Origin of the sequence: Salipiger sp. (assembly GCF_048261495.1) — a bacterium.
GTDB lineage: Bacteria > Pseudomonadota > Alphaproteobacteria > Rhodobacterales > Rhodobacteraceae > Salipiger.
The window spans coordinates 1-57,553 of record NZ_JBLXFX010000006.1 but is presented as its reverse complement, the minus strand read 5'-3'; the positions used below and the strand labels follow the sequence as shown (position 1 = coordinate 57,553).

At 65.6% G+C, this 57,553-nt stretch carries 48 protein-coding genes (1 of these 48 cut by a window edge); 31 read left to right on the top strand and 17 right to left on the bottom strand.

The window, feature by feature from the left end:
• The 25 genes from ACN0RJ_RS13385 to ACN0RJ_RS13265 form a co-directional block, all read left to right on the top strand.
• On the top strand, positions 1-7 hold the final stretch of the coding sequence (locus ACN0RJ_RS13385) for a phage antirepressor KilAC domain-containing protein (RefSeq protein ID WP_417724578.1). The gene continues 767 nt to the left of window position 1, outside the view; 7 of the gene's 774 nt are visible here — the last part of the coding sequence; the start codon falls outside the window, past its left edge; its stop codon occupies positions 5-7.
• A 165-nt stretch (positions 8-172) separates the two neighbouring features.
• Positions 173-940, top strand: coding sequence for a terminase small subunit (locus ACN0RJ_RS13380; protein ID WP_417724577.1), 768 nt, complete (start codon positions 173-175; stop codon positions 938-940).
• Positions 937-1,233, top strand: a complete 297-nt coding sequence (locus ACN0RJ_RS13375; protein WP_417724576.1) for a hypothetical protein — start codon at positions 937-939, stop codon at positions 1,231-1,233. Before ACN0RJ_RS13380 ends, ACN0RJ_RS13375 begins: the two co-directional genes overlap by 4 nt.
• A complete protein-coding gene (locus tag ACN0RJ_RS13370; RefSeq protein WP_417724575.1) occupies positions 1,230-1,430 on the top strand; it encodes a hypothetical protein in 201 nt (66 codons plus the stop codon). Before ACN0RJ_RS13375 ends, ACN0RJ_RS13370 begins: the two co-directional genes overlap by 4 nt.
• Positions 1,427-1,810 (top strand): hypothetical protein, encoded by a 384-nt coding sequence (locus ACN0RJ_RS13365; RefSeq protein ID WP_417724574.1) that lies wholly within the window; start codon positions 1,427-1,429, stop codon positions 1,808-1,810. The genes ACN0RJ_RS13370 and ACN0RJ_RS13365 overlap by 4 nt, the downstream gene beginning before the upstream one ends.
• On the top strand, positions 1,807-3,441 hold the full coding sequence (locus ACN0RJ_RS13360; protein ID WP_417724573.1) for a hypothetical protein: 1,635 nt from the start codon (positions 1,807-1,809) through the stop codon (positions 3,439-3,441). Before ACN0RJ_RS13365 ends, ACN0RJ_RS13360 begins: the two co-directional genes overlap by 4 nt.
• Positions 3,438-3,752: a hypothetical protein gene (locus tag ACN0RJ_RS13355; protein WP_417724572.1), complete on the top strand. Its 315-nt coding sequence runs from the start codon at positions 3,438-3,440 to the stop codon at positions 3,750-3,752. The genes ACN0RJ_RS13360 and ACN0RJ_RS13355 overlap by 4 nt, the downstream gene beginning before the upstream one ends.
• Complete coding sequence (locus tag ACN0RJ_RS13350; RefSeq protein WP_417724571.1) at positions 3,749-4,201, top strand: hypothetical protein; 453 nt, start codon at positions 3,749-3,751, stop codon at positions 4,199-4,201. The genes ACN0RJ_RS13355 and ACN0RJ_RS13350 overlap by 4 nt, the downstream gene beginning before the upstream one ends.
• Positions 4,194-6,434, top strand: a complete 2,241-nt coding sequence (locus ACN0RJ_RS13345; RefSeq protein WP_417724570.1) for a hypothetical protein — start codon at positions 4,194-4,196, stop codon at positions 6,432-6,434. The genes ACN0RJ_RS13350 and ACN0RJ_RS13345 overlap by 8 nt, the downstream gene beginning before the upstream one ends.
• 11 nt (positions 6,435-6,445) lie before the next feature.
• Complete coding sequence (locus ACN0RJ_RS13340; protein ID WP_417724569.1) at positions 6,446-7,447, top strand: hypothetical protein; 1,002 nt, start codon at positions 6,446-6,448, stop codon at positions 7,445-7,447.
• 21 nt (positions 7,448-7,468) lie between these two features.
• Positions 7,469-7,657 carry a hypothetical protein gene (locus ACN0RJ_RS13335; protein WP_417724568.1) on the top strand — a complete coding sequence of 63 codons (189 nt, stop codon included), beginning with the start codon at positions 7,469-7,471 and terminating at the stop codon, positions 7,655-7,657.
• Between the two features lie 105 nt (positions 7,658-7,762).
• Entirely contained in the window at positions 7,763-8,866 is a 1,104-nt protein-coding gene (locus ACN0RJ_RS13330; RefSeq protein ID WP_417724567.1) for a N4-gp56 family major capsid protein, read from the top strand.
• A gap of 62 nt (positions 8,867-8,928) precedes the next feature.
• Complete coding sequence (locus ACN0RJ_RS13325) at positions 8,929-9,390, top strand: hypothetical protein (protein ID WP_417724566.1); 462 nt, start codon at positions 8,929-8,931, stop codon at positions 9,388-9,390.
• Between the two features lie 36 nt (positions 9,391-9,426).
• Complete coding sequence (locus ACN0RJ_RS13320) at positions 9,427-9,885, top strand: hypothetical protein (protein WP_417724565.1); 459 nt, start codon at positions 9,427-9,429, stop codon at positions 9,883-9,885.
• Positions 9,886-9,897: 12 nt separating this feature from the next.
• A complete protein-coding gene (locus tag ACN0RJ_RS13315; RefSeq protein WP_417724564.1) occupies positions 9,898-10,602 on the top strand; it encodes a DUF6682 family protein in 705 nt (234 codons plus the stop codon).
• A 5-nt stretch (positions 10,603-10,607) separates the two neighbouring features.
• Positions 10,608-11,372 carry a hypothetical protein gene (locus tag ACN0RJ_RS13310; protein WP_417724563.1) on the top strand — a complete coding sequence of 255 codons (765 nt, stop codon included), beginning with the start codon at positions 10,608-10,610 and terminating at the stop codon, positions 11,370-11,372.
• A 15-nt stretch (positions 11,373-11,387) separates the two neighbouring features.
• Positions 11,388-12,968 carry a hypothetical protein gene (locus ACN0RJ_RS13305; protein ID WP_417724562.1) on the top strand — a complete coding sequence of 527 codons (1,581 nt, stop codon included), beginning with the start codon at positions 11,388-11,390 and terminating at the stop codon, positions 12,966-12,968.
• The gene (locus tag ACN0RJ_RS13300; protein WP_417724561.1) at positions 12,965-14,728 is read left to right on the top strand and encodes a hypothetical protein; all 1,764 of its coding nucleotides are present in this window, start codon (positions 12,965-12,967) and stop codon (positions 14,726-14,728) included. The genes ACN0RJ_RS13305 and ACN0RJ_RS13300 overlap by 4 nt, the downstream gene beginning before the upstream one ends.
• Positions 14,728-15,138, top strand: a complete 411-nt coding sequence (locus tag ACN0RJ_RS13295) for a hypothetical protein (protein WP_417724560.1) — start codon at positions 14,728-14,730, stop codon at positions 15,136-15,138. Before ACN0RJ_RS13300 ends, ACN0RJ_RS13295 begins: the two co-directional genes overlap by 1 nt.
• On the top strand, positions 15,138-15,536 hold the full coding sequence (locus ACN0RJ_RS13290; protein ID WP_417724559.1) for a hypothetical protein: 399 nt from the start codon (positions 15,138-15,140) through the stop codon (positions 15,534-15,536). Before ACN0RJ_RS13295 ends, ACN0RJ_RS13290 begins: the two co-directional genes overlap by 1 nt.
• Positions 15,533-15,970 (top strand): GNAT family N-acetyltransferase, encoded by a 438-nt coding sequence (locus ACN0RJ_RS13285; RefSeq protein ID WP_417724558.1) that lies wholly within the window; start codon positions 15,533-15,535, stop codon positions 15,968-15,970. Before ACN0RJ_RS13290 ends, ACN0RJ_RS13285 begins: the two co-directional genes overlap by 4 nt.
• 4 nt (positions 15,971-15,974) lie before the next feature.
• Positions 15,975-16,934: a tail fiber domain-containing protein gene (locus tag ACN0RJ_RS13280; protein WP_417724557.1), complete on the top strand. Its 960-nt coding sequence runs from the start codon at positions 15,975-15,977 to the stop codon at positions 16,932-16,934.
• A gap of 3 nt (positions 16,935-16,937) precedes the next feature.
• A complete protein-coding gene (locus tag ACN0RJ_RS13275) occupies positions 16,938-18,071 on the top strand; it encodes a hypothetical protein (protein ID WP_417724556.1) in 1,134 nt (377 codons plus the stop codon).
• Complete coding sequence (locus ACN0RJ_RS13270) at positions 18,068-20,761, top strand: hypothetical protein (RefSeq protein WP_417724555.1); 2,694 nt, start codon at positions 18,068-18,070, stop codon at positions 20,759-20,761. Before ACN0RJ_RS13275 ends, ACN0RJ_RS13270 begins: the two co-directional genes overlap by 4 nt.
• A gap of 27 nt (positions 20,762-20,788) precedes the next feature.
• Positions 20,789-20,944: a hypothetical protein gene (locus ACN0RJ_RS13265; RefSeq protein WP_417724554.1), complete on the top strand. Its 156-nt coding sequence runs from the start codon at positions 20,789-20,791 to the stop codon at positions 20,942-20,944.
• A gap of 15 nt (positions 20,945-20,959) precedes the next feature.
• Here the strand turns inward: ACN0RJ_RS13265 and ACN0RJ_RS13260 are convergent, their stop codons facing one another.
• The 14 genes from ACN0RJ_RS13260 to ACN0RJ_RS13195 all read right to left on the bottom strand — a co-directional run bounded on the left by ACN0RJ_RS13260 (position 20,960) and on the right by ACN0RJ_RS13195 (position 45,487).
• On the bottom strand, positions 20,960-21,307 hold the full coding sequence (locus tag ACN0RJ_RS13260; RefSeq protein WP_417724553.1) for a hypothetical protein: 348 nt from the start codon (positions 21,305-21,307) through the stop codon (positions 20,960-20,962).
• Positions 21,307-22,878: a hypothetical protein gene (locus ACN0RJ_RS13255; RefSeq protein ID WP_417724552.1), complete on the bottom strand. Its 1,572-nt coding sequence runs from the start codon at positions 22,876-22,878 to the stop codon at positions 21,307-21,309. Before ACN0RJ_RS13255 ends, ACN0RJ_RS13260 begins: the two co-directional genes overlap by 1 nt.
• On the bottom strand, positions 22,878-23,153 hold the full coding sequence (locus tag ACN0RJ_RS13250; RefSeq protein WP_417724551.1) for a hypothetical protein: 276 nt from the start codon (positions 23,151-23,153) through the stop codon (positions 22,878-22,880). Before ACN0RJ_RS13250 ends, ACN0RJ_RS13255 begins: the two co-directional genes overlap by 1 nt.
• A complete protein-coding gene (locus tag ACN0RJ_RS13245; RefSeq protein ID WP_417724550.1) occupies positions 23,143-23,364 on the bottom strand; it encodes a hypothetical protein in 222 nt (73 codons plus the stop codon). Before ACN0RJ_RS13245 ends, ACN0RJ_RS13250 begins: the two co-directional genes overlap by 11 nt.
• Positions 23,321-23,509 (bottom strand): hypothetical protein, encoded by a 189-nt coding sequence (locus ACN0RJ_RS13240; RefSeq protein WP_417724549.1) that lies wholly within the window; start codon positions 23,507-23,509, stop codon positions 23,321-23,323. Before ACN0RJ_RS13240 ends, ACN0RJ_RS13245 begins: the two co-directional genes overlap by 44 nt.
• On the bottom strand, positions 23,506-23,775 hold the full coding sequence (locus ACN0RJ_RS13235; protein WP_417724548.1) for a DUF5658 family protein: 270 nt from the start codon (positions 23,773-23,775) through the stop codon (positions 23,506-23,508). The genes ACN0RJ_RS13240 and ACN0RJ_RS13235 overlap by 4 nt, the downstream gene beginning before the upstream one ends.
• Positions 23,772-24,578, bottom strand: a complete 807-nt coding sequence (locus ACN0RJ_RS13230; protein WP_417724547.1) for a lysozyme — start codon at positions 24,576-24,578, stop codon at positions 23,772-23,774. The genes ACN0RJ_RS13235 and ACN0RJ_RS13230 overlap by 4 nt, the downstream gene beginning before the upstream one ends.
• Positions 24,575-24,970: a hypothetical protein gene (locus ACN0RJ_RS13225; protein WP_417724546.1), complete on the bottom strand. Its 396-nt coding sequence runs from the start codon at positions 24,968-24,970 to the stop codon at positions 24,575-24,577. Before ACN0RJ_RS13225 ends, ACN0RJ_RS13230 begins: the two co-directional genes overlap by 4 nt.
• Positions 24,970-25,155, bottom strand: a complete 186-nt coding sequence (locus ACN0RJ_RS13220; RefSeq protein WP_417724545.1) for a hypothetical protein — start codon at positions 25,153-25,155, stop codon at positions 24,970-24,972. The genes ACN0RJ_RS13225 and ACN0RJ_RS13220 overlap by 1 nt, the downstream gene beginning before the upstream one ends.
• The gene (locus ACN0RJ_RS13215) at positions 25,155-25,397 is read right to left on the bottom strand and encodes a hypothetical protein (RefSeq protein ID WP_417724544.1); all 243 of its coding nucleotides are present in this window, start codon (positions 25,395-25,397) and stop codon (positions 25,155-25,157) included. The genes ACN0RJ_RS13220 and ACN0RJ_RS13215 overlap by 1 nt, the downstream gene beginning before the upstream one ends.
• A 2-nt stretch (positions 25,398-25,399) precedes the next feature.
• The gene (locus tag ACN0RJ_RS13210; protein ID WP_417724543.1) at positions 25,400-27,733 is read right to left on the bottom strand and encodes a hypothetical protein; all 2,334 of its coding nucleotides are present in this window, start codon (positions 27,731-27,733) and stop codon (positions 25,400-25,402) included.
• 106 nt (positions 27,734-27,839) lie between these two features.
• Positions 27,840-43,010 (bottom strand): PLxRFG domain-containing protein, encoded by a 15,171-nt coding sequence (locus ACN0RJ_RS13205; RefSeq protein ID WP_417724542.1) that lies wholly within the window; start codon positions 43,008-43,010, stop codon positions 27,840-27,842.
• 114 nt (positions 43,011-43,124) lie between these two features.
• Positions 43,125-44,312: a tyrosine-type recombinase/integrase gene (locus tag ACN0RJ_RS13200; RefSeq protein WP_417724541.1), complete on the bottom strand. Its 1,188-nt coding sequence runs from the start codon at positions 44,310-44,312 to the stop codon at positions 43,125-43,127.
• Positions 44,313-44,572: 260 nt separating this feature from the next.
• Entirely contained in the window at positions 44,573-45,487 is a 915-nt protein-coding gene (locus ACN0RJ_RS13195) for an N-carbamoyl-D-amino-acid hydrolase (protein ID WP_417724540.1), read from the bottom strand.
• Positions 45,488-45,751: 264 nt separating this feature from the next.
• Between ACN0RJ_RS13195 and ACN0RJ_RS13190 the strand changes: the two genes are divergently transcribed.
• From ACN0RJ_RS13190 to ACN0RJ_RS13175, 4 genes are read left to right on the top strand one after another with little or no spacing between them, the layout of a single operon-like run.
• On the top strand, positions 45,752-46,654 hold the full coding sequence (locus ACN0RJ_RS13190) for a siderophore ABC transporter substrate-binding protein (RefSeq protein ID WP_417724539.1): 903 nt from the start codon (positions 45,752-45,754) through the stop codon (positions 46,652-46,654).
• Positions 46,651-47,607, top strand: a complete 957-nt coding sequence (locus ACN0RJ_RS13185) for an ABC transporter permease (protein WP_417724538.1) — start codon at positions 46,651-46,653, stop codon at positions 47,605-47,607. The genes ACN0RJ_RS13190 and ACN0RJ_RS13185 overlap by 4 nt, the downstream gene beginning before the upstream one ends.
• The gene (locus ACN0RJ_RS13180; RefSeq protein WP_417724537.1) at positions 47,600-48,544 is read left to right on the top strand and encodes an iron chelate uptake ABC transporter family permease subunit; all 945 of its coding nucleotides are present in this window, start codon (positions 47,600-47,602) and stop codon (positions 48,542-48,544) included. The genes ACN0RJ_RS13185 and ACN0RJ_RS13180 overlap by 8 nt, the downstream gene beginning before the upstream one ends.
• A complete protein-coding gene (locus ACN0RJ_RS13175; RefSeq protein ID WP_417724536.1) occupies positions 48,541-49,299 on the top strand; it encodes an ATP-binding cassette domain-containing protein in 759 nt (252 codons plus the stop codon). The genes ACN0RJ_RS13180 and ACN0RJ_RS13175 overlap by 4 nt, the downstream gene beginning before the upstream one ends.
• 28 nt (positions 49,300-49,327) lie before the next feature.
• On the opposite strand, the gene ACN0RJ_RS13170 is transcribed toward ACN0RJ_RS13175, so the two are convergent.
• Genes ACN0RJ_RS13170 through ACN0RJ_RS13160 form a run of 3 tightly spaced genes read right to left on the bottom strand, consistent with a single transcriptional unit; the run spans position 49,328 to position 54,976 of the window.
• Complete coding sequence (locus ACN0RJ_RS13170; RefSeq protein WP_417724535.1) at positions 49,328-50,662, bottom strand: efflux transporter outer membrane subunit; 1,335 nt, start codon at positions 50,660-50,662, stop codon at positions 49,328-49,330.
• Positions 50,659-53,772 carry an efflux RND transporter permease subunit gene (locus ACN0RJ_RS13165; RefSeq protein WP_417724534.1) on the bottom strand — a complete coding sequence of 1,038 codons (3,114 nt, stop codon included), beginning with the start codon at positions 53,770-53,772 and terminating at the stop codon, positions 50,659-50,661. The genes ACN0RJ_RS13170 and ACN0RJ_RS13165 overlap by 4 nt, the downstream gene beginning before the upstream one ends.
• Before the next feature lies 1 nt (position 53,773).
• Complete coding sequence (locus ACN0RJ_RS13160; RefSeq protein WP_417724533.1) at positions 53,774-54,976, bottom strand: efflux RND transporter periplasmic adaptor subunit; 1,203 nt, start codon at positions 54,974-54,976, stop codon at positions 53,774-53,776.
• A 161-nt stretch (positions 54,977-55,137) separates the two neighbouring features.
• On the opposite strand from ACN0RJ_RS13160, the gene ACN0RJ_RS13155 reads away from it, so the two are divergent.
• Complete coding sequence (locus ACN0RJ_RS13155; RefSeq protein WP_417720499.1) at positions 55,138-55,611, top strand: MarR family winged helix-turn-helix transcriptional regulator; 474 nt, start codon at positions 55,138-55,140, stop codon at positions 55,609-55,611.
• Between the two features lie 339 nt (positions 55,612-55,950).
• Positions 55,951-56,928 carry an N-acetyl-gamma-glutamyl-phosphate reductase gene (gene argC / locus ACN0RJ_RS13150; RefSeq protein WP_417724532.1) on the top strand — a complete coding sequence of 326 codons (978 nt, stop codon included), beginning with the start codon at positions 55,951-55,953 and terminating at the stop codon, positions 56,926-56,928.
• The last annotated feature ends 625 nt before the right edge of the window (positions 56,929-57,553 follow it).

Below are 57,553 nucleotides of genomic sequence, written 5' to 3'. Positions count from 1 at the left end.
CAAATAGGCCGCCAACGACATCACGCCGCGCAGACTGAAATCTGATCAGCCCTCAACCCTGACCCGATCTGAAACCACCACAGCGGGCGCCTTCGGGCGCCCGTTCCCGTTGCGTTGACCGATTCACGTCGCGCAGGCATATTGCAGATCAAGTTTTCTGAGGTCTCCGCACTTGCCCGAACTCCGCAACAAGAAGCACGAGCGGTTCTGCCACGAGTATGTCTCGTCGGCAGTCCAAGGTGTGCGGGGAAACGGCACAAAGGCCGCAATAGAGGCGGGTTACAGCAGGAAGACAGCCGGACAGCAGGCGTTCGATCTCTTGAAAAAACCTGAAATTTCCGCGCGGGTTTCCGAACTGCGGGAAGGGGTCTTGAAGGCCCTGGACCTCAGCGCAGTTGACGTCGCGCGGCGCTATGCGCTGATCGCGATGGCGGACCCGAACGAGTTGTCGTCTGTGGTGCGCGGCGCCTGCCGCCACTGTCACGGGGCGGGGCACCTGTACCAATGGCGCCTCCCGGCCGAGTTCCAGAAGGCGGTGCAGGAACACATGCTCCTGCCGGACAGCAAGCGGGCCATGTTCGAGATGCCCAGCGACGACGGCGGGTATGGGTACTCGTCCAAGGCAGACCCGCATCCCGAATGTCCCATGTGCGAGGGCGATGGAATGCCGCGCACCGTGATCCACGACACCACGAAACTCAGCGATGCGGGCCGCGCCCTGTTTGCCGGGGTCAAGGAGACCCAGCACGGCATCGAGATCAAGACGCAGGACCAGGGCGCCGCTCTGAACGCTCTTGCTCGAAAGCTTGGGCTCTTCAAGGACGACGACGCAGACAAGGCCGTCTCCGACCTTGCGCTGGCCGTGGCCGAGATCAGCAAGCGCGGAACATCCATCGCCCCGATAGCCAAACCCCCCGCCAAACAGGAACCCGAAGCATGACCACGAATACCGAGGAGGTGCTGCGGTATCTCGAACATCCCGCGAAATGGTCGGCCCTGAAGGTCCGGCGCGGCGTCTATTGGACCATGACATTTCTCGACGGTTTCCGCGTTCGCAAGGTCGTGGAGTGCGCCGCCGCGCTCAGCCTGCAGCAGATCATCGACGAAATCAGCGCGATCTGGGACGCATACCTTGCGCGCCGCAAGGCCGAGGGCAGGAAGCCCCGCAATGTCGAAGCCTGGGAGCCGTCTATGGGCACCGACGCTTTCCGCGACGGGTGGGTTCGTCCATGAGCAACTATCGCCTCAGCGCCGCCCATATCGCCGCCCTCGACCTCTTGGACCAATGCCCCATCCCCGGCGCCGAAAGCCGCGTGACGCCGGAGATGGCTGCGGCCTTCGCTCAAGGCATCGCATCTGCTGGCGACCCGAACCCGCGCGCAAGCGTGTCGTTCTCGCTCGGATCGTTCTGGGGGCACCGCATCCCATGATCGGCAGCACCGCCTCCGAGCGATTGCACAGCCTCATGACGCAGGTGAACGTACTGCTGGGCGGCATCTCCAACCTGCCCGCGCTGGTCGCCGGCCTGAGCCTCAGTGAGGACGGCGAGTTGATGTGGGTCTACATTCACTTCGATGACGGCAAGGACGGGGGCATGTGGTGCAGCGCCCGGTTTTGCACCGTCCAGACCGTGCTTGAGACGGTGCATCGAGCGTTCGTCATGCTGCGATCGCCGCTCTTCATGAACGAGGACTGGCACAAAGGCCTCTACTGCTTCGATGACACCTATGCAGGCAAGGCGATCCACCTGGACGATGATGGAGCCGAAGATCCGGTGACGGTTGCACCCGATGGGAGGCGCTATTCGTGAACGCCCTCGCCGATCAGGACCAGTTCAGGATCACGCCCGACTTCGTGCCCACGTCGTCGGAGGAGATGATCGCCTGCCTGGGCGACTGGGAATGGCGCATCTTCTCGGGGCAGCTCTACAAGATCATGATTAAGGGCGACGATGGCGAGGTCGAGGCGGTCCTTCCGTTCCGCCCGAACCGCGCTCAACGGCGGTTCCTCAAGCGCCTCCACTACCGAAACGTCATCCTCAAGGCGCGGCAGCTGGGCTTCACCACGCTCATCGCAATCCTCTGGCTGGATCATGCTCTTTTCGTCGGGGATCAGCGATGCGGGATGATCGCGCAGACCGATGACATCGCCGGCGTCCTGTTCCGAGACAAGGTGCGTTTTGCCTATGACAACATGCCCGAGGGCGTCCGACGCGGCATGCCGCTGAAAAAGGCGACCGAGGAAGAACTGCTCTTCGAACACAACAACTCGTCGATCCGCGTCTCCACCTCGATGCGGGGCGGCACGATCCACCGGCTGCATGTCTCGGAAATGGGCAAGATCGCGGCCGCATTCCCGAAGAAGGCGAAAGAGATCGTCACCGGCTCGCTGCCCACCGTGCCCAAGACCGGGGTTGCGGTCATCGAAAGCACCGCCGAGGGGCAGGACGGCGAGTTCTTCAAGATCGCATTTCGTGCCCAAGGGCTATTCGAGAGCGGCATCCACCCCAACCTGCGCCAGAACCAATTCCATTTCTTCCCGTGGTGGATCGAGCCCCACTATTCGATGGACCCGGAAGGCGTGACCATCACGCAGAAGGAGCATGAGTATTTCGCCACCGTCGAAGCCTACTGGAACGAGGCCAAGCGATACCTCATCCTGCAGGACGCGCCGCTCAAGCTGAGTGCGCGACAGCGCGCATGGTACGTCTCTCAGCGGGACGAAGAGTTCTCGGGCGACTTCGAGAAAATGTGGCAGGAATATCCGTCCACCCCGGACGAGTGCTGGCAGAAATCGACCGAAGGCACATTCCTCGCCGCCCAGCTATCCAAGACGCGCAAGGATGGCAGGATCACCACCGTGCCCTACGTCGAGGGCATTCCGGTCAACACGTTCTGGGACATCGGGGCCGGGGCGGGCACCGGCATATGGCTCCACCAATGGGTAGGGCTGCAAAACCGCTTCATCGGCTACATCGAGGGCTGGGACGAAGGCTATGCGCATTTCGTCCGCACCCTCCGGGAGACCGGGTACATCTTTGGCGGCATGTTCCTGCCACATGATGCGAACCAGAAGCGGCAGATGAAGGAAACCATCGCGTCTCCGCTTTCCATGCTGCAGGAACTGGCGCCGGACTGGACGTTTCACATCGTCCCGCAAGTCAGCACATTCCAGCACGGCATCGACCTGCTGCGTCAGGAGTTCGGCACCTACTGGTTCGATGAGACCAACTGCAAAGCCGGGCTTATCCACCTGAAGGAATACCGCAAGCGCTGGAACACCAGAACGCAGGCATGGTCCAGCGAACCGGAGAAAGACACCGGCCATTCCGAGGCGGCCGACGCCTTGCGACAGCATGCCCAGGGGTTCGACCCCAGCCTGATCCGCGCCTCGCGCCGACCGAAGCGCAAGGCCGCCCGTCGAGGAGGCATGGCGCTATGAAACCCGTCCGCATCCCGCTCTCTACCGACCTCCGAGAAATCGCCAAGGCAGCGGACACAATGCTCGGCAACATGCTTGTCTGGACCGGCCCGCGCCCCGTGATCCTGCATGACGAGACGCACACACCGCGCACGGCCGGCGGCCGGTTTGCGGTCGTCACCCGCCTCGACCGGCCCGGCATGGCCCCCGTGGAGCGCGTCAAGGACGTTTGCATGCGCGTCCACCGTGACCCGCACACCATCGCCATCGCAACAGCCACCGCCGTCTCGCGCATGTGGATCGCATTCGCCCAAAAGGAGAGCCGCCAATGAACGTCCTCACCAACCCGAACAACTTCCCTCTGCTGGACCTCCGACTGAACCACGGGGCCTTCCGGACGGGGGAAATCACCCTGTTCAAGACGTGGCTTCTGACCGATGGAACGCCATGCCTCGTCCTGGTGCCGAGCAACAAGACCACGCACCACGAGAAGGTCAGGCCCTGCGTGGTGCCGCTCGATTGCGCATGGAAATGGGACGAGCAGCGCGGGCCGAAGGGATACGCCGAGACGGAATCCGGCAAGTTCTGCGCCTTCCTCGGGCTCAACCCGATCAACCTCCGCGACCGGCACCGCATTCAGTCGGTCATCCGCGACTGGCTCGGCGACCTTACCGCCATGCCGCCGATGCCCGACCATCTCCGAAGGAAGGTCGCCGACCTCTTCATCACCGACCACGACACCGGCAAGACGACCCACAAGGAGGTGACGGACAATGCTTGACGACCTCGACGTCCATCGGGACCGCAGCGCCACACCTGGGCGGGTCTATTCCGACCAGCCCGAAGATCGCGTGGAACGCGGTTCCGCGCCACAGGACACCCAAGCCCGACCCGCCGATCTGCAGTCGGACGAAATGCAGATGCTGTTCAGGAGGCTGATGGCCTACTACCTGCATGAGGTGGAGGTCCAGGCCGAGAACCGCGCGCAAATGGCCGAGGACGAGGAGTTCTACGACGGGAACCAGTGGTCCGATATGGACGCCGAGGTGCTGCGCGAGCGCGGGCAGGAACCCATCGTCTACAACGTCATCTGCACCACGATAAACTGGATCTTGGGCACCGAGCGCCGCACCCGGACGGACTACAAGGTGCTGCCCCGCCGCGAAGAAGGATCGCAGGCCGCACAGCGCAAGTCCGAGCTGCTGAAATACCTCTCGGACGTCAATCGCGAAGAGTTCGACATCAGCCGCTCATTCCAGGAGGCGACAAAGGCTGGGCTGGGCTGGCTTGAAGCTGGCGTTCAGGACGAAGCAGAGGGCGAACCGATCTATTCCCGGTCGGAGTCGTGGCGCAACATCGTGTGGGACAGCACGTCGACCAACCCTGATGCCGAAGACAGCCGCTACCAGTTCCGGCACAAGTGGATGGATCGAGATACCCTCACCTGCTACTTCCCGGACGCCAAAGAAACCATTGCGCGCGCCTCGGCCAATGTCTTCGACCTCGCCACCTCCGACGACTACGGCGACGACTGGATGGATGACCAGGAGAATTTCGCAAGCCAGGATAGCGGCGTGACGCTCGATTTCGCCATGGCCGACAGGCAGCGCGTTCGTGTCATGGAGGGCTGGTTCAAAAAGCCCGAAGTGAAACCGCGAATGGTCGGCGGGGACTTCTCGGGCGAGGTGTTCGACGTCTACAGCGAGGGTCATCGCGACGACGTCATCACGGGCCGGGCATCCATCAAGCACAAGACGACCATGTCCGTCTATGTGATGATTTTCACGACCGCAGGTCCGATCTACTTTCACGCCTCGCCCTATCGGCACAACAAATACCCCTTTACGCCGATCTGGGCATATCGCCGGGCGGCCAATAACCAGCCGTATGGCGCGATCCGCAATCTCAAAGGCATGCAGCGAGACATCAACAAGCGAGCCTCCAAGGCCCTCGCCATCATGTCCAGCAACCGCACAATCATGGAGGAGGGCGCGGTAGACGATCTGGACGAATACGAGGAAGAGGTGGCGCGACCGAACGCGATCATCGTCCGCAAGACCGGAAAGCAAATCGACATCGACTCCGATAGGGGTATGGATAGCCCGCACCTTGAGATGATGGGCCGCACCATCAGCCTCATCCAGTCGACCTCCGGCGTCACCGATGAGAACCTTGGCCGCCAGACCAACGCCGCCAGTGGTCGCGCGATCGAGGCGCGGCAGAACCAGGGATCGCTCGCGACGTCGATCCTGTTCGACAATCTCCGGCTTGCCAGGCAGATCCATGGCGAGAAAACCCTGAGCCTGATCGAGCAGTTCATGACGGAGGAGAAGCGGTTCCGCATCACCAACATGCGCGGTGTCCCTTCCTACGTCACGATCAACGACGGCCTGCCCGAGAACGACGTCATCAGGACGAAGGCAGACTTCATCATCGCCGAGGACAGTTGGGATGCCACCCTGCGGCAATCCAAGACGGCGGAACTGCAAGAAATGCTGAGCCAAGTGGGTAGCGTGGCGCCGGAGATCGTGATGCTGGTGCTGGATCTGCTTGTTGAGACCATGGACCTCCCGAATGGCGAGGAAATCGTGAAGCGCGTTCGCCAGCACACCGGCATGACCGATCCGGACGCCGACATGAACAACCCCGATCCCGATACCCTCGCGATGATGAAGCAGAAGGAAGCACAGGCACAGATGCAGGCCCGCCTCAAGGAGGCCGATGTCGCGTTCCGCGAGGCCGAGGCGGCGGACAAACAGGCCAGCGCCAAGGAGAGGGCAGCGAAGGCCGACAAGACCGCGATGGAAATCGAGAAGCTGATCGCGGCGCTGCCTGGTGACGACCTCGAAACGAAGCGCAAGGCCATCGAACTGGCGCTGCAGATCATGGCCGCGCCGCCTGCTGCCCAGGTGGCCGATCAACTCCTCGCGGAGGCAGGCGTTGACCTTGCCCCGCGCATGCCCACCACGGCGCAGCCCGCGCCGGTCCCGCAACCTCAACCTGTCCCCATGTAAGGAACACCCCCATGACGAACCAAGAAGACACCACCGCGACCGAAGAACGCCCGGCATCGTCCGTCACCTCGTCCAGCAAGATCAGCCCCGTCATCCCGGATGCAACGTCCGCAGATGCTGACGACTTGCTCACCGATGAGGAGAAGATCGAACTCGGTCTTATGGAAAAGCCCGAAGGCTGGGTTGACGACGACGACGCGCCTGAAGAGGAGGGAGCCGCCGAAGAGGATGATACGCCGGATGATACCGGCGACGACGATTTCGGCGAGGAAGCCGCCGCCAAGGGGAGCGACACGGTCGAGGCAGCGCAGATCGCTCGCGACGACGATGCCAAAGCCGCCGCGGCGGAGCCGCGCGACATTGCCGGCCCGATCCCCGTTGTCGATCCGGACGCTGAGGCCCGCGTCCTCAACGAGATGAAGGCCGCGCAGAAAGACTACGACGACGGCGAATTGACGGATGACGAATACGACGCGCGCAAATCGGAACTGGACCAGCAGTATCGCGAGGCAGTCAAGCAGAACGTCCGCAATGAGCAGGCCTTCGAGACGTGGAACGAAAGCTGGAAGGCCAATGTCACGGATTATCTCGCCGAAGTGCCGGAGTTCGCACCCGGCGGGCCGCATGCCGAGAACTTTGATCGCTTTGTGCGCGCAGTCAACGGCAGCACTGACCCGGCCATTCAGGCAATGACGCAGCGCGAACGGCTGATCTACGGGCACAAGATGTACAAGATCCAGGGGGAAGCGCACGGCGTCGAAGTGCCGGACGTGCCGACGAAGCGGAAGGCCAGCGCCGCACCCGCCGAGAAGGGTGGTTTGCCGCCCAAGCCGGCGGGGAAACGCGAGCCCGTGCAGACCCTCGCCAAGATGCCTGCGGACACGGTCGAAACGGGCAATGGTGGGCGATTTGCCGAACTCGACCGGATAGCGGATTCGGACGATCCCGAAGCCTACGAGCGTGCCCTTGGCCGTCTCTCCGAGGACGACAGAGTGGCGTATCTCAGCCAATAACCAACAGAGGGACAGGATAGCGTGGCACTTTCAAAGACCATCGCGCAAGGTGACGTTCTCCACATCGGAGACGTCACCATCTCATTCACCCTGAGTACCCGGAAAGGTCTCAAGCTGGACATCGACGCCCCGCGCGACATGCTGATTGTCCACGAAAAGACCGCGCCGAAGGCTCAGTTGGGAGAGGTCGAACAGCCCGCGCGCGCCTGATCTAGATGTGGTGGCGCGGTCGCGGAAAATCGTCTATATCTGTCTCAGTGATGAGGCGCAGGAAGCGCCCTTGCTTGCGAAACACGCGACAAGGGGGCTTCCAAAATGTCCGCGACCGTCATCGCCTGGGGCGATCCCAAGGCACAAAAGAAATGGGGCACCGAACTGGCGCGCGACACCGTCGCGAACCAGTATTGGGCTCGGAAATTCGTCGGCAAAGGCGAAAACAACATCATCGAGCAGAAGACCGAACTGGAAGCCGACAGCGGCGACCGGGTCAGCTTCGATCTGTCCGTGGAACTCCGCCAGGAGCCCACGGAAGGCGATGATGTTCTCGACGGCAAGGAGGAACACTTGCGCTTCTTCACCGACGAGGTCGCCATCGACCAGACCCGGAAATCCGTCTCCTGCGGCGGGCGCATGACGCGGAAGCGTACCGTCCACGACCTTCGCATGGTCGGCAAGAAGCGCCTCAAGGAGTACTGGGCGAAATACTGGGACGAACTCTATTTCATCTATCTCTCGGGCGCGCGCGGCATCAACGAGGCCTTCAAGGTCGGCCTGGGCTGGACCGGCCGCGCCGGAAACGCCCTGCAGGCCCCCGACAACGGCCATGTGCTTTTCGGTGGTGACGCTCACGCGAAGGCGGAGATCGTCGCGGCTGACAAGATGACGCGCGACACCATCGAGCGCGCCAACGTCGCCGCCTCGATGATGCATGCCCTCGACCCGGAAAGCGCCTCGATGGTGCCGGTGACGGTGGAAGGCGAAAACCTCTACGTCTGCGTGATGTCCGAGTTCCAGTGCTACGACATGCGCATGGATACCGGCACCGGCGGGTGGCTCGACATCCAGAAGGCCGCCGCCGCCTCGGAGGGTTCGTCCAACCGGATCTTCAAGGGCTCGCTTGGCAAGCTGGACAAGTGCGTCCTGCACTCCCACGAGAACGTGATCCGGTTCAGCGACTACGGTGCTGGTGCGGACGTTCCGGCGGCCCGCGCGCTCTACCTCGGCCGCCAGGCCGGCATGGTCGCCTACGGCACGACCAAAGGGCGGCGCGGAATCTGGGTCGAAGACACCAAGGATTTCGAGAACCAGCCGCGCGTTGCCGGCGGGTTCATCCAGGGCTTCAAGAAGACCCGGTTCAACGGGCGCGACTTCGGGGTCATGGCCATCGACACCGCTGCGCGTAACCCCAACGCGGCATAATCCATCCGGCCATCGCCCTTCCGGGTGGTGGCCTTCTTTCACGGTCAGATCCGGAGGACGCCATGACCATCCATCGCAATGAATACGGGCAGCTGCGGGCGATGCCCCCCACCGCCTTGCAGTCGGGCGTCGTCGCGGCCGTCATCTTCACCCACACCTTCACCGCGGCGAAGGGCGACTTCACCGCTGCCAGCGACATCCTCGAAATCGGGATGTTGCCCGCCGGTTGCCGCCCGATTTCCGCGACCCTGATCGGCGACGGCTTCGGCGCGATCACCGCCGATGTCGGGTTCATGACCGGTCAGCCCGGCGCCGCAACGAATGACGACGGCTCGGCCCGGACCTCTGCCGACGAACTGTTCGACGGCGTATCGGTCAACGACGCCGAGAACGCGGCCACGAAGGCAACGCTTCTCGCCATCTCGCCCTCGGCGGCGCACCGTTCGATCGGCGTGAAACTCTCCGGCAACGTGGTCGCGGACGGCTCCCAGACCGTCACCGTCCTGGTCCAGTACAGCTACTGAGCCGCGCCCCGCGCGACCAACCTCCGGAGATAGACCATGCCGAGAACCAAGATCGAGTGCATCCGCCGCCGCAAGGGCGGCACCGTCGTGACCCTCCAAGGGGTCAGCTACCGTTTCGAGCCCCGGAACGATGGGCGCCACGTTTGCGACACCATCGAGAACGAGGAGCATATCCACCGGCTCCTCAAGATCGACGCCTACAGGCTGGTTCGCGACGAGGAAGTCCCGGAGGTCGCAGTACCCCTTCCGCCGCTCGCTCCGGCCGTGATCGACACCCCGCCGCTGCAGTCCGATGACGATGACGTCGACGATTCCGACCTCGATGACGACGAGATGGACGAAGTGCCCGAAGAAGGTACGCCCATCGAAGAGATGACCGAGGCGCAGCTGATCGAAGCCATCGCGCGCGAGACCGGCAAGGCCCCGCACCCGAACTCGAAACCCGAAACCCTTCGCACAAAGCTGGCCGAGGCCCGCGCTGCTGCGGCATCGTAAGGAGGCGCCAGAATGGCCTTCACCTGTGGTCAAGTCCTCGAAGACGTCCGCGCCATCCTGAACGATGCCAACAGTGTCCACTGGACCCTGCCGGAACTCCTCAACTGGATCAACGACGGCGCCAAGGCCATCGTGACGCACAAGCCGACCGCGACAGCCACGGATGTGGAGTTCGGCCTTGATGAGGGCACGAGGCAGGAACTTGCCGCCACGCAGGCCGCACTCCTGTCCATCAACGCGGTGCTGACGCAGGTTGAAGGCGGCGGCGGGCGCATCCGGGGAAACAGCGTGACCAGAGTGGCCAAGCACATCCTCGACGCGCAGATCCCCGGCTGGCAGAACCCCGACGTTCTGCCGTACTCGGTCTATGTGAACCACTACGTCTTCCAGCCCGAGATCGACCCTCGCGTCTTCTGGATCGCGCCGGGCAATGACGGGACGGGATATGTCGAGGCGACAGTCGCCATGCTCCCCACCGTCATCGCAAAGCCGTTGAACCCGCTCGACATCGAAAGCTACACCACCGCCGTGGACCTGCCGGACATCTACCGCCCGCCGCTCACCGACTACGTGCTGTATCGCGCCTTCTCGAAGGACTCGAATATTCCCGGCGGGGGCCAGCGCGCCGTTGGTCACTACAACCAGTTCGCGTCGATGCTGGGCATCAAGACCCAGGCTGAAATGCAGCGCGACGAGCGGAACGCCGCAGCGAGGTAAGCCCCATGGCCGACCTCGACGGCGGCGATCCGTTCAGCCCGGAGGAAGCCCTCGTCATCTACGACGGGGGCGATCCGTTTACGGACTTCGGACAAACGGGCATCTTCCAGATGCGGCGGCTGTCCGCGCTGACACACCTCGTCCAGCCCTATGCTGGAGGGGCGCCGCGCATCATGATCGAAAACGCCTTGCGCTACTCGGCCATCGAGTTCTGCGAGCGAACCCGCTGCTGGCGCTATATCTGCGCCATGCCGATGGTGGCCAACAACTCCGCACTGATCTGCCCCGACTTCGCCACCATCCACGAGATCGAGACGGCATATTGGGGCGCTGGCGACCATGAGTTGAAGCCGACGCAGTTCAGCGAATTGCCGCCGTCCGTCATTGCGGCGCAGGAGGCAGGCGTCCCGCGCTACGTCACCCAGATCGGCGCCAACAGCGTGGCCGTGATGCCTTTCCAGGAGGGAACGCTCCGGATCACCGTGTTCCTGAAGCCGCGTTCGAGCGACCAAGAGTTCGGGTCCGACGCATCCGACAGAATGCACGACCGCTTCAACCAGATCCCGGACTTCATGGCGGTACAGCACTCCGAGCCGCTGGCATGGGGCGCTCTGTCCCGGATGCTTCTCGTGAAGGATACCGAGTTCCATGACCCGAAGCTTGCGACCCACTTTCGCGGGCAGTTCGAAAAGGCCATGGATGCCAAGTTCTCCTCCAACATGACGGGCCAACAGAGAGCGCGGCGGCGCACCAAGATACAGTTTCTATAAGCCCAGGGAGGGGACATGCGCATCGCCGTCACCGATTTCAAAGGGGTCGCGCCGAAGCGCAATGCCCGCCTGCTGCCGGACCAGTTCGCGCAGACCGCCGTGAACACGCGCCTCGATGACGGCGCGATAGGCCCCGCAAATGCCCCCGTCCTCGAGGAAGCCTTGGGCGCCCCCGCCGCGACCATCTACCGACTGGAGGACGAGACTTGGCTGACATGGCCGAGCGTCGTCAACGTGGTCCCCGGCCCCATCGCAGCGGACAGGCTCTATACGACCGGCGGCGGCGTTCCGCGTCTGATCGTGGACGAGACCACCTACAACCTCGCGGTTCCCAGACCGACGACCGCGCCGACCACCGTTCTGCAAAGCGGCACCGTGAACGCGGAGACCAGCGAGCAGGTGCTTTTCGCCTATACCTGGCTCACCGAATACGAGGAGGAAAGCGAACCGTCGCCGCTGTCGACGCCCTTGGAATGGAGCGCGGGCTGTGTCGTGAGGCTGTCCGACATTCCCGCGCCGCCCGCCGGCCGCGCTATTGACCGGGTCCGCATCTACCGCAGTTCCACCTCGGCCACCGGCATTTCGGACCTCTACTATGTCGATGAGATCGCGCTCGCGACCACCTACGACCATGATGCGGACCTCGCACCCCTGCAGGACGTGGCCGTGAGCAAGGACTTCACGGCGCCCGTCGACACTCTCGCCGGTATCATTTCCATGCCGAACGGCATGATGGCGGCCTTCTCCGGGCGCACCATCTACTTCTGCGAGCCCTATCTGCCCCACACCTGGCCCGCGAAATATTCGCTTGTCGTGGACTTCGACATCGTCGCGCTGGCCGCCTTCGGATCCTTCCTCGCGATCCTGACGGAGGGGACGCCCTACCGCGCCCAAGGCACCCACCCCGACAACATGAGCATGGAGCAGATCGAGGAGAACTTGCCGTGCGTCTCCCTGCGCAGCGTTGTCGATTTCGGCTACGCTGCGATCTACGCCTCTACGGAGGGATTGGTGCGGATCACCTCGACGGGTGCGGAGGTCATATCGAGGCCGCTGATTTCCCGCGCTCAATGGGAGGCGGTCGATCCGGCATCCATCGTCGCCAGCCGCTACAACGGGCGCTACTGGTTCAGTTTCGGCGGAACCTTGAATGGGCGCACGGACAAGGGCGCCATGATCGACCTGACCGGCGAGCAGCCTTTCCTGATCGAGACCAACGCGCATGCCATCGGCGCCTTTCACGACATCCGCGAGGGTCGGCTCTTCTACCTGTTCAACTCGACCACGATCCAGGAATGGGAGCCCGAGGGCGGCGACCCGATGATACAGTCGTGGCGGTCCAAGGTGTTCGTCACCCCGCACCCCGTCAACTTCTCGGCGATCATGGTCGAAGGCATTGCCAACGTCGACCCCGGCACGTTTTCCGCCGACATTTATGCGGACGGCGACCTCAAGCACACGATCACGGCCATGAACGTCGCCGAGCGTCTGCCGAGCGGCTTTCGCGCGACCCGCTGGGAGGTCGAAGTAACGACTGATGCGACCATCGAGGCGATCACGATCGCCGAGAGCATGGGGGAACTGCAAACCCCATGAGCCTGCGTCCTGATCGCATTGCGGAAATCCTTGAGGTGCTGGCGGGCCGCCGCGGCGCGAAGAAGGAGCATGCCGTCCGTTTCGGCGACATCAGCGACATTTACGAAACGCTCAAGCGTCTGGTGGCGCAGGCGCAAAGCCTTTTTCGGCGCGCGGCGACCATCGAAGAGACCATAGGCGACCCCGAAACGCCGGGGGAGGGCAGCATCTACGCGCTGATCGCCGCCGCGCAGCAGGAGGCCGAAGATGCCGCCGCCGACGCGCTGGAAGCGAACGACAACATTGACGACATTCTTGACCTCGGCGGCACGGCTCTGGACGGCACGAACTTCGCCAATTTCATCGGCCTGACCGGATCGCGCCTTACCACGGTCGAGGGCAACCTCGCCGCCACCTTCTCCATGACGCTGGAGGAGGGTAACGAGGCGGCCGGTCTGCAGATCGTGGTGTCCAATGACCCGGACGGCTCGGAAGGCTTCTCCGCGCTGCGCTTCTTCGCCGACAACATCATCTTCAAGGGGTCCGTCTCGATGGACTTCCTGACGGTCGGCATCGGGCGAAACCTGATCCCGGACGCGCTGTTCTCGAATGGCAAGGCGCATTGGCGGCTGGTGGATCCGCAGTCCGAACTTTCGTTCATCCTCCGCGCGCCGGGCGCGACCTTCGCGGGCGCAAGATACCCTACTCTTGCGATCTACCAGTCCGGGGCCGCCGCAGAGACCGCCGACGTCCGGATGCAGACCGAGGACGTGGACGGGAACTATGGCGACGGCATCGCGGTTCAGGCTGAGGCCTGGTACGAGTTCAGCGCGCGTGTTTCGTCTCACCGCTGCGGCGGCCGCCTGCGCATCATCTGGAGGCAGGCGAACGGAACACTGATTTCCAACCAGATCGTTGATGAAGTCGCCGTGGCCGTGCCGTCGTCTTCGACCAACCCCGAGGAATGGCCGGTCTACGGCGGGCACCTTCAAGCCCCGGTCGGGGCCGCCTTCGCGACCCCCGTCATCATCAAAGATCCGACAGAGCCCGGCGAGGCCGACAGCTACCTGTTCTGGTATCAGCCGCAGCTGGCCCGTTCTCACCTCAACGCGGTTGACCTGACCCCATTCGCGCCCCCTGGAACGACGCTCATTTCGGGCGGGATGCTGATTACCGACAGCATCATCGCCCGCCACATCTCGGCGGCGGCGATCGAGGCAGGCCACATCGACACCATCAGCTTCTCCGCATCGGGTCTTGCCCTGTTCGGCGACAATCTCCAGTCAACCAACTACGTTCCCGCAGACCCTCTTGAGGATCGGGTAGGATGGCGGATCACGAACGCAGGCGTTGCGGAGTTCCACGACGTCATCATCCGGCGCGACCTGACCACCAACGGCGACACCGGGTCCGTCACGATCACCGAGACCCTTGGCGAGATCGGCGCGTTTCCCGAAGACTCCGACATCTACACGGAAGAGATGGCGGTGGTTTACACGACCTATGTGGAGACCACGGGCGTGGGGATGACCGCCTGGCAGGGCACTCACAAGACCTATATCGCCGTCGCGGGGCTCAGAAATGTCGTTGTGACGGCGGACACCGGAGACACGCCCGATGTCTTCTGGGGCGCCGTTGCTACCGTTCTGCCGCTCACGCGCTGGTCCGGATCGCAGACCCTTCGCCTCAAGCTGGAGGTCTGGTGCAAGAAGGTGACGACGATGGCCCCCGGCGCAGGCGGGGAGTGGTACATCGACTGGACCATCTACGAGGTGACGTGATGATAACGGCGGCATATTTCCGGGGGGCCACGGTCTACATCCACTCGGCCGAACTCGCTGGGTCCAGCATCAGAACCACGGTCGCCGCCTATCGTTCCGGAGACGATGGGTATCTCGATGCTGTTGACATCGCGAACGGGGCCGAAGGCGCGGAGCCGGTGGTTCCGCTGGTCGCGCTGGCCGCGCCGGCCGGGCCCTTCACGACGTCGGCCCCCCTTGACCTCTCCGGCTACCCGGACGGCTCGACCTTCTATGTCAGGAACGCCAATGGCGACCTCTACAGCGCGACTATCAACTATCTCGATGAGGACAACGGCATCTCCTTCGCCGATCCGGGCACCTACAACATCGCCATGACACCACCCCTGCCGAACACGGGCTGGCGGCTGAACGTGGAGGTGACTGCCTGATGCCGCTGCTTGTCGTCTCCCAGAATGGTGTCGCCGAACAGAAGGAGCGGGACGCGGCTATTGACGAGCAAACCGCCTCGCGCATCGCGGCGGGGTTCGTCCACGATGGCCGAACCTATGCCGGGACCATGGAGGATGTCCTCTACATCCAGTCTTTCGGCATGCTGGCCGTGGCCCAGATCGTCAACGGCTCCGTCGATGGAGACCTGCGCTGGCTGGACCAAGACAACGATTTCACCTGGTACGACATTGGCGGCGTGGCCGTGACCTTCGACGCTCAGGGGGCCTACAACCTCGCGCTGTCTGCCGCGGCGCACATCGCCGCCCACTACCGCGCGGCGCAGATCATCAAGGGCGACGCGGGCCAGAGCGTGACGACGTCGGGTCATTGGCCATGAAGATCGTCACGGCCCCGCAATCCGCGCTGCTGGCATGGGCCAAGGACATGCAGGCGTTCAAAAGCCCGTGGGAACCAGACGCGGCGGCCATAGGGGTGGCAGACCAGACCGAGGACGGTTCGATGCGGCTGCGGGCGGTCATGGTCGCGACGGACTGGAAGGTTCACGACTGCCATCTGCACATCGTCTCGGACGGTTCGCGCGGATGGGTCATGCCCTCGTTCCCGCAGGTGGTTTTCCGCTACCTCTTCGAGATCAGGAAGCTTCGCCGGGTCACGGCGACGACACAGGAACACAACATCAAGACGCAGATCCTTTGCCTGAAGCTAGGCTTTGCGTTCGAGGGCCGACTGCGCGGTGGCTCCCTAGACGGCTCCGATGGTATCGTGATGGGCATGACAAGGGCGTCTTGCCGGTGGATCAGGAAAGGATGAAGAGATGAGCGGCGGCGGAAGCGCACCGAAACCTGACAAGAACATCGGCATCGCCGCGCTGCGGACGGCCGAGATCGGCGAGGACTACCTCGCGTGGATGCAAGGGCAGGCCGAAGTCACGAACGAGTGGGCCGACGAGGACCGCGCGCGGTATCAGGAGGTTTTCCAGCCTCTGCAAGACGACTTCATCGCCGAAGCCCAAGCATACAATAGCCCGGAGCGCCGCGCTGCGTTCGAGTCAGCCGCCGTTGCCGACGTGGAGCAGCAGACGGACATAGCACGAGCTGTCCAGGAACGCGACATGATGGCCAAGGGTATTGACCCGCGCTCGGGCCGGTACGATGCGAGCCGCCGTCGCGTCGAGATGGATGCCGCGCTGGGCAAGGCAGGCGCGGCCACCACGGCGCGGCGGTTCAACGAGCAGACCGGGCGCGCGCTGCGCGCCGATGCTTTGAACATGGGCTCCGGCTTCGCTGTGAACCCCGCAACGTCCATCGGCCTGTCCAACAGCGGGATGGCCTCGGGCGCCAGCGCAGCGCAGCGCGGCAACGAGCAGATGGGCTCTCTTCTCAACATGGACTACCAGAACCGCATGTCGGCTTGGCAGACCCAGCAGCAGCAGGGAGCGGGCCTCTGGGGTGCGGTCGGCACAGTAGGGGGCGCCATCGCGGGCGCGCTGCCTTGGACAGCCATGCTGTCTTCGAAGGAGGCCAAGACCAACAAGCGCAAGGCCCCCGGCATCCTCGATTCCCTGAAAGATGTCCCGGTCGAGGCCTGGGATTACAAGCAAGGTCGGGGCGACGGAGGAACCCACATCGGGGCCTATGCGGAGGATGTTCACAAATCCCTTGGCGTGGGGGACGGAAAGACCATCCCCGTGCCCGATGCGGTCGGCATTGCCTGGAAGGGCATCAAGGAACTGAATGCCAAGGTCGACAAGATCGCGGCGAAGGTGGCGGCCTGAGACATGAGCGGCTTCAACTCGTTCATGGTCGGTTTCGCCGACTCATTCGTAAAGCAGCGAGAGGCGCGCAAGGCCGAAGCGGACGGCCGCGCGGCGCGCTTGGACGAAAATTTCGGAGATCCGGGCACGGATTTGACCGCTCCCGGCTTCCGAAGCCCGTTGACGGGGGAGGGAGGCACAGGCGAGCGCGGCGCCTTGGACCGCCAAGTGTCGCCGATGACGGGAAAGGCCAGCCTCAGCTTCGCGAAGAAGATAGACGCGGCCAGAACGCGAGACCTTCTGATCGAGACGGCCGACGAACTCGGCATGGACCCGGTCGACCTTGCCACCATCGTCAGTTTCGAGACCGCCGGCACCTTCAACCCGCGCAAGAAGGGACCGAAGACGAAATGGGGCCAACATGAAGGGCTGATCCAGTTCGGAGAGCCGCAGGCTGCGCGGTTCGGCGTCGACCACCGGGACGCCCTCGGCAGCCAGTTGGGCAAAAACGGGGCCGTGGTGAAATACTTCCGGGCGCACGGCTGGAAGAACGGCATGTCGGGCCTCGACGCCTATTCGGTGGTCAACGCCGGTGCGCCAGGTCGCTACAGTGCGTCCGATACGGCGGCGGGCGGCACCAGAGGCGATGTCCGAGACAAATGGGAGAACCAGATGGGCGATCACAGAAGCAAGGCCTCGGCCCTGCTCGGCATGGATGCCGCGAAGCAACAGAGGCCGACGTCGGAGGTGGGCGTGTCGGACATCCGGCCCAACATCCTTGGGCAAATCGGCCTTGAACTCCCGACACAGACGCCGCAGCCCGAGGGGCAGATCAAGTCCACGCGCGTTCTCGACGCAGTCGGCCTCACGGAGAGCCTTCCGCAGCAGCAAGCGGCCACGGCGGCCTTCGAGCCGCAACGGGTCAACCCGAATTTCATCACTCCGGGGATCAGTCCGGTTTCGCAGGCCGTATCCGGTCCGAAGGGTTCGCCTGCCGAGATCGGCGTGGGAGCGGTCACGGCCAAGATGCCGGCCGCCGCGCCGGTCGCGACAGTCACTCCCGCTGCCATGCCCGCCTTTTCGCCATCCCTTCCCGCCGCCGCACCTGATCCGCGCTGGGCATGGTTCAGGAACTACAACATGGGGACCGCCCAATGACATCGACCTCACCGTTCGCCGCCTTCATCGAGGGAGCCGCGCAGGGCTTTCAGTTTACGCAGGGGCTCAAGGACAAGGCGCGCGCGCGGGCGCGCGAGGATGAGCGGTTCCAGTGGGAGCGGGAGGACTACGCCTGGACCAAAGAGGAACGCGAGCGCCTGCGCGCCGAGGGGATCGAGGATCGCGGCTGGACGAGGGAAAGCCGCGCGCGGCAGCGCGAGGTCTGGGGGCAGGACGATCAGGACCGGACGACGCGCCGGGCCGCCGAATCCGAAGAACGCAACTGGACCGGCCGCGTCAGGGATCGCACCGAAACACTGTGGGGGCGCGAGGATGAGAAATACCAGTTCGAAAAGCAGGAGCGCGACATGCTGTCCGGCCTGTTCTCGGACGAGGCACCGCAGCCGTCCGGAGAGATCGAGCCCCGCGCACCCACTGACCAGGCCCCGACCGATCGCCCAAGCATCGGCACTGACGTCGCTGCGCCGCGCCCCGATGCGCCAGGCGCGACAGCCGTTGCACCGAAGGCAGATGTGACGCCGGCCGCGCCGCCCGCCTCGTCTCCTCCGGCTCGGATGGCGCCTCCGGAAGCCCCGAAGCTGGACATCGGCACCCTCGCCGGAGATCCAGCGCCGCGGAGCGCCGTTTACGACACGCCGCCCGCCGCGCCGCCGCCCGCCGCGCCGCCGACTGCCACGCCGCCGACTGCGCCGGTTGCCGCACCGAATGCCGCCCCTCCCGTCGCACAGGCGCCGGTCGCGTTGCCGACCTACGACCCGGCGCCAAGTGTCATGCCGATGTCGCCCGCCCAAGGCGCCGCGCCGAGCATGGCGCCGGGCATTCTGGACACCCAGCCCCCGCAAGGGGCATCCCAATCGGCGCCCCTCACACGGAAGGCTCCGCCGCTACCCGCCTCCAGCACTGTGCGTCCCGCGCCCGTGGTGGCCGACAAATCATCGCGTGAAAACCGCAACACCTTCGCCGCGAGAGAAGCTGGGGCGAATGATCGCCTGACGGGGCTCGCCGCCGACGCGGATCGCGCCAACGCATCCATGCAGGTCGGCATTGACCCGATTTCGGGGGAGACGCTGACCGACGACGGCCGCGCCGAGGCGGAAGCGTATGTGCGCAATGTCCAGCGCCGCATTGGCGCGGTCCAGCGCCCGGAGCCGCCGCAGCCCGCCGCGCCGCAACAGGAAAGGGCCATAGGCCCGTACCAGCGCCGCGCGATGAGCGCCGGGGTGGAAGACCTGAGCAATGCCGAGCAGGCCGACATTGCCGCTGCCGCGCTGGAAATGAAGCACAACCCCTTCACCAATCAGCCTCTCACGCCCCAGGACGAGCGGGACTACTACCAGGCGGTCGATGTCGTGGAAGAGCAGTTGCGGCGAGCGGAGATGGCCGCCGCCTCCGAAAGCCCTTCGCAGCCGCCGTCTCCCACACCGGAGGCCTCGGCGTTCCCGCTTACACGGACGGAGCGCGTCCCTCAAGCCAACTACCAGATCCCGAATGCGCCGAGCCGCCCGGACGCCACCCCGGCGCGCGTAGCCCCCGGCATCCTGCCCGATGCGGCGCCGTCCGGTGCGGTGCCCCAAGCACAGAAGCAAACGCCACCATCCCCGGCCGTTGAACGCTTCGGGCCGGATGTCACGCCCGGCGTCAGCGCGGTCATGTCCATGCCTCAGATGCGACCACCTTCCGCTGACCCCGTGCCCGCCGCGCCGCGCCCTTCCGGGCCGATTTCGCGCGTGGCCGCCGCGGCGCCGCCCGCCCGCCCGCAGGCGCCGGGCATTCTGCCACAGAAGGACACGACATGGAGCGCGCCGCCGCGCCCCGCTCCATCCATCGGCCTGCCGTCATCGAACCCGGCCGCCGTCGAAGCCGCCCCTGCGGCACAAGCAACGGCGGCCGTCGCGCCAACCCAGCAGACGCCCGAGGGGACGCCGGAGGAATCGGTTGAGGCCGTTCGCGCCGCCGCGGTGTCGGCTGGCGGCCCCGGCGCAGGAGCATCGCCGCAGCAGCAGGACCGCATGGCCGCTGCGTTCGTGGAAGACTACACCACGCGCCGCGCGCGCAAGATCATCTCCTTCTACGAGGCGCGCGGGCAGTTCGAGAAGGCCAACGCCTTTCGGGGCTTCCTCAAGGACAAGCAGGTTCGCGAGGGGATGGGGCATTGGTCCAAGGCGATCATCGCCGCGTCGAACGGGGATGAGCGCGAGTTTGTCGAGCAGATTTCTCGAGCCTACAACACCAAGGGCTATTACGACGACGGCTATTCCATCGACCCGGACGGCACCGGATTCGCGCGCGATGCAAACGGCGAAATCATCCCCGGATCGGCGAAGATCACGTTCGTGAACGATCGCACCGGGGAGAGTTTCACGCAGCAGGTTGATGGTCAGGGTGACTTGTACCGGCTCGGCATCGACCACCTCTCCGTTGAGCAGGTATTCGAGCGCGGCTGGGCCGAGTACAAGACGGGGCGCGAGGCAGCATTGGAACGGGAGCCGAGCGCCAAGGAGATCACCGACGCGATCAAAGTGCTGTCCGAGGGCGCGGTGTCAGGCAGCAATAGCAATTTCAATAGCCTCTCTCCGTCCGAGAAGCGCGCCCAGGCGATCGAGTTGTTGACCGGGCGCAATGCCGCGCCGGGAATAAGCGATGTTCCCCTCTACGGGGCGAAGCAGTAGGGTCGGGCCGATACCAGGAGGTAGGCCATGACCAAACCCGTGATGATCCTTGTCGCTATCGCCGCCATCGCGGCCGTCTGGATCTTCCGCTACGACGTTTCCCCGCTGCAGGACCGGCCCGGCGCCGTGCGCCTTGATCGCTGGACCGGGACCGTGGTGCTGTGCCCGTCGTCGGAGTGCTGATCGGGACGGCTGGGCCTATTCCTGCGTTTCCTCATCCCGCGTCAGGGCGTTCGCGCTGCAAAGCGCCTCGAACTGGTCCAACTGACTGCGCAGTCCGGCGGGCTCGATGCTGCTGAGAAGCGCGGGAAGCACCGCGGCGATGTCGGCAGGATCGACCCCCTCGGGCACGGTTCCGGTCCCCGCCGCCGCGAGCATGTCCACGAAGGACTGCGTGATGACGGTCGAGAGGCCCCAGTAGGTGCCGCCGGCGAGCGAGCAGGAATAGCACCCGGCGCCCCAGCCCAGACCTCCGGCGATGCGCCGGGCCGCGTCCAGTTGGGTGGCAGGCACGATCAGGGCGGCCTGGTGGATGTAGTCGGTCATCAGGCGATACCTCCCGAAAGATCGGCGTAGTAGGTGCGGAGCCGTGCGATTTCGGCGGGAGTGGGGATGCTGTTCGCCTGCACCGAGCCATACCACCGGATGTTGGAAACGGAGGTGCCGCTCACATTTACCGGCGTCGCGCTACCATCCGTCAGCGCCACGCCAACTCCGGAGGATACGATTCCGTTTACGTTGAGGGTGCGAAAGGTTGGCTCGACGTATCCGGTAACCAGCAGATCGACACCAACGACTGACGTGGGATACGTGACACCCGTGTTGGCGCCTGCCACGCTGAAATTGACGAGCTGCGGGGTGTCCTGCACCGTGAAAAGGAGCGGGTGTCTATGATAACTCTCTCCGCCCGAACCTCTATTGGAGAAGACATGCGGAAACGATCTGTTCAGCGTGATCTGCCGGAAGGCCGACAGGTGAAAGATCTCCGTGGAGAACGGAAGCGGAGCAGCGGATGCGAGCAGGTCGTCCACGCCGTCGAAAAGCAGCGACTGCAAGATGCCGCTCGCCGGGATCTTTTTCAGCGAGACGCTCTCCACCACCGCCTCCGTGGGCTGGTTGTTGACCATCTCCACGTAGATGGTGGAGACGCCGGGGGTGATGGCGATGATCGTGGTATCCGTGGTGTTGGCGGAGGTGTGGATGGTTCCGCCCCCGACGGTGGTCCCGACCTTCAGGATGCTGGTGCCCGAGCGCCTCGCTACCTCCAGAAGATAGGTGCTGCCGGGTGTCACCGCGACCGCGGCGTAGGCCGCCGCCGCAGCCTCGGCATTCCGGTTGAGGGCGAGCCCGCCGGCATCCCATGTCATCGTGCTGGTGGCCCCGGTCCTGTTCGTCCAGGAGGACACGTCCGCTGCGAACTCACCATTCGGCACCAGCTCCGGGCCGTTGGCGGGCGTGACCTCGTCCCAGGAATGACGGTAGACGGGCCTCGCGGCGGCGGTCGCCTGAGCGAGGTGATTTCCCGCCACAGCGCGAAAAGAGACATTGCGGATCTTGTAATCCGTAGGCCCGGATGCACGCTTGAACAGGGGCGAGTTCGCATCGCCCGACTGGCGACACCAATAGAACTCCTTGACCCCGAGCGAATTGATGATCTTGCCGTAGTTTCCGACGATGATGCCGCCGCCGACGGCTGCGATCTCGTAGACTTCGAGGCGCACGCGATAGACCGCTCCGAGGGGCAGCGTGATGGTGTCGCCCCTGACGTCCGAATAGGCACCGGCGCTCGAATAGATCCTGTAGTCATTCACGCCGAGGATCTCGGACTCCCCGGAGACCGTCGCGGCTTCAAGGTTCCAGGCATCCGCGCCGTCGGCCAGCCCCTTGCTCTTGTCGAGCATCCCGCCGACCGGGTCTCCCGGCGAGGTCACGGGGGTGCTCATGGCGCTGTCCTGGAACAGCGTGCTCATGTCGCTCGGATCATACCAGGCGGCGAGGCTGCGCAGGGCGAGGGGAGAGAAGGGCTTCCTGTTGCCGAAGACATACCCGGTTCGGCCCGGCAGGATCTTCCCCAGCGCCCCGAAATTCAGCCGGGTTGCGGATAGCTTGCCGCTCATCAGGCAGCCTCGACCGTTTCGGTGATGACGACGCCTTCGGCGCGAGTTGCGCGCCACAGGCGCTTCCCATCCGCAAGCGTCAAAGACCACGGTTCGCCGGGGCGGATCGGGTGTCCATAGGCGATGTGAAAGAGGGGGGCGGTGTCATCGTCGGTGATCGCGAAATACACCGTCTTGTCCGAGGTGTTCGCCATCAGCACATCGGTGTCGCCTGCTGCGGTGATCCTGCCATCGGCATGCCAAGTGATGGGGACGGTCTTGCGCTCAGTGGCCATTGTCGGGCTCCTTCATCCAGCGGCAATGCCGCGCTCCGTAATCGTTCTCCACAGCGATCTGCTCGACCTCGCTGCGGTTGGTTGCGACCATCGCGCGCGCGGTCGCGGCGGCGAAATGCTTGGGCGACGTCACCACGTCGCAGAAATCACCCGGCACCGCGCAGGCGCTAAGGGCGAGTGATGCGGTCAGCCAGATCGTCGTCTGTTTCACGGCGGGCGTCCTCCTTCAGGGTCTGGACCTCTCGGCAGGTCTCGAGCCGAGCCGCGCGGTCGGCCAGACGCTCGGCGCGCGCGTACTGCCATGCGGCAAAGCCGGACACGGACAGGAAAGCCACGATCAGCGCCCGCAGGATCATCGCACCAACCGCCAGTTGTTGAGCGCCACGGCGCCGGTGATCGCAGCCACGATCCAGATTGCCGTTTCGCCATCGTTCAGGAACAGCCAGAAGACGATGGCTCCGGCCAGCGCCAGCTTGACGACCACCCAGCCGCGGCCGAGGCGGGTCATCAGCCACCGGATAACCGGGTTGCCCTCGATCGCATCGCCCTCGCGCAGGGCGCGCTCAGTCGTCACCACGTCTGCCAGCTGCGCGACGATGTAGGCGATGATCGCGAGGGTCATGTGGCGAGCCCCCGCAGGCACATGGCCTTTTCCTCGGCCCTGCGGTTGACCAGGCCGCGCAACACCCTCCCGCCAGCCTTGTTCCACCAGGTCAGCGCCTCGCAGCCGCCGCGGATGTCCCCCGCATTCAGGCGCCGGGTGGCGGTGCTCCCCCCGGCGCCGGCCACGCCCACGTTGTAGGCGAGCGAGACATAGGCTGCGTCCCGCGCAGGCGGCAATCGGCCCGCCCTGGTCTCGGCCGTGAAATACGGATGCAGCCCCGCGCGGAAGACGATCAGGCGCTCGGCCAGCATCGCGGCGCATTGCTCGGCCGTGTAGGTGTCGGTCGGCTTCACGCCCAGCGTCTCGCCGTAGCACACCGTCCAGATCCCGACAGGATCTCGGTAGGCTTTGGTCCTCAGCCCCTCCCAGCGCGACACAAGGGGGATCGCCTCGGATAGGAATGTGCGCTCCGCGCTCTGAGGCGAGGCAGAGGGGGCTAAGTCCGGTATGCCCGCCACCCCCGTGGCCGCCGGGCCGTCTGCCGTCCACAGCGCGCCCCCCAGCGCCAGCGCCAGCACCACGCCCGCCACCCAGATCGGACTGCGCGTCCTGGTGCGGTCGATGCCCTGATCCTTGATCCGCCCGATCGCGCCGTAGACCAGCAGCGCCAGCGCCAGCCAGAACCAGAAGCGGGGCGACGTGTCGACGTCCAGCAGACCGTAGATCAGATCGGGCAGCACGAGGCAGAAGATGCCCAGGTAAATCGCCCACATGCTATGCGCGCGCGCTGCGACCGCGCGCCAGTTTTCGATCAGTCTCATTGCTTTCTCCCAAGGATGTGAGCGAGCCGGAAAGGCTCGGGGTAGGTGATGCAGGTGATGATGTTGTAGTTGGGCCGGTCCTCGTCCGGGATCGCCAGCAGTCGGGCGCGAAGGATCAGGGTAAGGCCGACGATCAGGCACATCTCGAAGAGCATGTTGGCATTGAGGCCGCCCAGCATTTCCCGAACGGCAGGCCAGCCGTCGCCCATCACGATACGACCGAAAGACCAGTAGACCGACCGCCCGATCGAGCCGAGCGCAAAGAAGAAGAAGCCCCAGGCGAGATGCGCGGCAGGGGGCGTCATGGTCGCCAAGAGGTTCGGGATGTAGGCTCGGGCGGTCCACAGGCCGAGGATGAGCGTGGCCATTGCGGTGATGTGGTGAAGGGCCATCAGGTATCCTCTCTCGGCCGGCGGGAAATTTCGTCGAGGGCAGACGCGATGCTCTGAACCATCTCCTCGCGACGTTGCTTGAGTAGGGCCAACCTGCGCTCTTCCTCGGCGATGAGTGGCGCCGCATCGCGGATTTTGGCGTCGGAGCCGCGCGGGCTTGTCCTTATCCGGAATGGCCAGACCATCAGCGCAGGCCTCCTACCTGTATTGCCGTGGAAATCCGCTCAAGCTGGGCGAGCGTTTGTTCCTCGCGCCGGATTGCCTCGGCCAGGCCCTGTTTCGACTGCTCGATGAGCCTTTCCGTCAGGGTCTCTATTTTCTGATCCCTTGACGAAATCTCCTTCAGCAGCCGGTAGCGGTCATAGCCCATCGCAAAGAGCATGATGCCGACCGTGCCGAACCTCTCGAACCACCAATCAAGCGTCATGGTCAGGCTCCCTGCAGCAGTTCCGCGATCCAGTTCACGCCGTTCCAAGTGCAGCGCATCAGCCTGTAGGTGGTATTGGTCAGGATGAGGTCGGCACCGCCCACGCACCGGATATTCCCGGAATTGTGCTTGAACGTGATCTGATCGCCGCTCGACACGTTCCGGAACAGGAGGGTTCGATACCCCACCGCCGTAATCGTGTTGAGGTCATCGACCGTTCCTGTTTCCGCCTGAACGCGGAACACGTCACCGAAGCCCGCGCTGGGCGTGATGACGCCAGCGGCGATGGTCAGCAGGGGAGGGGTGGCGGTCGGATTCTGGCCGTCCCCGTAGATCCTCTCGGCCAGCCAGTTCACGCCGGTCCATGTGCAGCGCACAAGGCGCCGATCTGTGTCGGTCAGGACGATGTCCACGCCACCGGCGCACCGGATATTCCCGGTGCCGTGCTTGAACGTCATCTGGTCGCCGGTCGTCAGGTTGCGGAAGATGATCGTGCGATAGCCGGTTGCGGTGATCGTGGCGATGTCGTCGGTCGTCGCGGCCCCTTCGCCGCGCACACGGAAGACGTTGCCGGTCTCGGGGACAGTCAGAACGCCCGCAGCCACATCGAGGACGGGCACCGTGCCCGCGGCCCCGTCGATCAGCCCTCCGGCGAAATGTCTGGAGGGAGAAAGTATGCCATCCACGGTCAGCGCAAGCTGCGTGATGCCGCCATATTTCAGCAGGAATTTCCAGAGGTCGGAAGCATCAGGCCGGAGGGACCACCTGTTGTTCAGGCTGGTGATGTCGTCGGAAAGCTGGATGACCGGGTCATTGCTGTTCTGATCGCCAGAAATCCGGACCAGCGCAGGCGCCCGCCCGCCGACACCGTTTTGCCCGCCGACGCCCACAAAGAAGTCATCCGAGCCAGCGCCGCCCACGTTGATGACCTTCCCCTTGAGGCGTGTGGGAACGCTTTGTGCCTGCATGCCCGCGCCGGAGCCGATGCCGACGAAACGCACGTTGCCGGTGTGATGCGTGACCTTCAACTGGCCGGAAGAACTGAGCCCGGCCGGTGCGATCCGGTTCGGAATTTCGCTGGTGTCGTCCCCGAGGCCGGGCGTCTCCGAGGGGTTCCCCAGAAAGATGACGTCATCACAGCGCCCGAGGAGGACCGGGAAATCGGAAAAGGTCCGTACCGAACTGCGGATGCAATGGGCGCGGATGCCCTTGTTCGTGCCGCCGGTCTCTCCGTCGATGCAGACGGCCGGGTGCCAGGGGAGCGACGAAAAGCGGTCAGGCCGGTCATATCCGAAGATCCGGCCGCCGAGCATCGCGCCGGTCAGGCCGCCCTCGACCGCAGTCCCGCGCGAGCCGAGGATGCCGATGCCGGATGTGACGTTGCCTTCCCACTTCAGGTAGTCGGGGTCAGGGTTGCCGTCGCCGGGCTTGTTGTTCTGCATCAGCCCGAAGTCTTTGAAGAACCCGTAGATGTTGATGTCGATGCGCGCGTTGGTGCCGCGGTTGAGGTAGCCGCAGGTGTATCCTGCCTGCTGGTTGTCGGTTCCGCGCGCGATGCGGTTGGCGCCATCGCGATGGTGCTGGTACTGCACTATGCCGAAACCGGAGATGTCGCCCCCGTTCGGGGTCGCGTTAATCATCATCGGGAGCGGATTGGCATGCGCCTTGATCGGGTGCCCGTCGACGTGGTCGGCGTTGTAGGGGTCTCCGAACCCGTCAAGCAGTTCTGCGAATGCATCGGGATCGGGGTCTGCAAGCCTGCCGGTGTCGTACAGAGCGTTCGTCGTCGGGGTGCCCATGAAGATGATGTTGCCGCCGGGCAGTTCCTTGAAGGAGCCCGGCATCAGGAGTTCCTTGAAGTCGTTGCCCTGGTTGAAGGGCATCAGCGGGGCACCTCCGAAGCCTTTGATGACGGGGTTGTCGGGCATGATGAGGACGCGCCCGTCGTGAACGCCGAAGTTCGCATCGGGAAACCAAAGGCTGTCATTGCTGTTCAGCCAGCTTTGCAGCGCCGCGCCACTGTCGAAGTTCTCGGGGTCGTGGGTGGCGTCGAATTTTGCGCCCCAATCGAACGGAGTATTGAAGGCGCTGATGCGGCGGTTGCCGATCTGAGCAGGGGCGGCAAGTTGCAATGTGCCGCTGGCAACGTCGTAGATCAGGCGCCCGCCGTCCCCGTTCACGGGGGGCAGGTCGGGGAACACGGTGGCCCCGTCTCCCATCCGGACGATGCCGGTGTCTGTCTCCAGGCCAAACTCGCCTGATCTCAGGACCGGGGCGGCGGCGGCCCACTGTGCCGCCGTGCCTTTGCGTTGCGTGATGCGAATGGTTTCGGGCATTTGGGATCTCGCGCATAGACCTTGCGGTCAGATGGCGCGCATCCTGCACAGCCTTTGGGCCTCTATATCACGATCTTGCCCTATCGTTCCACCGCTGACGCTATCCCTAGTAGATGCCGGGCGCAGCCTCCGAGCGCAGCCGCGCGTTGAGCCGCGGGTTGAGGCCCACACCGCCTTCATTCCGGCCCGAGGCCGCCATGCGGGACTTGAGAGACTGGCGAATGTTGTCCATTCCGATGGGCCACTCCGGGGTGTTGCTATTGAAGGCTTCGATGCGGCGGATGGTGCTTTCGGTCACGCCCCCACCGTCTCGGATGTCGTCCGTTGCCTGCCGCAGAAGCCCCCGGCGCTCATTGGTGATCCGCTTTTCGGCGTTCTTCAGCTTGGAGTTGGTCGAATACCGCTCCGAGACCTCGGCGGGGGTGAAGCCCAGGGCCTCGACCAACACCTGATAGATCGTCACCTCATCGAGGAGGGGATCGCCGTTGTAGGTTTCGACGCCCTCGGAAGCGTAGCGCCCGGCCTGCATGAGGTCGCGAACGAATTTCGGGGCCGCGGTTTCGACGCCGCGCCAGATGTGCCCGTCCGTCGCTTTCTGGACCCCCCGAAACATATTCTCGGCCATGCCTGGAACCGCGCCAAGCATTTGCTGCAGCCAGTAGTTGTAGACGTCGTCACCCTCAAGCGTCCGGTCAGATGTTCGGAACCACAGATCGGGCATGCCGAGGCGGGAGGTCAGATCGACACCAGCAAGGTGGCCGGGAACGCCCTTGAGCATCATGCCGGCGACGTCTTTGCCAAAGAGGTCGACCAGCGATCTCTTGAGGCCTTCCTCGATGTCGTCCTCGCCGTCATCCGCAAACAGACCAAGCAGCGCCACGGTCAGCCCGTAGCCCCAAGTCCCGGTGATGCCCGCATGGAGCATCATGGACATGGTGATGCCGGCTAACTGGCCGCGCGCCTCGGCCCTTTCCGCCGCGCTGGCGCCATTCAGTGCCTGGTGCGCGTCCCGGAAAAGCCTCCAGAGCATGTTCAGTTGGAAGTTGCGGAACACGAGGGCCACCTTGGCGAAATCGTTCTGCATGAGCCTGGGCCGACTGGTGTTCTGGTAGTCGAAATGGCTCTTCCATGTGAGGTCTGCCGCCTTGTCTATCGCGGCGCCGTGGCCGAGGCCGTGAGCCTTGGCCAGACGGTAGGATGCTAGGAAAGTCACCTCTCTGTTCAGCCGCTCCGCATGGTGGAAGAACCACGAAATACGCGCCATCCATTTGGCCCGAAGATCGCTGTACTCCACGCCCGTCTCTCCGACACCCGCGAGGTCGTGGCTCTGCGTCTTGTCGATGGTCCCGCGCCGGTAGGCTTCGGCCAGCGCGGACTTTTCGTCGGTGGTCAGGCGGGACGAGTTTTCAGTGTGTCCCTTGCCAACTAGGAAATCCTGACCAGCGCGCAGGATCTGCTTGGCCGCTTGCGCGACGTTGGCTTTCGGAAAGGCCGCGGCCATGATCGGGATGCCGACCACCGACGTCTGTGTGATGTTCACCAGAGCGGCGGCCGGGGTCGCCCCCAGATAGTAGACGAACGCGGCCGATGTCGCGATCTGCGCGACCGCGCCGCCGGTCGGGTTCATGGTGAAATCATGCCTCCGCTGCATCTCCTGCACGATCAGGCCTGCGCGGTTGGGGTCATCCGCCCTTTCCGCCTCGAGCCGGGCCTCCTCCAGCGCGCCCTGCATGTCCATCGAGAAGTGCAGCTTGGCCAGCTGGTGAGACCCGTGAAACATCTGGCGACCGAACGACCGGAAAGCATCGCTGTTGAAGCCTTCGGTCCCCTTGCGGTGGATGCGGTTGGTGCGGATCGAGCGATCGGGAAGGGTTTCGAGCCAACGCTGCCAGATCATGTCCATCACATTCTCGTCGCCCACTTCGCTGCCGATCAAGTCCTCGATGTCGGCCACGAAGTTCGGATCGACCTGCCCCTTGGCGTCAAAATCCTCGTCCACCACACCGACCTGCACCTCTTGCCCGTCGATCCCGCGCTGTTCTCCAGCGAAAGCCTGCTGATCCTTGACCTTCTCGAACCGGCTGAACGAGAGCACCTTGCCGGTCTTCTTGTCGCGGACGGTGACGTAGAAGGTGCCGAAGCGCATGAGGGGGAAGTAGGGGCCGTCGAGGCGATTGGTCTCGAATTGCGCGCGCAGCGAGGTCAGCCGCGCGCCTTTCCTCCAACGCGACCGGGTCTTGGCATCCTTGAGCCGCTGATCGGCCAGAGCGACGGCCTCATCGCGCTCCGGGCCGGTCAGTCCATCGTCGCGGATGCGGGCCATGTCCGCATCGTGGCGGCGCTCCGCGCGCTTCACCGCCGTATCCAGCGCCTTGTCCACGTTGGACAGCACCGCAGCGTCAAAGGCATCGGCAAGGCCGGCATACTGATCCCGCACCCGCCGGAACATGGCCTGAAACTCGGGGGGGAGTTTGTCGAACCGGCGCTTGAATGTGCGATAGTCGCCCATGCGCACCACGTCTTCTGCCGCGCGGCGATCCGCGGCATCACGGGCATAGCTGCCTATGGCGGCATCCCTGATGATTTCGGCATCCTCCGGCCGGGCCTTGGGTGCGAACGGCTGGGATGGATCGACGCCAGCCCTCGTCGTGTCATGCATGAGGTTCATCATGGCGACGTTCGATGCGCCATCATTCGCCAGCAGCTTGCGCCAGTCCTGGGCGACGGTGTCGGTCTTGTGGTGCCATTCGTCCCGCATGGCATCCATGCCCTCCTTGAGGTGGAGGTACTTGGTCGCAGAAGGTAGCGCGGCGCCGAGTTCGGAATAGAGGGCGCGACCGGGCACCAGACCCAGCAGGCCGACCTTTCCGCCCATGGCCTGCGTCAGCAGCCGACCGATACGGCCCCGCTCCGCGGCGGTGACGCCACCAGCCTTTGTGGGGTCAGGTGTGGGCGGCGCGCGGTCGTCCTCGCGCGGGTCCGGCGCATCATCACGCATTTCGGCATCGCCCTTGCCGATGGACTTGAGAACGTCGGCGCGCGTTGCTATCTTCACCTTGCCGCTGCGCCGTGCCCTTGGAAACGATGCTGATTGGGGGTCTTCCCCAGTAGGTCCAAGCCCACGGCCAGCGGTGAATCTGCCATTCTGGTCGCGCGGCGGCAACCGCCCGCCCACCTCGCCCTCGGCGATCAGGCGCATGGTGCGCCCTGCGTTCTGGAAGCCTCGCCCGATCAGTGCATTCGCCAGCGCCCGGAAGAAGTCCCGCGCTTTTGACAGCGCGCCAGTCCGGTCAGTACCGCCATCATCGCGGAATCGCCGGTACATCTCGGCCACGGCCTCTTCGTGCAGCGCGCCGACCGGGAGGTCGGGATACCGCTTGCGCAAGTCATCCATGCCCGCCGCGTCCCGCTTCGCCTCGCGGACAAGACCGCGCCACTCGGCGGCGGTAAACAGCCCGTAGTCGCGGCCCCATAGGGACTTGTCTCGCAGCGCGTGGACGATTTCATGCCGCAGGACACCGACCGGCCCGCTGACGGCGTCTGCTTTCACGCGGATGCGACCTCGCCCATAGGCCCCCGCCGCATCTCCGCTGGCGGTGTCGGTAATCTTGCGCACCACCTCTAGGCCGACCTTCCCGTCCAGCCCGTGCCGTTCCATCTCTTCCCGCAAGGCCTGGGTGATGTGTCGTAGTTCCGCCCGCGTCAAGGGCGCGTCGGGCTCCACGGCATCCCAGCCCTCCGGAGCGCGCATTTCCGCGTCTTCCTGAGCCGCCTTCGTTTCGCGGATCATCTCGCCCTCAAGGTCGCCGATGGCTTCCTCAAGTTCCTCCAGCTTTGCCTGATCCTTGAACGGAGGCAGCTTGTCGAGGGCCTCCCGGTCGGCTTCCAGTTCCTTCTGCTTCTCCGTGATGCCTCGCTCGACGCTGACGGGAAGGGCCCGGACCTTGTCCAGCGCGGTTTCAAAGCGCCGCATCAAGCCCACCGGGTCATCGCTGAACCCGACGTTCATCAAGTCATTTGGGCCGTCCCGGAGGTAGAAGTTGGCCGCGCGATCAGCCAGGGACGTTTCCAGCATGATGTCGAACCCGGAAATCTGGCCGACCGTGCGATCGAGCTGAGACTTCCCCGTGCCGAGCATTGCCTCGGCCTCGTCCAGGAGCGAATTGCCCGCCTCTTTGCGCGTGACGACATCCTCGTTCGCGATGGTGGCCACGAACTTGTCGCCGGACAGATCCTGTACCTTTGCGGCGGCAGCTTTGTAGCCCGCCAATTCGCGCTGGCGCCCATTGATGAACTGCTCGTTGTAGCGAATGGAGGAGCGAAGGCGGTCTCTCTGCCTGCTGGCGGCGCGGCGGCGGCGGTCCATCATGTCACGTTCGCCGCGCATTTCCGTCAGCTTCAGGACGCGCGGGTCGGCTGTCGACATGGCCTTGGCCTGCTCGTAGGTGCTGGCTTCGCCCAGGTCTTCGATTTCCCGCACGTTCGGGTCGCCACGAAAGAACCCTTCGATGAACCCGGCCTTTCGGGCCATCATCTGCCACATGGTCGCGTCGTAGGTGCCCTTGGTCGAATAATCGTAGATGCCGATTACCGGGTTCATGTTCCCTTGGCGGATGCCGCGACCGTTCCGCTGCTCGTCGTCGGCCGGATACCAGAGGGGGTCAAGGTTGTGGATCGCGCGTAGGCGGCGCTGGGCGTTCACCCCCGTGAAGATGCTTTTGGACCCTATCAGGATGCGCTTCTTGCCATCATTCATGTCCGAGAATGCGCGCTGCTTTCGAGCGTGGTTGGCCTTGATGTCTTCGGCCATGACGATGTCATCCGCCGGGACACCCCGTTTCACGAGTTCTGCTCGGATGAAGCGATGCACTCCGAAATCAGGGTTCTTCTTGGTTCCGGAAATCCCCATTGTCGCGAACACGATCTGCGTCGAAGGGCCGACCTCTACGGGCTTGTCTGTATAGCCTCCTTCCGGCTTCACGCCATGGAGCGGGGTCTCCTTGCCCTCTTTCCAGACGCGGTAGACGTTCTGGATCATGCGCTCGAGTTTGGAGCCCTCGCCGGTCGCGGTCGGATCCACCAGCCGCATGTCGATGGCCGATGACCGCCCGTCGCCAATGACGGTGAGCATGATGTCCTGCCCCGGTTCCGGCGGTCCCTTCCTGCCCTCTATGGCCTTCATCCGAACGCCGAGTTCCTGCTGATAAGCTTTCACCTCTCGGGAGGGTTCGACCACGACCAAGTTGCGCTCACCGCCTTCCAGCTTCGGTCGCGTTACCAGATTCTCAAGGTCTTTGGACGACACAATGTCCATGATCTGCCGAACCATCAGGGACAATTCGGGGGCGTTCACGAACTTCGAGAAGCGGGCGACCATCTTGTAGGAGCCGTCCGGGTTCTGCTCCATCGCCTCTTCAGTCACGCCGAAGGTGGCCGCCCACGCATCGAAGGCGGAAATCCCCCTTGCGTCGAGGGCGTCTGGCTGGAGATAGCGGCTGATAGTGTAGAGTTCCGCCATGGTGTTCGTGATGGGTGTGCCCGATGCGAAGATCAGGCCCCGGCCGGGGTTTTTCGCCTCGATCGCCCGCGTCTTCACATAGAGGTCCATCGACTTTTCGGCGCCCTTGGCGTCAATGCCTTTGACGTCGCCGTTCGTGGTGGCGAAGCTGAGTTTCCGGAACTCATGGGCTTCGTCCACGAACAGCATATCCACGCCGATCTCGTCAAAGTCGAACACCTGGTCTTTGCCGGTGTCGGACATCTCTCGCGACATGCGCTGCTCGGCCGCCTCTATCAGCCGCTCGATCTTCTTGCGGGTGGAGACGCCCTTTTCCTCGCTGATCGCCTTCACGTCCACGCCAAGGGTGCTGCCGATGGAGCCAAGGGCGCCGAGGATTGCCCTGTCCGCTCCCTTTTCATCCGACCCGAGGTTGTCAAAGGCATCCTTGATGTCCCGCAGCATCACCGTGACCGCGGCCTTCTTGCTCGCCTCGCTGGCCGGCACTTTCTCGAAGCCCGAATGGGTAATGATGATGGCGTCGTAGTCCCCAAGAGCAGCGTCGGCGACGAACTGCTTCCGCCGCGAAGTGTGGAACCTCTTCTCGTCAGCGACGAGGATCTTGGCGAGGGGGTATTGCTGGTAGAACTCTGTCGTGAACTGCACGAGCATATGGTTCGGGACCACGTACATCGGCTTTTTCGCGATGCCCAAGCGCCGCGCCTCCATCCCCGCGCCGATCATCGCCGAAGTCTTCCCGGCTCCGACCGTGTGCGCCATGTACGTGTTGCCGGTTTGGAGTATCCGCGCGACGACTGCCGTCTGGTGCGGGCGCCAACTCCAGGACGAGTTGATACCAGGTGTGGTGAGGTAGCCGCCATCGAAAGCCGGGGCCACTTCGGCGTTGAACTTCCGGTTGTAGAGGTCGACAAGGCTGGCCGCCCGGTCGCTATCCGAGAAGATCCATTCGGAGAATTTCTCCTGCAGTTCTTTCGCCTTGTCGATGGCCGCTTGGGTTGCGGTTTCATCCACATAGGAGGGCTTGTCCTTCGGCCGCCTGACAACCTCGATCTTCTTGTTGTTCATCAACAGGTGCATCAGCTTTGCGAAAGGCTTGTCTTCGGTGCCCCATTGGCTCGTAGCCGCGGCTCCGCGCTCGGTGCCCTCGACCGTCCAAGACCCGAGGGCGCCGCGAAACTTTGCCTCCAGCATCAGGTCAAGAGAGGCGGCGAAACGGCTGTAGATGTCGTGGTCGAACCAATGAGCGCCCAGCGGGACGCGGATCTCATCTGAGGAGATGGGGTCCGGCATGATCTGGCGCAGATCGCGCACGTTCCGCTCCATGGCGGGGTCTCTGCCCATGGCAGCTTCCGCCGCGGCCAGCTTCTCGTAGATGTTCCCGGACAAGTATTTGCTGCGGGTCTCCCACTTCCCGGTTTCCGGATCGCGGAAAATCTTGCCTTCCAGTTCGGACGTGACCGTCTCTGCATCGCTCTTGGCCAATTCGGCAATGCGCACCGGCTCGACGCGGCCGGTCTGCGCCAGGAGGAAAAGCAGCGCGTCCTCTGGGGAGTTTATCACCGGCTCGACCGATCGCGTGACCGCCGACTCGGAGAAAACCCGCGTCTTCTTCGCCGTGTCGGTTTTCTCGTCGTACTGCTCGACCGCCAGCAGGCGGTAGCTTTCCGGATCATCCATGAAGGCGTCGATATTCGGGCGCTTGACGATGATGGTCTTCGGAACGTCTTCCGGGTCGAAGTCTCCCTCGCGGTATCCCGGCACCTGCCGCGCTTCATCCCGCGCGCGGGCAATCTCGTGCATCTTCATCCCGCCTTCGATCAGCGGGCCGCTATCGAAGCTGCCCACGTCGAAGGCTTCACCGCGCGCTCGGGCGTCAATCTCGGCCTGCTGCCGCGCCCCTTCGATCTGAACGCGGGATGGCGCGCGTTCCTGCCTGATCTGCTTCCCTATCGGCCCATGGGCCTTCACAAAGGCGTCGTAGGCCCGGTTCAGTCTGCCGCGGGCTTCCGAAGCATCGGTGCCGTCCAGATCGGCGGCATAGACATCTCGCAACGCATCCTTGATGGGAATGAGGCGCTGGATGGCGTCCATGTCTCCCTTGGGCATGCCTTTGCTGTTTTCGCGTGACCGGCGCTCCACCTTCCGGCCGACGTTCCCATCGAACTGGTAGAGGTCGCCGTCATTCATGTAGTAGCTGCCGGATTTCTTCTGCGCGTGTTCCACGTCGAGCGCGTCTAGGCTCACCGATGCCTGGGCGGCAGACATGATCGCGGTCGGGAAGTGTTCGATGGCCTCGGCGAGGTCAGCGCGAAGATCCGCGCCGGGGCGCGGCCGGACGCCGATGCGCGGCGCGCCGGTCAGCGTATCGAATGCACCCTGCTCACCAAGGATCATCTCGGGGTGGTCCACGAAATACTGGTTCACGGAAAGGCTGTGTATGGCCCCGTCGCCATCGGGCAATTCAACGCTGGCCGTCTTGCGCCACGCAGGATCAGCCTCGGCTTCACCCTCAAGGCGCTTGCGCAGCACGATGATGTCCGTCGTCACTTCCGTGCCGTTCTCCTTGAAAGCGGTGTTCGGCAGGCGGATCGCGCCGACAAGGTCGGCCCGGTCGGCGAGATAGTCGCGGGCCTTGCTGTCGATCTTGTTCATCGTTCCGGCAGACGTGATGAACATGAGCAAGCCGCCCGGCCTCACGGCATCCAGCGTCTTGGCAAAGAAATAGTCGTGGATCATGAACCGTTGCGGATAGTCGGGGTCGGCCTGGATCTGCGTTCCCGAGAAGGGCGGGTTGCCGATTGCCATGTCGTAGAAGCCCTGCGGTAGCTTCTCCCGGATGAAATCCGCCTGCTTGATCGAATGGCTCGGATAGAGTGCCGCGGCGATCTGGGCCGTCACATGGTCGAGTTCCACGCCGGTATAGGATGTGCCGACCGGCGCAGTCCCAGCGAAGCCGCCCACGCCCATACCGGGCTCATAGACCCGGCCGCCGCGGAAGCCGAGGCGTTCGGCGAGCGTCCACATGCCGCGCAGCGCGCTCTCGGCGGTGTAGAAGGCATATTGCGACGTCCGGGAGAGGGTCGCTTTCTCATCCGCCGAAAGAAGTTCATCCAGTTCGGCGGCGAGGTCGGCATGCTTGATCGAGCCATCAGAGCGGGGAAGCGCCCCCGCCAGCGTCCCGGCCCCACCGTATTTCGCAAGTGCGGCGCGTTCTTCCACAGTTGCCGGACGGCTTTCAGCCTGCAAAGCCCGGAGGGTTCGGATCGCTTGGATGCTTTCCCGTGCGCGGGTCTTCTCGCCTCGGGCGAGTTGGAGCCCGCCGTGGGGAATTACATGGTTTCCGGGTCGCTCGTTGCTTCGGCGAGTGCGCTCTGAAATGCCGTCTCGCGCACCATCAGTTCGCGGTTCGGATCGCTCTCCGGTACGTTCTGGCTCGCGATCTCTGCTTCCGCCACGGCCACGATCTTCCGCACGTACTCCTCCAGCTTCCCCGGCCCCCGCCGTTGGATCGCCGCGGCCTTCTTGGGCGCGCGGTCCACCATCGCCATCATCAGTTCGCTTATCATCGGGCGCCTCGCTGGGGGTCGGTTCCGCGTCTGTATCAGATGGGGGCCGATCAGTCGAGTTTCCAGCCTCGATGTTCTCCAGAACGCCCGACTTGATGAGCGTTCCCACTGTGCGGGCGTCGTCCATGCCGTCAATGCTGATGTCGTGGTCTTCCATCATGTCGCGCGCGCCGTTGTACCAGGAGCGCAGATAGGGCTTGAGGCTGGCGGGGGTCGCGCCCAGGTCAGCGGCGAGGGCGCGCGTCACGTCGATAAAGCGCCGCGCCCCCGCCTCGATGTGGAACACCGCCAGTTCCGCCCCCAAGGCCATGATCTCGGGATCTATGCCCGCGTTGATCTGGTTCTTCAGCTTGTCCTTGAGGCGGGCGCGCAGTTCAGCGGCCCGGTCGGCGCTTACCAGTTTGTTCGACGCACCATAGGCGGGCTTTGCAGGCTTCGCGGGTTCTTGATCGGGTTTTGATCCGGCGGGCTTGGAATTGGGGAGGGGCGCATTCTCCCCCTCCCCATCCTCGGTCTGCGCGGTTTGCGCAGGCTCCGATGCGGGGCTTTGGGCCATCTCTGCGACCTCATCCACCCCCTGAGTATTCATTTCAGCCGTCTTCGCGAAAGGCCGGGTGATCGGCGCCGTGGGCTTGCTCGTGTCGCCTTCCAGCCACCGCTTGAAGGTCTCCACCGTGACCTCGGAAAAGGAGCCGATGCGCTCGTCGGCCCGGCCATCGGAGAAGCCGCCCCGGTAGAGGTCGAGGGCGGCGGCGCGAGCGGTCGTGCCCAGCACCACCTTATGCTCATCGAACTTGCCGGTGTCGGGGTCGATCTGGTTGACGATCAGCACATAGTCGCTGCGGTCCACCTCGCCCATGTAGACGTCCACATGATCACCGTCCGCGCCCTGGGTGCGCTTGAGGTAGCCATAGTGCGCGGGCATCGTGACGGACCATTCCTTGCCGTCCGGGGCCTTGCCGCTGCGCTCCGAGCCCTTGGCGTTCTCGATGGTGACGTCGAGGCCCTGCCATGCGACGTGCCCCATGCGATAGTTCCCCGCCTCCTTTTGCGCGTCGGTCGGGTTCGTCTCGGCCTCTGCTGCTGCGGCGTCCACCTTAGCCTTGGCCGCGCGTTCGGCGTCTGTCAGGCCATCCTTGCCCACGCGGTTGATGAAGATGCGCGGGCCGGACGGATCCGCATCCGCTCGCGGCGGCTTCGGCTCAGGGTTCCGCACCGCGACCACACCGCCCTTCTCCGGCACATAGTCGAAGGCGTCGGGGTCTTGCTTGTAGCGCCCCGCGACGGCCTTCCGTGCGGCCGCCTCGTCACCAAAGGGTGTGCCGTCCTTCTTGGTAAAAACCTGTTCCGTGGCATAGGTGTCCCGTGCGCCACTGCCGTCCGCGTCGATGTTGTCGCGGGCCAGCATCCGACCATCAATAGGGTCGCCCTTGGCGTTGAAGGTGCGCAGCATCGGACGGTCGCCGTCGAGGGCGGCCTGATCGACACGGTAACGGTCCCCGTAGACGTCCGTGACGTAGGTAAGGGCGGGCGCGACCGGAACCCAAGTCTGCTCCTTCGGCAGATCCTGCGCGCGCGGTTCGGCGATGTAACCGCCTTCGACCTTGCGGACCTGCCATTCGCTCATATCGCCGCCGCGGGATTTCACCGCGCGCCATGCCGCCGCATCGTCCTTGAACGGCTCGCCGCCCTTTCTCGATAGGCGCTCGGGGATCGCACCCCCTTGGGCGCTTCCGCCGTTGGTCGGCGCCGGTCCTTCTCGCCCATTCTCGATTTCATTGACCCGCCGGTCGCGATCGCGACCGCGAATGTCAATTCCGGGCTCATTGAAGTGCGCCGCATAGTAGGCTTGGAGATAGGGCTCAATGGCGCCATCGTTGCCGCCGATTTGCCGCTTGTCGAGAGGTCTGCCCTCAGTCCCGTCGAGGAACCCATGCACGTAATCGAAGGCGACGGGGCTTTCGCGATGCACCCCCGCGCGCGTCGACGTTCCTTTGATGAGAGGGTCCATGAGTTTCTTGAACGCCTTGGACTTCCACGTCTCTCCGTATCTCTCCAGAACCTCCGCGTGACGAATGTGGTTCGGCTCCAACTCTGCCGCCTTCGCGGCGCTGGGCGAGACGTCCGCTGCCGACCAATCACCTACTTTGGCCTCGATCCACGACACGATGCGCTGGGCGTCTTTGCGGTGTGTGTCGGTGGCGGCTGATCCTCCCTGCCCATCGGCCACGGGCTTGACGTGCCTGCGCGCATGCTCGACCGCTTTCATGAGGGCTTGCTCCGGCGTGGGCTGTGCCGACGAACTGAGCGAGCCCCCCGCAAACCCCGGCACCTCGTATCCGCCTTCTACCTCGTATCCCCTGGCGGTCTTCACCACCTTCATTTCCATGAGCGGCGGGGCACCGCGTTTCAGGCTGGGAAGCCGCTCGATGCGCTCTGGCTCGATGTCTGCCGTTGCCGCCTCTGCCGTTGCCGCCTCCGGCGCTTCCAGCACGAACTGCTTCTTCATGCGCTCGGACAGGGCGTCGACGGCTTCGTCGGGGAAGATGTTGCGAAGTTCGGCCTCGATGCCGTCTCCCGCCTGCTCTGCGGCCTGACGGCTCGTCTCTGCCTTCGCCAGCATGTCATCGCGCGACATGCCATTCTTGAAGCCCGCACCCTTCGGGGCCTTGCCGGTCTCCTCGATCTGGGCTTTCACATCCTGCCAGAAGGCTTGGCCCGCGCGCTGGTCGGCAATGTCGGCGATGGTCTCGCCCAACATGCCGACGACTTCCTCGGGGCTCCCGGCCTCGAAATCGTTCCGGCCGTCGCGGAGGCGGCCAGTGATCTTCTCCACGTCCGGCGAGGGGAACGTGGTGTCGAAATCCCACGGTCCTTCCGGTGTGACGGAGACATTGGCAACACCTCCGTCACGGCCTTTCCACTCGAACGCACCCTTGACCTGCTGCGCGGGTTCGGTCTGGCCGGGCATGTAGGCGGTGGCGGCTGGACGCTCCTGCGGGGCGGTCGCGTGGGGGAGGGGAGAATTTTCGCCCGCCTGCTCCGCTGCCGGGGCGTCGGCGGGCTCGATCACTCGGGGAGGGATAACAGAGCGCGCCCACCGTGCGATCTCGGCGCGGCTCATGCCGTCCACATCGCGGGACGCCAGCACCTTTTGCGGGCCCTCGTTCGGATCGTAGGGCGCTACTATCTCGATATTCGTGCCGTCGCGGAGGTAGATGTCGTGCCCTTCAACCACACCATCCCAAGCCTTTGTCGTGCCGCGGTCGGCGATGCCGAGGAACTTGCCCCACTCGCGGGCGGTCTGCTCTTTCGCCGCCATCTGCGTCTCGGTCTGGCTCGGCCCGCCGAACATATCGGGTTGAACGCGGGCGTCGGGTGCGGGCATGGGCTGTGCCTGCGGCCTGGGTCTGACCGGCGCAGCCACATCGGCCGGTCTCAGGCGGTCCTGAAGTGTCTGTGCCGCATCGCGCAGGCGTTGGCGGGCGGCGGGCGAAACGTCTTGCCAGTCCGCTTCGACCATGGACCTGCCTTCGTCCGAGATGTTCCCTGCCTTGAGGTAGCCGGCCTCCCTGACGATGCTTTCCCGCTTCGATGCGCCAACCTGTGCCCACGCATCAGCATCGGCGGCTTCATCGGTCTCGAGACCGGGCGCGGGCTCAGGGTCGGGTGCGGGCGGTGCGTCGGCGATAGCGGCCGGGGCAGGGGCGGGTGCATCGGCGCCCGGCGCGATCTCCGCGGCCTCGCCCACCGGCGGGGGCATGTCCGGCTCGGGAGACGGGCGAGCGTCGTTCGAGGGGGCGACGAGCGCGACTTCGTCAACCGCATCGGTCGCTTCGGGGGCGGGAGCCGCCATCTCGTCAACCAGGGACGGGGCTTCGTCAACCGCCGCGCGCGGCACGGCCACGACGCCACCATCGACCGGCATGAAATCGAACGCCTCTGGATCGAGCCCGCGCGACTTCACCGCCCTCTTGGCGGCACCCTCGTTGCCGAACGGCGATCCGTCCTTCTTGACGATAGGCGCCGGGGCCGCCGCCGGGCCGCCGTCCAAGGTGTCGGCGGGGAGGGCTGGTTCGCTCCCCTGCTGCTCCGTGGAGGCGTCCAGCGGCACATCCGCCGCGTCGGCCCCCGCATCATCGGCCACAGCCAGGCCGGGAACTGCGGGGGCCGGGCTGGCGGCGATCTGTCCCACATCGGGCGCCAGCGTCTCGGGTGTCGGTGCGGGATCCTTGTCGCTCCCTTTTTCACGATCCTTCGCCAGCTGCTCGGCGATGCCGGTCAAGGCGTCGTGGGCATCGCGCAGGCGAGCCGTCCAACCGGCCTCCCGCGCGTGGTCTTCAATCACGCTTGCGCGGCGCAGCGCCTCCTCGGGGGTTGTCGGTTCCGTCCCATCTGCGAGTGGGTCTTTCGCTGGCGCGCGGGATTTGGCGCGCGCGCTCAAGGGGCTCTCCGGGTCGACGGCGGCCGCTTCGACCACGTCATCGGTGATGCGCGGCGCGATGCTGACCTGACCGCCCTCGAAATCGGCGCGCGGGATCTCGAACACCTCTCCCGTTTCCGCATCTTCGACGGTCAGTTTCACGCCGTCGTCGTCGGTGATCCTCCCTGCAATCCTGTCGGACCCGAACATGAGCGTGATGTCGGTGCCAGGTTGGGCATCGGGAACGATCGGGCCGGGGCCTTTGGAAAGAGCGCGCGACAGGGGGCCGGAGGGCGCGGCGGGGGCAACGGGCTCGGTCGTGCGGCCGAGTTGGACGCCCATGCGGCTGGCAAGCCGTTCGGGGTCGGCGAGGTTCTGGCGCAGGAAGTCGCGTTCTTCCGCCTCGTCCGGGTGGAGATCAGCGGCGCGCGCATCAAGGTCATTGAGGCGTGTCACGGCAAGCCCGGTGGCATCGTCCGGAGTGACTGTCCGGCGCGGCGGCGGGGGCGTGACCATGGCCGGGGAGGGGAGCCCGAGCGGCGGCTCACCCGGATCTTCAATCTGGCCCGCCTCGGGCGGGTTGCCGCGCAGAAGCGCCAGCGGCTCGCCAGCTGCCCGTATGCCGCCACCGGCACCGGCACCGGCGGCAAAGGCCGTGGCGATCCGGTCAATGACCTCGTCGCGCTTGTACTCACCGCCCGCCGCCGCGGCGGCGCCCATAACGATGGCCTCTTGCATGGCTTCGGTCGACCCTTCGACCACGGCGGCCTCCATGACGCGCGCGGCGCTCTTTTTCAGCCCGTTCTTGGTCAGGAGGTCGGCGAGTTCGCCCCTCACCGCCTTTTTCGCGAAATCGGACGGCAGAAGGCCGCCAACCACCTTGCCCAAGCCGATGGATTCAAGCGCCCACATGGCAGTCCCGGCCCCGGTCGCCAGCGACACGCGCTCGCCTTCCGACAGGTCGGTGCGTTCCTTGAGTTCCTGATTGGCCTCGCCGCCGAGCATGGCGATGGTGAGCGGTGCGGACAGCGGGCCGGAGGCGATTGAGGCACCCATTTGCGGGAGCGACGTGGCGATGTTCTCGCCCATGAACTGCACGAGGCTTCCGAGGCCTCGAATGTCCTTCCAGTCGGCGATGTTGTAGCCATCGGCCTGAATGCCCTCGATCGTTCGGCGCGCGGCATCTGCCACCGGATCAGGCGCGGTGCGAATTGCCTGGGCGCGCTCCTCGGCCGACCGGGCATCCGTGCCCACGGCCTTGTTGACCTTGGCAATCACCCGACCGAACGCGCTCTCCTCCAGCGCGGCGGCGGCATCGCGGGTGTACTCATGGCCCATCTGGACCGCCTGCGCCTCGCCGACATCGAAGGCGCGTCCAAGGCGTTCAGTCTTGGAATACCGCTCTTCGGGAACGCGCTCCGGGTAGAGTTCGTGGCCGATCTGGTAGGCGCGTGTCAGAAACTTGCGGCCCTCGGTCTGATCCTTCACCGCGCCGAGGATGATGTCGTCCACGTTCTCCCCGGCCTGAATGCGGGGGGAAATCTGCTCTGCAACGCGCTTGGCCACGGTAATTCTCGTGGCGTCGTCCGGTGCGCTGGTCCTCTCAACGAAGGCCATGAGGATGTTGGCCGGTACGCGCGTCTCGGAGGCGATAGCCTCGATGCCGGTCTTGGCATCTTGCGGGGCCTTGGCGGCGGTCGCTTCGGAGAAGCCGGCGGCGTACGGGTCAGTTGAGTAGTCAGCAGGCAAGGCAGCACCCTTCGGTTGCATGCCGTGGGGTGCATCCTGCTCCTCGCCCCGGCGGTTTCCGGGACGATAACAGAGAGCGGCAAACCGGGAAACTGCGGATCAGTTCCTGCCGGGCATGCGGCGTTCAGGCGGCGGTCAGGATCGGCCTTTGGTGATGGGGACGACGTCGGCACTAGCCTGTCCGGTGACGAACCGACCCCAAGCCTCCATGACCGTGCGGCGGCGGTCCAGAAGATCGGATCGCGCGTAGCTTCGCACCACCCGCGAGCCGACCGCGTGGCCGAGCACCGTTTCCGCGACCTCGAACGAACAGGACTCGGTGTCCTGCACCCAGGACCGGAATGTGCTTCGGAACCCGTGCGGGCGGCCCGCTTCCTTTATGCGGTCCAGGTGGACCTCGACACCGCGCGATGTGACCGCGCGGCCGCGCAGGCTTGTGAACAGCAGGCCGTCGCCGGTCTTTCTGGCCTCGCGCACGATGTCCATGGCCGGGCGGGACAGCGGAACGCGGAAATCCTCTACCTGTCCTTCGCGGCCCTTCACGCGATCAGCGGGCACTGTCCAGACGTCGCCCTCGATTTCGCCCAAGTGCGCGCCGCGGCATCCGTCGAAGCGCACCAGCGTGAGCAACATCCACCGAAGGCATAGCCCGGCGGGGAGGGCAGGGTTCAGTTTCTCCCAAAGGGCGGGAGCATCGCGCCATGGGGTAGAGGGGATGTGTGCGGGCTTGTGCCGAACCTCACCGAGAAGGCGCTTGGCGGCGTCGGCCGTGAAGGGGTCGCATGCGATGCCCGCGTAGCGGGCTTCCTCGAAAACGATCCTGATGCGGCTCCAGGCCTTGATGGCGGTCGGGTGCTTCGCCTTCCATATCGGTTTTAGCGCGTCGCGAAGATCCATCTGCGTGAGGTCTGACATGCGGCGCTGACCGATGCGCGGGATGATGTGGGTGTCGAGGGGGCTTCGCCATCGGCCCCTGTCGCCGCCGCCGCGCAGCCCGGCCTTCTTCGCTTCAAAGACTGTGTCGACCATCTCGGCAAAGGTCGGATCGTACCTGTCCCTTTCCGCGACCTCTGCTGCCTGTGCGGCCTCTCTCTCCTGTATCGGGTCTTTCCCCAGAGACAGGGTTGCGGCCCATTGGTTTCTCGCGGTGCGCGCGTCAGCGAGGGACATATCCGGCCAGGCGCCGAGGCCCATTTCGCGACGACGGCCGAGGTGGGAGTAGCGAAAGACCCATTTCCCGCGCTCGCCCGCCTTCACCAGGCTCAGGCCTCCACCATCAAAATACTTGCCGTCGCCGCCCTTTCGGATCGCGATGGCGGTCAATTTACTCTTCATCCGGTCCCCCAACTGGTCCCCCAGCGACACATGCGCTTTGTGGAAACGCCAAGAACCGCCGTGATACAGTCGCGGCGTTAATGGATTGATAGATAACGGGAACAAGATACAGCATGCAACGGCGTGAAACAGTAGTTCGCCGTCCTTCACCCGCACCACTTCGACGGAGGATGCCCCCGGAGACCGCGGGCGATCCTTTGCCCCCGACAAACGCTCCTGCAACGCCAACGGCGGACCTGCCCGCCGTATCAGTCCGGGGTCACGGGCGCGGTGATCAGGCCGTAATCCTGCGGCTGGCGGTGGAGGGCGAAGTTGAAGATGTTGCGCCGGATCTCCGCGCATCGGTCGAGGTCGATCTCGGCGGTGATCACCTCGTCCCCGACCGTGGCGGCGCGGGCGACGACCTCTCCGGTCGGGGCGACGATGGCGCTGCCGCCGATCAGCTCGCATCCTTCCTCGAGCCCCGCCTTGGCGGCGGCGACCACCCAGAGACCGTTCTGGTAGGCGCCGGCCTGCAGGCTCAGGTCGTTGTGGAAGTACTGCAGATGGTCGTGTTCGGGCGCGGGGGGATAGTGCAGCGGGGTGTTGTAGCCCAGCATGACCAGCTCCGCGCCGCCGAGACCCAGCATCCGCCAGGTCTCGGGCCAGCGGCGGTCGTTGCAGATGCACATGCCGAGCCTGCCGCCGACGCCGTCGAAGACCGGAAAGCCGAGATCGCCCTTTTCGAAATAGCGTTTCTCGAGATGCTGGAAGGCGCGCCAGGGCTCGTTCTCGCGGTGGCCGGGCAGGTGGATCTTGCGGTACTTGCCGACGATCCGCCCCGCCTCGACGAAGATGGCCGTGTTGAAGTGGCGCCCCTCCGGGGTCCGTTCCGCATAGCCGAGGTGGAAGGCGACGCCGAGCTCCGCCGAGAGCTCGAACAGCGGGCGGACCGCCGCGTTCGGCATGGCGGTCTCGAACCAGGGCGCGACCGCCTCCGGCGTATCCAGATACCAGCGCGGAAAGAAGGTGGTCAGCGCCAGTTCCGGGAAGGTGACGATGCGCGCGCCGCGCGCCCGTGCCTGCCGCATCATGGCGCACATCCGTGCCACCGCGCTTTCGCGCGGTTCTTCCCGGCCGACGGGCCCGAGCTGGGCGGCGGCCACGACGAAACGTCTTTCCAAGGGCTGTTCTCCTGATCGCTGCCCGATGCTTGTCGGCGCGGGCGCCGCGGCACAAGGGCAGGGGCCCGGCAGCGGTCCGGCGGCGGGGCGATTGCCTGCGGATCGTGCAGGCGGGCCACCGGGGGCGGGCGCGCGCGGGGTCGCCCGAGAATACCTGACTTTTTCGTGAGGGAATAGGGCTTGCACCCCCGTCGCGCCGGAGGCTAGATGACCCGGACCGCCTCAGCCAAGTTGACAGCCCGGGCGCCGAACAAGGAAAAAGCCATGTTTCGCGCGACTTTGGCCGCAGGTCTGTTGACCGCCCTGGCCGTTCCCGCCTTTTCTCAGACCGTTTCCATAGAGACCGCGACCGGCCCGGCCGAGCTGACGGCGGCGCCGGAGACGGTCGCCGTTTTCGACATCGCCGCCGCCGATACACTGTCGGCCCTGGGCGTGCCCGTCGCGGGGATGCCGGCACCGAACTATCTCGATTACATGGCGCCGACCTTCGACGGTGCCGAAAAGATCGGCACGCTGTTCGAACCCGATTTCGAGGTTCTGGCGGCGATGGCGCCGGACCTGATCGTGGCGGGCGGACGTTCGTCGGCGCAGGTCGAGGCGCTGTCTCAGGTGGCGCCGACCATCGACATGACCATCGAGGCGGGCAGCATCGTGAGCGAAGCGCGCGCGCGGCTCGACGCCTACGGCACCCTGTTCGGCAAACAGGCCGAGGCCGCCGACCTGAATGCCGCGCTGGATGCGAAGATCGCGGAGGCGCGCGCCGCCGTGTCGGGCAAGGGCACCGCGCTGGTGCTGCTGACCAACGGCGGCAAGCTGTCGGCCTACGGCGCGGAATCGCGGTTCGGCTGGCTGCACACGACGCTGGGCCTGCCCGAAGCGGTGCATGACCTCGGCGCCAAGCCGCATGGCGAAGCGGTGTCGTTCGAGTTCATCGCCGAGGCCGATCCCGACTGGCTGCTGGTGATCGACCGGGGTGCCGCCATCGGACAGGCGGGCGAAGCGGCGGCGGCCACGCTCGACAACCCGCTGGTGGCGGGAACGAAGGCGGCGCAGTCCGGGCATATCCTCTACCTCTCGCCGGGGCCTCTTTATATCGCGGGGGGCGGTGTGCAGTCGATGATGGGCACGCTTGACGAGATCGCCGCGGGGTTCTCGGGCAACTCGTGACGCCGCGCGCCGCCATACTGCCGGCCCTGGGGCTCGTCCTGCTGATCGGGGCGAGCCTCTGCATTGGTGCGGCGAGCCTTTGGGGCGGCGATTTCGGCGCGGGCTGGCTGCTGGCCGTCAGCCGCTTTCCCCGCACCGCGGCGGCGCTTCTGGCCGGGGCCGGGCTGGCGCTGGCCGGGGTGGTGGTGCAGCAGAGCGTGCAGAACCGCTTTGTCGAGCCCGGTCTGGCGGGCACGCCCGAGGCGGCGATGATCGGCCTGCTGGCGGTGACGCTGCTGGCCCCCGGCGCGTCGGTCGCGCTCAAGATGGCGGCGGCGGCGGCAACGGCGATGGTGGGCACGGCGGGGTTCCTCGCGCTGTCGCGCCACGTGCCCCGGCGCGATCCGATGCTGCTGCCGCTGGTCGGGCTGATCTACGGCGGCATCCTCGGGGCGGCGGGGCTGTGGATGGCCTGGCAGACGGATCTGACCCAGTACCTGGGGATCTGGCGGCTGGGCGAGTTCTCGGGCGTGTTGCAGGGGCGGTACGAACTGCTCTGGACGATCGCCGCGCTGGCGCTGCTGCTCTACGTGGTGGCCGACAGGATCACGATCCTCGGGCTGGGCGAGGACCGCGTCCGCAGCCTCGGGCTGAACTATACCGCGACGCTCGTGCTGGGGCTCGCCATCGTTTCGGCGATCTCGGCGGCGGTGGTGGTGACGGTGGGGGCGCTGCCCTTCGTCGGGCTGGTGGTGCCCAACATCGTGTCGCGCCGGCGCGGCGACAACCTGCGCGCCAACCTGCCGCTGGTTGCCCTCTGGGGCGGGGCGCTCGTGCTGGCGTCGGACATCGTCGGGCGCCTGATCCGCTATCCGTTCGAGATCCCCGCCGCGACGATCTTTTCCGTGTTCGGCGCCGGGGTCTTTCTCTGGCTGCTCCATGCCGCGCCGAAGGCGCCACGCCGTCATGGCTGACCGCAGGCTGGCCTGGCTGGCCGGGGCGCTGCTGCTGGCCTCCGCCGCCTTCCTGTTCTGGGGGCTGAAGGGCCCGGCGGCGTTCATCCTGACGCTGCGGGGCACCAAGCTTGCCGCGCTCCTGCTGGTCGGCGCGGCCACAGGCATGGCGACGGTGCTGTTCCAGACCGTGGCGATGAACCGGCTGCTGACGCCGGGAATCGTCGGCTTCGACGCGCTGTTCGTCTTCCTTCAGTCGGCGCTGGTGATGGGGCTGGGCGGGCTGGGCCTCGCGCAGATCCCGTCCACGCTGCGCTTCGGGATGGAGACGTTGCTGCTCATGGGCGCGGCGATGGCGCTGTTCGGGCTGCTGCTGCGGCGCGGGGCGGGCGATATCACACGGATGATCCTGACCGGCGTCATCCTCGGCGTGCTGCTGCGCGGCGCGTCCGACCTGATCCAGCGAATGCTGGACCCGTCGGAATACTCGGTGGTCCAGCAGGCGATGTTCGTCAGCTTCGGCGCGGTGCCGCGCGATGCGCTGGGACTCGCGGCGGTGGTGCTGGTGGCGGCCTGCGGCACGGCGCTGCGGTTGGCCCCGGCGCTGGATGTCGCGGGTCTGGGGCGGGGCATGGCGCGGGGAGTCGGTCTGGATCACGACCGGCTGGTGATGGTGGCGCTGGCGCTGACGGCGGCGATGGTGTCGGTCGCGACGGCGCTGGTCGGGCCGATCGCTTTTCTCGGCCTTCTGGCGGCCAGCCTGGCGCGGGCATTGATGGACAGCCATCGCCACGCGCTGCTGCTGCCCGCCTCGGCGCTGATCGGGGCGCTGATCCTGACCCTGGGGCAATTCGCCTTCGAGCGGCTGCTGGGGCTGCAATCCACGCTGGCGGTGCTGGTCGAGTTCTTCGGCGGCCTGCTGTTCCTGTTCATGGTTCTGAGGAGACGCCCGGCATGATCGAAGTGACCGGCCTGCATGTGCGCATCGGAGAGGCGGCGCTGCTGAAGGGCGTGGACCTGCGCATTCCCGCCGGCGGCATCACCGCGCTGATCGGGCCCAACGGCGCAGGCAAGTCGACGCTGCTGCACGCGATGGCGGGGCTGCAGGCCGTCAGCGCCGGCACGGTGCGGATCGACGGCATGGATGTCGCCTCGGCCCGATCGGGGGAGCGGGCGCGACGGCTCGCCATGCTGACCCAGAGCCAGCCGATGCTGAGCCGCCTGGCGGTGCGGGATCTCGTGGCCTTCGGACGCTGGCCGCATTGCCGGGGCCGTCCGGGGCCCAAGGACCGGCGCATCGTGGAGGAGGCGCTTGACGCCTTTGCGCTTCAGGACCACGCCGACCGGCAGATCGACACGCTTTCGGGCGGGCAGCGACAGCGGGCCTACGTGGCGATGACCTGGGCGCAGGCGACGCCCTGGCTGTTCCTGGACGAACCTCTGGCCGCGCTCGATCCGCGCCATGCCAGCGACCTGATGACCCGGCTCGGCACGCTCGGCCGGGGCGCGGAGGGGCGCAGCGTGGTGATCGTGCTGCACGATCTCAACGCCGCCGCCGCCGCCGCCGACCACGTGGTCGCGCTGAAGGACGGTGCCGTGTTTGCCGCCGGACCGACCGCGGAGGTCATGTGCCCCGACCGCCTGAGCGCGCTTTTCGACACACCCTTCCGGGCCTATGACGTGCCGGGCCGCAGGCTGGTCTACCCCGCCTGACGCCCGGCTGTCGCCAGTGGGGCGGGGGCTACTGCCAGCCCGCCCCCGCCGCCACCTGCAACGAGGCCCATCCGCTGGCCAGATCGCGCCGGGCCGAGGCGGCGGAGAGCCGCGCGGTCAGCAGCGATTGCTGGGTGTCGAGCAGATCCATCGCGTCGGTCGTGCCGAGGTCGAAGGTCTCCTGCGAGAGGCTCAGAACCCGCTGGTACGAGGTGACCGAGGCGCGCTGTGCCGCCAGCGACCGCTGCGTGCGCAGGTAGGTGCTCTGCGCGGTCTGGACCTCTTCCACGGCGTCGAGCACCGATGCCTTCCAGGCGATCCGGGATTGTTCTGCCTCGGCGCGGGCCTTGTCGCGGTTCGCGGCGAGCAGCGGTTGCGACAGGACCGGCAGCGTCAGCGCGGGGCCGAAGGACCAGGAGCCGTTGCCGTCGGTGGCAGAAATCGTGCCGCCGAGGGACAGGGCCGGGTACATCTCGGCCTCGGACACACCGACGGCGGCGACGGCGGCGGCATAGCGCCGCTCGGCCACGCGCACGTCGGGGCGGTTGCGCAGCAGGTCCGCGGGCACCCCGACCGAGGTCTTGCCCGTGGGCAGCGGCTGGGCGGCGCCCTTTTCCAGCGCGGTCTTGAAGGTCTGCACAGGCTCTGCCAGCAGCGTCGCGATGGCATAGGTGGCGCCGTAGAAATTCGCCTCCAGCGTCGGCAGCGAGGCGCGCGCGGTCGAGAGCGTCGCCTCGGCCCGCGCGACGTCGAGATCGGTCGCGGTCCCGAGGTCGCGCTTGTCGCGCACCAGTCCGAGGGTTTCCTGCGTCAGGCCGATGCTCTGACGGGTGACGGCCATCGCCTCCTGGTAGTAGCGCGCATCTATATAGTAGCCGACCAGCGCTGACAGGAAGGCGAGCCGCGCCTCGCCGACCCCGAGGGCCGCCGCGTCGAGGTTGGCCACGGCCGCCTCGCGCGACCGGCGCGAACCGCCGAAGAGGTCGATCACCAGCGAGGGCGAGAAGCCCGCCGTGCGGCTGTCCGACGTGGCGATGCCGTCGCCGCCCGACCGGGTTGCCCCGGCCGAGAGCGTCCCCGTGACATCCGAGGCGACACCGGCCGCGCGGGCCGCCGCTTCGGCTGCGCGGACGGCCGCCACGGCGCTTTGAATGTCCAGGTTGCGGTCGAGCCCGCGCTCGACCAGCCCGTTCAGCACGGTATCGCCGTAGCCGCGCCACCAGCGCTGACGGGCGAGATCCGCGGCCGGAGTGGTGCCGCCCTCGGCGAAACCGGCGTTGAGCGCGATGGTCGGTTGTTCGTAGTCCGGCCCGACGGTGCAGGCCGAGACTGCCAGCAGGGCCAGCAGCGGTAGGGATTTCATAGGGAGTGCCTTTTTCGTTTCGCCCGCTCGACCAGGCGCATGATGGAGAGATAGAGACCGGGCACCATGAAGAGCCCGATGGTGGTGGAGGCGATCATGCCGCCGATCACCCCGATGCCGATGGCGTTCTGCGCCGCGGCACCCGCCCCGGTCGAGATCGCCAGCGGCAGGACGCCGAGGATGAAGGTGAGGGCGGTCATGAGGATGGGTCGCAGGCGCAGTCGGGCCGCTTCCATGGCCGCCTCGGCAAGGCTGCGGCCCCGGCGGCGCAGGTCCTCGGCGAATTCGACGATCAGGATGGCGTTGCGCGCGGCAAGGCCGATGGTCGTCAGCATCCCGACCTTGAAGTAGACGTCGTTCGACTGCCCGAAGAGCCAGGCCGCCAGCAGCGCGCCGAGCACGCCCACCGGGACGGCAAGCATCACGGAGAACGGGATCGACCAGCTTTCGTAGAGCGCGGCGAGGGCGAGGAAGATCACCAGCACCGAGATCGCGTAGAGATAGGGGGCCTGGTTGCCCGACTGCACCTCCTGGTAGCTGAGGCCGGTCCAGGCGGCGCCGTAGCCGCCGGGCAGTTCGGCCACCAGGCGCTCCATCTCGTCCATGGCCGCGCCGGAGCTGACGCCGGTCGCGGGCTGGCCCGAGATCTGCACCGCCGCCGTGCCGCCGTAGCGGGCGAGGCGGGGCGAGACGGATTCCCATTCGGTCGAGGCGAAGGCCGAGAATGGGACCATCTCTCCGCCGTCGTTGCGGGCGTACCAGCTCAGGGCGTCTTCGGGCTGCATCCGGTATTCCGCCGACCCCTGCACGATGACCGGCCGCAGCGATGTGCCGAGTTCGAAGTCGTTGACCTCGGCGCCGGAGAAGATCACCGAGAGCATCGCGTTGACCGAGGACAGCGAAACCCCGAGGCTTTCCGCCTTCTGCTGGTCGATCACCAGCTTCAGCGCCGGTTCCGCGCCGCTGGTGCCGGTCCTCAGAGAGGTGACGAGGGTGTTGCCTGCGGAGCCCTCGACGATGCTGTCGGCGGCGGCCTGCAGGGCATCGGCCCCGTTGCCGCCCTGGTCGATCAGGTACATCTCGAAGCCGCCGGTGTTGCCGAGGCCCATGATGGCCGGTGGCTGGTTCACGAAGATCCGCCCCGAACGGTTGGCGGCAAAGGCGGCATTGGCCCGCGCCGCGACGGCGGAGGCGGAGAGATCCGCATGGCCTTCGCGCTCGGCGAAGTCCTTGAGCGAGACGAAGATCATCGCCTGGTTCTGTCCCGAACCGCCGAAGCCGAAGCCCATGGCGACGAAGGTGGCGTTCACCGCCGCGCTTTCCTCGGTCAGCAGGTATTGCTCGACGCGCTCGACCACGTCGAGCGTCTGCGCCCGGGTGGCGCCTTCGTCGAGGCTGACCATGGCCATGAGCGCGCCCTGATCCTCGGTCGGAAGGAAGGAGGAGGTGAGGCGCTGATAGGTGCCCCAGGCTCCGGCGAGGACCACGGCCAGGACGAGGATCATCAGCACGGGTGCGCGCAGGCTCCTGCCGACGGCCCAGCTGTAGCCGTCGGTGAGCCTTTCCATGCCGCGGTTGAACCAGCGGGCAGGGGGGAAACGGGGTTCGCCATGCACCTGTTTCAGAAGCGAGGCCGACATCGGCGGCGAGAGGATCAGCGCCATGAGAAAGGAAATGGTCATGGCCGCGACCATGGTGAGCGAGAATTGCCGGTAGACCACGCCGGTGGAACCGCCGAAGAAGGCCATGGGCAGAAACACCGCGGCCAGCACGATGTTGATGCCGAGCAGCGCGGTGGCAATCTGGGTCATGCTGCGCCGGGTGGCTTCGAGCGCGGAGAGCTTTTCCTCGGCCATGAGGCGTTCGACGTTCTCCACCACCACGATGGCGTCATCGACCAGCAGGCCGATGGCCAGAACCATGGCGAACATGGTGAGGGTGTTGATCGAGAACCCCGCCGCCGCCAGCACGCCGAAGGTGCCGAGCAGCACGACCGGAATCGCGATCAGCGGAATGAGCGTCGCGCGCCAGCTCTGCAGGAACACCAGCAGAACCAGCACCACCAGCACCGCCGCTTCGAACAGGGTGTGGTAGACCTGCTCGATGGAGAGTTCGACAAAGGGCGAGGTGTCATAGGAGATGCGGAATTCCAGCCCCTCGGGGAGGGAGGGCGCCAGCCGGTCCAGCGTCGCCTTGACCGCCGCCGCCGTATCCACCGCATTGGCCCCTGTTTCGAGGTTCACGCCGAAGCCCGCCGCGGTCAGCCCGTTGTAGCGGGAATCGCCTCCGTAGCTTTGCTGCCCGATCTCGACGCGCGCGACGTCGCGCAGGCGCACGGTGCCGCCGCCCTCTTCCGTCTTGATAAGGATGTCCTGGAACTGCTCGACCGTGCCGAGCTGGCTCTGCGCGGTGATGGTGGCGGTGAACTGCTGCCCCTGCACCGTGGGCTGTGTGCCGAGCGAGCCGACGGACACCGTGGTGTTCTGTTCCTCGACCGCGCTCACCACGTCGGCGGGGGTGAGTTGGTAGCGCACCAGCGACAGCGGGTCGAGCCAGACCCGCATCGCGTAGCCCGAGCCGAAGACGTTGATCCCGCCGACGCCGTCTGTGCGCTGGACCGGGCCCTCGACCGTCTCCTCGATGATGTTGCCGAGTTCGAGCGTGCTGTAGCTGCCGGTGGTGTCGACCAGCGCCCCGACGAGGAGGATCGAACTGTCGGAGCGCGACACGGTCACGCCGTTGCTCTGCACGACCGAGGGCAGTTGCCGTTCGACCTGCGTGACCTTGGACTGCACTTCGTTCTGGGCGTCGATGGGATCGACGCTCTCGTCGAAGGTGATGGAGATCGAGGACGACCCCTGCGAGGAATTCGCCGTCATGTAGAGCATGCCGTCGAGCCCGGTCATGCCGTCCTCGATGACGCGGGTGACGGAGTTTTCCACCGCTTCCGCGGTGGCGCCGCTGTAGCTTGCCGACACCCGGACGGTGGTCGGGGCGATGTCGGGATATTGCGACACCGGCATGGTGGTCAGCGCCCAGCCCCCCGCGAGCATGGTGAGCAACGCCAGCACCCAGGCAAAGACCGGGCGGTTGATGAAGAACAGGCCCATGTCAGTTGCCGCCCGACTGAGGGGCGGCGAAAGCCTCGTCCCGGCCGTCGGCGCGTTTCACCACGCCGTCCTCGGTGATGACCACGTCGACGGGGGCCACGGCGGCCCCGTCCCGCAGGTTGGTCAGGCCGTCGACGATCACCGTGTCGCCCGCGGCGACGCCCTCGGTGATGATCCAGGCATTCCGGTAACTGCCGTTCGCGGTCAGCACCCGCTGCTGCGCCTTGCCGTCTACCGCGACGAAGACGGTGAGCGATCCGTCCGCCTGCCGCGTCGTGGCGCGCTGGGGCACCAGAACGGCGCTGCGGGTGCCGAGGGTGATGGTGACGCGCAGGAACTGGCCGGGCAGGATGCGGCGCTCGGGATTGTCGAAGCGCATCCGGAACTGCGCGGTGCCGGTGGTGGTCGACACGGCATTGCCGGGCGAGACCAGCGTGCCTTCGCCGCCGTAGGTCTCGCCGGTTTCCAGTTCGAGCGAGATCTTCAGCGAGGTGCCACGTGTCAGCGAGCCGCTGTCTATGAGATTGCGCACCTCGGCCATGCGGCGGGAGCTTTCCTCGACATCCACGTAGATCGGGTCGAGCCGCGTGACCGTGGTCAGGGCGTCGGTCTGGTTGGCGGTCACCACCGCGCCGACCGATACGTGGGACACCGCCGCGATCCCCACGATGGGCGAGGTGATCTCGGCATGATCGAGGTTGAGCTGCGCCTGGCGGCGGGCGGCATCGGCGGCGCTGAGGTCGGCGCGGTTCTGAAGCACGGTGACGCGGGCGGTTTCCACATCTTCCGTGGTGACCCCGGTGCCTTCGAGCCGTTCATAGCGTGCCAGCGTCGCTTCGGAGGCGGCGACGGCGGCTTCGGCGCGGGCCAGGTCGGCCTTGGCGGCATCGAGTTCGGCCATGTAGGTCGCACTGTCGATGCGGTAGAGCGGATCGCCCACGTTCAGCCGCCGTCCGGGTTCGAACAGGATCGCCTCGATCGTGCCCTCGATGCGGGGGCGTATGTCGACCTGTTCGAACGCCGTGGCCCGGCCGGGCAGTTCGGTGGTGAAGGGGACGTCCTCCTGCGCGAGGGTCAGCGTGCCCACCGCGGTCGGGCCCGCCGCGCCGCCCGGTGCCCCCTGCGCGACGGCCGGGCCAGGGCTGGAGAGTGCGGCGCAAATTGCCGCCACCGGCAGGAGGGCCCGCCACGAAATGCTGGTCATGTTCGGTCTTTCTTCGCAAACGAAATGAAGAGGTCGGTCGGACGTCCTACGCAGGGCGCGCGCACTCCCGTCGAAATTTGTCTCGCCAGGAAGATATCTTTCATTTATCTTTCTGGAAAGATAAATCAAGCCCGCATCTCGCGACGCGGGGAGGAGGACAGATGAGACCCGACCTCGAACCGGGGAGCTGGCCCGACGCCCAGTCCCCTTCGGTCGCCCTGTGTGGAGAGATCATGCGACTGGCCGTGAAGATCCGGCGCCGGGCCGAAACCATCCTGGCCCGCCATCACCTGACGTTGAGCGAATTCGAATGCCTCGTGGCGTTGCGCCTTTCGCCCGACGGTGCGGCGATCACGCCGACGGAACTATATGAACGCATCCTGATCTCGTCCGGCGGCCTGACCAAGGTGATGTCGCACCTTCAGGACCGGGGCCTGATCCTGCGCGTGCCGTCCCCCACCGACCGGCGCAGCCGCATGCTCGAACTGACGGAGGAGGGGGCCGCGCTTGTCCTGCGGGCGATGCGGGCCATCCGCGAGGATCACGATTCGCTCATGGAACAGGCCGACCTCACCGAGGAGGAAATCGCCGGCTTCTTCCGGTTCCGCGACAAGCTGATGAACGTGGCGGGCTGATCCGTCGGCGAGGATCAGCCCGGCCGTAGGTGGGGACAGATCCCGTCCGGAAACGCGGGGCTGGGTCGCGACGCCCGCCGCGCGCCGACAAAACGCTTGACGCAGCGCCCCGCTGCCGACATTTCCGCGATCATGTTCGGGAACCGGAACCTCTTTGATCGACGCCGACGTCGCCCCCATGCGGCGGCTCTTCGGGCTGCGCGTCGTTCTTGGGCTTCCGGCGTGGTATCCGGCCTTTCGTAGATACTCCGACGGACTCCCTCCGATCCGCGTTCCTGAACCCCCGCAGCCCCCGGCTTCGGGGGTTTTCCTTTTCCCGAACCTTGGAAGGACCTTCTCATGAGCATTCGCGTCGGCATTGTCGGCATCAGCGGTTTCGGCGGCGGTGAAGCGCTGCGCCTGATCGCAAGTCACCCCGCCTTCGAGCTTGTGCATGCCGCGGGAGACGGCAGCGCGGGCAGCCGTCTCATCGACCGATTCCCGGGTGTGCCGCGCAAATTGGCCGGACTGGTGATCGAGACATGGGACCCCGACTCCCTGCCCGAACTCGACCTGCTGTTTGCTTCGTTGCCCACCGGCACCTCGGCGGAGGCGCTGGCGCGGATTCCGGAGCGCGTGAAGATCGTCGATATCGGGGGAGATCACCGCCACGCCGACGGCTGGACCTATGGTCTGGCCGATGTCTGGCCGGACCGGGTGCGGGGAAGCACCCGCGTCGCCAATCCGGGCTGCTTTCCGGTGGCGACGCTGAACACGCTGGCGCCCCTGCTCGCGGCAAAGCTGATCCGGCCGGACAATATCGTGATCGACGCCAAGACCGGACTTTCGGGCGCGGGGCGCGGCGGTGGCGACAGCAGGTTCGGTTTTGCCGAGACCAACGAGAACCTGCAGCCCTACGGCCTGCTCAGGCATGCCCACATGCCCGAGATGGAAACGACCATCGGGCAACTGGCTGGCGGCAGCGCTGAGGGGCTGGTGTTCACGCCGCATCTGGTGCCGATGACGCGGGGCCTGCTCGTCACCATATACTGCCGGGGTCGCGCCACCACTGCGCAATGTCTCGACGCGGCGCGCAGCTTCTATGCGGATCGCCCCTTCGTCCGGGTGACCGACCGGCCGCCGCAGACCAAATGGGCGAGCGGGTCCAACCTCTCGTTCGTCAGCTACGCCGCCGATCCGGACCGGGAACTGGTGATCGCGATGGGCGTGGTGGACAACCTCGGCAAGGGGGCGGCCGGTCACGCGGTGCAGAATGCGAACCTGATCTGCGGCCTGCCCGAAACGGCGGGCCTCGAGGGCGCGCCGCTCTGGCCCTGAAGCGACCATTATAGGTACATGCCCGGCCGCCCCCATCCTTTCGGGCGGCCGGGTCGACCATGGTTCCGATGGGCGCGCCCGATGTCGGGCTGGTTCGGCATGATCCAACGGCAGTAGGCAGCGCGTCCCCGAAGACAGGCTGACCCTCCGTTGTTCCCGCCTGGCCGGGACCATCGGGGGCCGGTTCGGCGAAAAAGGGCAGGGGGCGACTCGTGGTGACTCGCCGAAACGAGTCGGGTCGAGTCGGACGATTGTGGTTTTGTTAATAAATGACGCAAGATGTTGTGTCTCAACGGGAAAACCATCGCGAAGCGGGCGACTCGCCGCCGGGAAAGGGCCGGGCGCAGGCCCGCTCCAAGCCCCGTGAGCGAAAAATGTGCAGATAAGAACTGTTTGTTTTCAATAGTTTGGCAAAAAAGTGCGGAGCGGCGGAAAAAACTGCTTGCGGACTTCGGCACCAATACGTAGATAGCCCCTCACCGGCGGCGCTGAGGCGCACGACGGGACGCCGGACGGGGCGGAGGACAGGAGGCAGCGAGGCTGCTGATGGTTTGACGAACCGGAAGGCGGGACGGAAATTCGAGAGGTATGACGGGCGGCGCGCCGGCAAGTTAGGGCGCACCGG

Excerpts from the sequence above, each read along its gene's own strand:
- ACN0RJ_RS13225 (WP_417724546.1), bottom strand. The coding sequence starts at position 24,970 with ATGGCCCTTCACCACATCACCGCAATGGCCACGCTCATCCTCGGCCTG.
- ACN0RJ_RS13285 (WP_417724558.1), top strand. The coding sequence starts at position 15,533 with ATGAAGATCGTCACGGCCCCGCAATCCGCGCTGCTGGCATGGGCCAAG.
- ACN0RJ_RS13325 (WP_417724566.1), top strand. The coding sequence starts at position 8,929 with ATGACCATCCATCGCAATGAATACGGGCAGCTGCGGGCGATGCCCCCC.
- ACN0RJ_RS13320 (WP_417724565.1), top strand. The coding sequence starts at position 9,427 with ATGCCGAGAACCAAGATCGAGTGCATCCGCCGCCGCAAGGGCGGCACC.
- ACN0RJ_RS13165 (WP_417724534.1), bottom strand. The coding sequence starts at position 53,772 with ATGGGCCTGTTCTTCATCAACCGCCCGGTCTTTGCCTGGGTGCTGGCG.
- ACN0RJ_RS13355 (WP_417724572.1), top strand. The coding sequence starts at position 3,438 with ATGAAACCCGTCCGCATCCCGCTCTCTACCGACCTCCGAGAAATCGCC.
- ACN0RJ_RS13280 (WP_417724557.1), top strand. The coding sequence starts at position 15,975 with ATGAGCGGCGGCGGAAGCGCACCGAAACCTGACAAGAACATCGGCATC.
- ACN0RJ_RS13155 (WP_417720499.1), top strand. The coding sequence starts at position 55,138 with ATGAGACCCGACCTCGAACCGGGGAGCTGGCCCGACGCCCAGTCCCCT.
- ACN0RJ_RS13300 (WP_417724561.1), top strand. The coding sequence starts at position 12,965 with ATGAGCCTGCGTCCTGATCGCATTGCGGAAATCCTTGAGGTGCTGGCG.
- ACN0RJ_RS13255 (WP_417724552.1), bottom strand. The coding sequence starts at position 22,878 with ATGAGCGGCAAGCTATCCGCAACCCGGCTGAATTTCGGGGCGCTGGGG.
- ACN0RJ_RS13365 (WP_417724574.1), top strand. The coding sequence starts at position 1,427 with ATGATCGGCAGCACCGCCTCCGAGCGATTGCACAGCCTCATGACGCAG.
- ACN0RJ_RS13270 (WP_417724555.1), top strand. The coding sequence starts at position 18,068 with ATGACATCGACCTCACCGTTCGCCGCCTTCATCGAGGGAGCCGCGCAG.
- ACN0RJ_RS13220 (WP_417724545.1), bottom strand. The coding sequence starts at position 25,155 with ATGGTCTGGCCATTCCGGATAAGGACAAGCCCGCGCGGCTCCGACGCC.
- ACN0RJ_RS13290 (WP_417724559.1), top strand. The coding sequence starts at position 15,138 with ATGCCGCTGCTTGTCGTCTCCCAGAATGGTGTCGCCGAACAGAAGGAG.
- ACN0RJ_RS13170 (WP_417724535.1), bottom strand. The coding sequence starts at position 50,662 with ATGAAATCCCTACCGCTGCTGGCCCTGCTGGCAGTCTCGGCCTGCACC.
- ACN0RJ_RS13175 (WP_417724536.1), top strand. The coding sequence starts at position 48,541 with ATGATCGAAGTGACCGGCCTGCATGTGCGCATCGGAGAGGCGGCGCTG.
- argC (WP_417724532.1), top strand. The coding sequence starts at position 55,951 with ATGAGCATTCGCGTCGGCATTGTCGGCATCAGCGGTTTCGGCGGCGGT.
- ACN0RJ_RS13260 (WP_417724553.1), bottom strand. The coding sequence starts at position 21,307 with ATGACCGACTACATCCACCAGGCCGCCCTGATCGTGCCTGCCACCCAA.
- ACN0RJ_RS13375 (WP_417724576.1), top strand. The coding sequence starts at position 937 with ATGACCACGAATACCGAGGAGGTGCTGCGGTATCTCGAACATCCCGCG.
- ACN0RJ_RS13250 (WP_417724551.1), bottom strand. The coding sequence starts at position 23,153 with ATGGCCACTGAGCGCAAGACCGTCCCCATCACTTGGCATGCCGATGGC.
- ACN0RJ_RS13180 (WP_417724537.1), top strand. The coding sequence starts at position 47,600 with ATGGCTGACCGCAGGCTGGCCTGGCTGGCCGGGGCGCTGCTGCTGGCC.
- ACN0RJ_RS13215 (WP_417724544.1), bottom strand. The coding sequence starts at position 25,397 with ATGACGCTTGATTGGTGGTTCGAGAGGTTCGGCACGGTCGGCATCATG.
- ACN0RJ_RS13295 (WP_417724560.1), top strand. The coding sequence starts at position 14,728 with ATGATAACGGCGGCATATTTCCGGGGGGCCACGGTCTACATCCACTCG.
- ACN0RJ_RS13240 (WP_417724549.1), bottom strand. The coding sequence starts at position 23,509 with ATGATCCTGCGGGCGCTGATCGTGGCTTTCCTGTCCGTGTCCGGCTTT.
- ACN0RJ_RS13345 (WP_417724570.1), top strand. The coding sequence starts at position 4,194 with ATGCTTGACGACCTCGACGTCCATCGGGACCGCAGCGCCACACCTGGG.
- ACN0RJ_RS13265 (WP_417724554.1), top strand. The coding sequence starts at position 20,789 with ATGACCAAACCCGTGATGATCCTTGTCGCTATCGCCGCCATCGCGGCC.
- ACN0RJ_RS13160 (WP_417724533.1), bottom strand. The coding sequence starts at position 54,976 with ATGACCAGCATTTCGTGGCGGGCCCTCCTGCCGGTGGCGGCAATTTGC.
- ACN0RJ_RS13330 (WP_417724567.1), top strand. The coding sequence starts at position 7,763 with ATGTCCGCGACCGTCATCGCCTGGGGCGATCCCAAGGCACAAAAGAAA.
- ACN0RJ_RS13235 (WP_417724548.1), bottom strand. The coding sequence starts at position 23,775 with ATGACCCTCGCGATCATCGCCTACATCGTCGCGCAGCTGGCAGACGTG.
- ACN0RJ_RS13190 (WP_417724539.1), top strand. The coding sequence starts at position 45,752 with ATGTTTCGCGCGACTTTGGCCGCAGGTCTGTTGACCGCCCTGGCCGTT.
- ACN0RJ_RS13370 (WP_417724575.1), top strand. The coding sequence starts at position 1,230 with ATGAGCAACTATCGCCTCAGCGCCGCCCATATCGCCGCCCTCGACCTC.
- ACN0RJ_RS13310 (WP_417724563.1), top strand. The coding sequence starts at position 10,608 with ATGGCCGACCTCGACGGCGGCGATCCGTTCAGCCCGGAGGAAGCCCTC.
- ACN0RJ_RS13205 (WP_417724542.1), bottom strand. The coding sequence starts at position 43,010 with ATGCAACCGAAGGGTGCTGCCTTGCCTGCTGACTACTCAACTGACCCG.
- ACN0RJ_RS13350 (WP_417724571.1), top strand. The coding sequence starts at position 3,749 with ATGAACGTCCTCACCAACCCGAACAACTTCCCTCTGCTGGACCTCCGA.
- ACN0RJ_RS13275 (WP_417724556.1), top strand. The coding sequence starts at position 16,938 with ATGAGCGGCTTCAACTCGTTCATGGTCGGTTTCGCCGACTCATTCGTA.
- ACN0RJ_RS13230 (WP_417724547.1), bottom strand. The coding sequence starts at position 24,578 with ATGAGACTGATCGAAAACTGGCGCGCGGTCGCAGCGCGCGCGCATAGC.
- ACN0RJ_RS13315 (WP_417724564.1), top strand. The coding sequence starts at position 9,898 with ATGGCCTTCACCTGTGGTCAAGTCCTCGAAGACGTCCGCGCCATCCTG.
- ACN0RJ_RS13305 (WP_417724562.1), top strand. The coding sequence starts at position 11,388 with ATGCGCATCGCCGTCACCGATTTCAAAGGGGTCGCGCCGAAGCGCAAT.
- ACN0RJ_RS13210 (WP_417724543.1), bottom strand. The coding sequence starts at position 27,733 with ATGCCCGAAACCATTCGCATCACGCAACGCAAAGGCACGGCGGCACAG.
- ACN0RJ_RS13340 (WP_417724569.1), top strand. The coding sequence starts at position 6,446 with ATGACGAACCAAGAAGACACCACCGCGACCGAAGAACGCCCGGCATCG.